This window comes from Alteromonas sp. MB-3u-76 (genome assembly GCF_002831605.1).
Lineage (GTDB): Bacteria > Pseudomonadota > Gammaproteobacteria > Enterobacterales > Alteromonadaceae > Alteromonas > Alteromonas hispanica.
The window spans coordinates 1,557,129-1,614,799 of the sequence record NZ_CP025115.1 but is presented as its reverse complement, the minus strand read 5'-3'; the positions used below and the strand labels follow the sequence as shown (position 1 = coordinate 1,614,799).

General features: G+C 44.2%; 54 protein-coding genes and 1 riboswitch (2 of these 55 cut by a window edge). Of the genes, 25 read left to right on the top strand and 29 right to left on the bottom strand.

Annotation, left to right across the window (positions count from 1 at the left end; all coding sequences use genetic code 11):
- Together tnpB and tnpA are read right to left on the bottom strand one after the other, a co-directional pair.
- On the bottom strand, nucleotides 1-39 hold the 5' end (the start) of the coding sequence (gene tnpB, locus CW735_RS07250; protein ID WP_100970759.1) for an IS66 family insertion sequence element accessory protein TnpB. 297 nt of this gene lie to the left of the window's left edge; only the first 39 of its 336 coding nucleotides appear in the window; its start codon is at nucleotides 37-39; its stop codon lies beyond the left edge, outside the window.
- The gene (gene tnpA, locus CW735_RS07245; RefSeq protein WP_100970758.1) at nucleotides 39-311 is read right to left on the bottom strand and encodes an IS66 family insertion sequence element accessory protein TnpA; all 273 of its coding nucleotides are present in this window, start codon (nucleotides 309-311) and stop codon (nucleotides 39-41) included. The genes tnpB and tnpA overlap by 1 nt, the downstream gene beginning before the upstream one ends.
- Nucleotides 312-491: 180 nt before the next feature.
- On the opposite strand from tnpA, the gene CW735_RS07240 reads away from it, so the two are divergent.
- The gene (locus CW735_RS07240) at nucleotides 492-926 is read left to right on the top strand and encodes a hypothetical protein (protein WP_071980025.1); all 435 of its coding nucleotides are present in this window, start codon (nucleotides 492-494) and stop codon (nucleotides 924-926) included.
- A 238-nt stretch (nucleotides 927-1,164) separates the two neighbouring features.
- Here CW735_RS07240 and CW735_RS07235 read toward each other — a convergent pair whose 3' ends face one another.
- The 5 genes from CW735_RS07235 to CW735_RS07215 form a co-directional block, all read right to left on the bottom strand.
- Nucleotides 1,165-1,881, bottom strand: a complete 717-nt coding sequence (locus tag CW735_RS07235) for a hypothetical protein (protein ID WP_071980026.1) — start codon at nucleotides 1,879-1,881, stop codon at nucleotides 1,165-1,167.
- Between the two features lie 273 nt (nucleotides 1,882-2,154).
- Nucleotides 2,155-2,991, bottom strand: a complete 837-nt coding sequence (locus tag CW735_RS07230) for a hypothetical protein (RefSeq protein WP_071980027.1) — start codon at nucleotides 2,989-2,991, stop codon at nucleotides 2,155-2,157.
- A gap of 178 nt (nucleotides 2,992-3,169) precedes the next feature.
- Entirely contained in the window at nucleotides 3,170-3,466 is a 297-nt protein-coding gene (locus CW735_RS07225; protein WP_071980028.1) for a YfcL family protein, read from the bottom strand.
- Between the two features lie 128 nt (nucleotides 3,467-3,594).
- Nucleotides 3,595-4,725, bottom strand: a complete 1,131-nt coding sequence (locus CW735_RS07220; protein WP_071980029.1) for an ATP-NAD kinase family protein — start codon at nucleotides 4,723-4,725, stop codon at nucleotides 3,595-3,597.
- Nucleotides 4,722-5,321 (bottom strand): elongation factor P hydroxylase, encoded by a 600-nt coding sequence (locus CW735_RS07215; RefSeq protein ID WP_083595276.1) that lies wholly within the window; start codon nucleotides 5,319-5,321, stop codon nucleotides 4,722-4,724. The genes CW735_RS07220 and CW735_RS07215 overlap by 4 nt, the downstream gene beginning before the upstream one ends.
- 216 nt (nucleotides 5,322-5,537) lie before the next feature.
- Here CW735_RS07215 and CW735_RS07210 point away from each other — a divergent pair, with 216 nt between their 5' ends.
- The 3 genes from CW735_RS07210 to CW735_RS07200 all read left to right on the top strand — a co-directional run bounded on the left by CW735_RS07210 (nucleotide 5,538) and on the right by CW735_RS07200 (nucleotide 8,002).
- Nucleotides 5,538-6,260: an FFLEELY motif protein gene (locus tag CW735_RS07210; RefSeq protein WP_071980030.1), complete on the top strand. Its 723-nt coding sequence runs from the start codon at nucleotides 5,538-5,540 to the stop codon at nucleotides 6,258-6,260.
- A 67-nt stretch (nucleotides 6,261-6,327) separates the two neighbouring features.
- Nucleotides 6,328-6,774, top strand: coding sequence for an acyl-CoA thioesterase (locus CW735_RS07205; protein ID WP_071981292.1), 447 nt, complete (start codon nucleotides 6,328-6,330; stop codon nucleotides 6,772-6,774).
- Between the two features lie 37 nt (nucleotides 6,775-6,811).
- Complete coding sequence (locus CW735_RS07200; protein ID WP_071980031.1) at nucleotides 6,812-8,002, top strand: retropepsin-like aspartic protease family protein; 1,191 nt, start codon at nucleotides 6,812-6,814, stop codon at nucleotides 8,000-8,002.
- Nucleotides 8,003-8,022: 20 nt separating this feature from the next.
- Here the strand turns inward: CW735_RS07200 and CW735_RS07195 are convergent, their stop codons facing one another.
- A complete protein-coding gene (locus CW735_RS07195; RefSeq protein ID WP_071981293.1) occupies nucleotides 8,023-9,591 on the bottom strand; it encodes an L-lactate permease in 1,569 nt (522 codons plus the stop codon).
- A gap of 159 nt (nucleotides 9,592-9,750) precedes the next feature.
- Nucleotides 9,751-9,862: riboswitch (TPP riboswitch) on the top strand.
- Nucleotides 9,863-10,075: 213 nt separating this feature from the next.
- On the opposite strand from CW735_RS07195, the gene thiC reads away from it, so the two are divergent.
- Genes thiC through thiH form a run of 6 tightly spaced genes read left to right on the top strand, consistent with a single transcriptional unit; the run spans nucleotide 10,076 to nucleotide 16,485 of the window.
- Nucleotides 10,076-11,977: a phosphomethylpyrimidine synthase ThiC gene (gene thiC / locus CW735_RS07190; RefSeq protein WP_071980032.1), complete on the top strand. Its 1,902-nt coding sequence runs from the start codon at nucleotides 10,076-10,078 to the stop codon at nucleotides 11,975-11,977.
- Nucleotides 11,978-13,597, top strand: coding sequence for a thiamine phosphate synthase (thiE, locus tag CW735_RS07185; protein WP_071980033.1), 1,620 nt, complete (start codon nucleotides 11,978-11,980; stop codon nucleotides 13,595-13,597).
- Nucleotides 13,590-14,354, top strand: coding sequence for a HesA/MoeB/ThiF family protein (locus CW735_RS07180; RefSeq protein WP_100971456.1), 765 nt, complete (start codon nucleotides 13,590-13,592; stop codon nucleotides 14,352-14,354). Before thiE ends, CW735_RS07180 begins: the two co-directional genes overlap by 8 nt.
- The gene (thiS, locus tag CW735_RS07175; protein ID WP_071980035.1) at nucleotides 14,351-14,602 is read left to right on the top strand and encodes a sulfur carrier protein ThiS; all 252 of its coding nucleotides are present in this window, start codon (nucleotides 14,351-14,353) and stop codon (nucleotides 14,600-14,602) included. The genes CW735_RS07180 and thiS overlap by 4 nt, the downstream gene beginning before the upstream one ends.
- A gap of 2 nt (nucleotides 14,603-14,604) precedes the next feature.
- Nucleotides 14,605-15,369, top strand: a complete 765-nt coding sequence (locus CW735_RS07170; RefSeq protein WP_071980036.1) for a thiazole synthase — start codon at nucleotides 14,605-14,607, stop codon at nucleotides 15,367-15,369.
- Nucleotides 15,370-16,485, top strand: coding sequence for a 2-iminoacetate synthase ThiH (gene thiH / locus CW735_RS07165; protein ID WP_100971454.1), 1,116 nt, complete (start codon nucleotides 15,370-15,372; stop codon nucleotides 16,483-16,485).
- Nucleotides 16,486-16,537: 52 nt separating this feature from the next.
- Here thiH and CW735_RS07160 read toward each other — a convergent pair whose 3' ends face one another.
- Together CW735_RS07160 and CW735_RS07155 are read right to left on the bottom strand one after the other, a co-directional pair.
- Nucleotides 16,538-18,580: an NADPH-dependent 2,4-dienoyl-CoA reductase gene (locus tag CW735_RS07160; RefSeq protein WP_071980038.1), complete on the bottom strand. Its 2,043-nt coding sequence runs from the start codon at nucleotides 18,578-18,580 to the stop codon at nucleotides 16,538-16,540.
- Between the two features lie 125 nt (nucleotides 18,581-18,705).
- The gene (locus CW735_RS07155) at nucleotides 18,706-19,545 is read right to left on the bottom strand and encodes a crotonase/enoyl-CoA hydratase family protein (protein WP_071981294.1); all 840 of its coding nucleotides are present in this window, start codon (nucleotides 19,543-19,545) and stop codon (nucleotides 18,706-18,708) included.
- Nucleotides 19,546-19,705: 160 nt separating this feature from the next.
- Here CW735_RS07155 and CW735_RS07150 point away from each other — a divergent pair, with 160 nt between their 5' ends.
- Nucleotides 19,706-20,308 carry a TetR/AcrR family transcriptional regulator gene (locus tag CW735_RS07150; RefSeq protein ID WP_071980039.1) on the top strand — a complete coding sequence of 201 codons (603 nt, stop codon included), beginning with the start codon at nucleotides 19,706-19,708 and terminating at the stop codon, nucleotides 20,306-20,308.
- Here the strand turns inward: CW735_RS07150 and CW735_RS07145 are convergent.
- Nucleotides 20,292-21,935: a GMC family oxidoreductase gene (locus tag CW735_RS07145; RefSeq protein ID WP_071980040.1), complete on the bottom strand. Its 1,644-nt coding sequence runs from the start codon at nucleotides 21,933-21,935 to the stop codon at nucleotides 20,292-20,294. The two genes, CW735_RS07150 and CW735_RS07145, sit on opposite strands and share 17 nt — an antisense overlap.
- Before the next feature lie 288 nt (nucleotides 21,936-22,223).
- On the opposite strand from CW735_RS07145, the gene CW735_RS07140 reads away from it, so the two are divergent.
- Nucleotides 22,224-22,913 carry a DUF1439 domain-containing protein gene (locus tag CW735_RS07140; RefSeq protein WP_232230484.1) on the top strand — a complete coding sequence of 230 codons (690 nt, stop codon included), beginning with the start codon at nucleotides 22,224-22,226 and terminating at the stop codon, nucleotides 22,911-22,913.
- A 47-nt stretch (nucleotides 22,914-22,960) separates the two neighbouring features.
- On the opposite strand, the gene CW735_RS07135 is transcribed toward CW735_RS07140, so the two are convergent.
- Genes CW735_RS07135 through CW735_RS07125 form a run of 3 tightly spaced genes read right to left on the bottom strand, consistent with a single transcriptional unit; the run spans nucleotide 22,961 to nucleotide 26,309 of the window.
- Nucleotides 22,961-24,400 (bottom strand): wax ester/triacylglycerol synthase domain-containing protein, encoded by a 1,440-nt coding sequence (locus CW735_RS07135; RefSeq protein ID WP_071980042.1) that lies wholly within the window; start codon nucleotides 24,398-24,400, stop codon nucleotides 22,961-22,963.
- Nucleotides 24,400-25,077 (bottom strand): TetR/AcrR family transcriptional regulator, encoded by a 678-nt coding sequence (locus tag CW735_RS07130; RefSeq protein WP_071980043.1) that lies wholly within the window; start codon nucleotides 25,075-25,077, stop codon nucleotides 24,400-24,402. The genes CW735_RS07135 and CW735_RS07130 overlap by 1 nt, the downstream gene beginning before the upstream one ends.
- Nucleotides 25,078-25,100: 23 nt before the next feature.
- Nucleotides 25,101-26,309, bottom strand: coding sequence for a DUF445 domain-containing protein (locus CW735_RS07125; protein WP_071980044.1), 1,209 nt, complete (start codon nucleotides 26,307-26,309; stop codon nucleotides 25,101-25,103).
- A 333-nt stretch (nucleotides 26,310-26,642) separates the two neighbouring features.
- On the opposite strand from CW735_RS07125, the gene CW735_RS07120 reads away from it, so the two are divergent.
- Entirely contained in the window at nucleotides 26,643-28,103 is a 1,461-nt protein-coding gene (locus tag CW735_RS07120) for a DUF3336 domain-containing protein (RefSeq protein WP_100971451.1), read from the top strand.
- Between the two features lie 53 nt (nucleotides 28,104-28,156).
- Complete coding sequence (locus CW735_RS07115) at nucleotides 28,157-29,590, top strand: hypothetical protein (RefSeq protein WP_071980046.1); 1,434 nt, start codon at nucleotides 28,157-28,159, stop codon at nucleotides 29,588-29,590.
- A 328-nt stretch (nucleotides 29,591-29,918) separates the two neighbouring features.
- On the opposite strand, the gene CW735_RS07110 is transcribed toward CW735_RS07115, so the two are convergent.
- The 3 genes from CW735_RS07110 to fadR all read right to left on the bottom strand — a co-directional run bounded on the left by CW735_RS07110 (nucleotide 29,919) and on the right by fadR (nucleotide 32,155).
- Nucleotides 29,919-30,587 (bottom strand): hypothetical protein, encoded by a 669-nt coding sequence (locus CW735_RS07110; RefSeq protein ID WP_100971449.1) that lies wholly within the window; start codon nucleotides 30,585-30,587, stop codon nucleotides 29,919-29,921.
- A gap of 174 nt (nucleotides 30,588-30,761) precedes the next feature.
- A complete protein-coding gene (locus CW735_RS07105; protein ID WP_071980047.1) occupies nucleotides 30,762-31,121 on the bottom strand; it encodes a phasin-related domain-containing protein in 360 nt (119 codons plus the stop codon).
- Nucleotides 31,122-31,444: 323 nt separating this feature from the next.
- Nucleotides 31,445-32,155, bottom strand: a complete 711-nt coding sequence (gene fadR, locus CW735_RS07100; RefSeq protein ID WP_100971447.1) for a fatty acid metabolism transcriptional regulator FadR — start codon at nucleotides 32,153-32,155, stop codon at nucleotides 31,445-31,447.
- 486 nt (nucleotides 32,156-32,641) lie between these two features.
- Between fadR and nhaB the strand changes: the two genes are divergently transcribed.
- Genes nhaB through CW735_RS07085 form a run of 3 tightly spaced genes read left to right on the top strand, consistent with a single transcriptional unit; the run spans nucleotide 32,642 to nucleotide 35,304 of the window.
- The gene (gene nhaB / locus CW735_RS07095; RefSeq protein WP_100971445.1) at nucleotides 32,642-34,225 is read left to right on the top strand and encodes a sodium/proton antiporter NhaB; all 1,584 of its coding nucleotides are present in this window, start codon (nucleotides 32,642-32,644) and stop codon (nucleotides 34,223-34,225) included.
- Nucleotides 34,226-34,228: 3 nt separating this feature from the next.
- Nucleotides 34,229-34,756, top strand: a complete 528-nt coding sequence (gene dsbB / locus CW735_RS07090) for a disulfide bond formation protein DsbB (protein WP_100971443.1) — start codon at nucleotides 34,229-34,231, stop codon at nucleotides 34,754-34,756.
- Nucleotides 34,753-35,304, top strand: a complete 552-nt coding sequence (locus tag CW735_RS07085; RefSeq protein ID WP_071980051.1) for a GNAT family N-acetyltransferase — start codon at nucleotides 34,753-34,755, stop codon at nucleotides 35,302-35,304. The genes dsbB and CW735_RS07085 overlap by 4 nt, the downstream gene beginning before the upstream one ends.
- 151 nt (nucleotides 35,305-35,455) lie before the next feature.
- Here the strand turns inward: CW735_RS07085 and CW735_RS07080 are convergent, their stop codons facing one another.
- From CW735_RS07080 to CW735_RS07040, 9 genes are all read right to left on the bottom strand, one after another.
- The gene (locus tag CW735_RS07080) at nucleotides 35,456-35,950 is read right to left on the bottom strand and encodes a YcgN family cysteine cluster protein (protein WP_100971441.1); all 495 of its coding nucleotides are present in this window, start codon (nucleotides 35,948-35,950) and stop codon (nucleotides 35,456-35,458) included.
- Nucleotides 35,950-36,615: a fumarylacetoacetate hydrolase family protein gene (locus CW735_RS07075; RefSeq protein WP_100971439.1), complete on the bottom strand. Its 666-nt coding sequence runs from the start codon at nucleotides 36,613-36,615 to the stop codon at nucleotides 35,950-35,952. The genes CW735_RS07080 and CW735_RS07075 overlap by 1 nt, the downstream gene beginning before the upstream one ends.
- The gene (locus CW735_RS07070; RefSeq protein WP_232368424.1) at nucleotides 36,615-37,556 is read right to left on the bottom strand and encodes a lytic murein transglycosylase; all 942 of its coding nucleotides are present in this window, start codon (nucleotides 37,554-37,556) and stop codon (nucleotides 36,615-36,617) included. Before CW735_RS07070 ends, CW735_RS07075 begins: the two co-directional genes overlap by 1 nt.
- A 31-nt stretch (nucleotides 37,557-37,587) precedes the next feature.
- Entirely contained in the window at nucleotides 37,588-37,884 is a 297-nt protein-coding gene (locus tag CW735_RS07065) for a YcgL domain-containing protein (protein ID WP_071980055.1), read from the bottom strand.
- Between the two features lie 45 nt (nucleotides 37,885-37,929).
- Nucleotides 37,930-39,087, bottom strand: a complete 1,158-nt coding sequence (rnd, locus tag CW735_RS07060) for a ribonuclease D (RefSeq protein ID WP_100973202.1) — start codon at nucleotides 39,085-39,087, stop codon at nucleotides 37,930-37,932.
- 55 nt (nucleotides 39,088-39,142) lie between these two features.
- Complete coding sequence (fadD, locus tag CW735_RS07055) at nucleotides 39,143-40,795, bottom strand: long-chain-fatty-acid--CoA ligase FadD (RefSeq protein WP_100971435.1); 1,653 nt, start codon at nucleotides 40,793-40,795, stop codon at nucleotides 39,143-39,145.
- 121 nt (nucleotides 40,796-40,916) lie between these two features.
- On the bottom strand, nucleotides 40,917-41,780 hold the full coding sequence (locus CW735_RS07050; protein ID WP_100971433.1) for an alpha/beta fold hydrolase: 864 nt from the start codon (nucleotides 41,778-41,780) through the stop codon (nucleotides 40,917-40,919).
- Nucleotides 41,781-41,965: 185 nt separating this feature from the next.
- Nucleotides 41,966-42,622, bottom strand: coding sequence for a cupin domain-containing protein (locus CW735_RS07045; protein ID WP_071980058.1), 657 nt, complete (start codon nucleotides 42,620-42,622; stop codon nucleotides 41,966-41,968).
- Between the two features lie 101 nt (nucleotides 42,623-42,723).
- A complete protein-coding gene (locus CW735_RS07040) occupies nucleotides 42,724-43,347 on the bottom strand; it encodes a flavin reductase family protein (RefSeq protein WP_083595278.1) in 624 nt (207 codons plus the stop codon).
- Nucleotides 43,348-43,526: 179 nt separating this feature from the next.
- On the opposite strand from CW735_RS07040, the gene CW735_RS07035 reads away from it, so the two are divergent.
- Nucleotides 43,527-44,084: an acyl-CoA thioesterase gene (locus CW735_RS07035; protein WP_071980060.1), complete on the top strand. Its 558-nt coding sequence runs from the start codon at nucleotides 43,527-43,529 to the stop codon at nucleotides 44,082-44,084.
- Between the two features lie 215 nt (nucleotides 44,085-44,299).
- Here CW735_RS07035 and CW735_RS07030 read toward each other — a convergent pair whose 3' ends face one another.
- Nucleotides 44,300-46,870, bottom strand: a complete 2,571-nt coding sequence (locus CW735_RS07030) for a TonB-dependent receptor plug domain-containing protein (RefSeq protein ID WP_100971431.1) — start codon at nucleotides 46,868-46,870, stop codon at nucleotides 44,300-44,302.
- A gap of 325 nt (nucleotides 46,871-47,195) precedes the next feature.
- Here CW735_RS07030 and CW735_RS07025 point away from each other — a divergent pair, with 325 nt between their 5' ends.
- From CW735_RS07025 to CW735_RS06995, 6 genes are all read left to right on the top strand, one after another.
- The gene (locus tag CW735_RS07025; RefSeq protein WP_157812624.1) at nucleotides 47,196-48,152 is read left to right on the top strand and encodes an IS1595 family transposase; all 957 of its coding nucleotides are present in this window, start codon (nucleotides 47,196-47,198) and stop codon (nucleotides 48,150-48,152) included.
- A gap of 248 nt (nucleotides 48,153-48,400) precedes the next feature.
- Nucleotides 48,401-48,583 carry a hypothetical protein gene (locus tag CW735_RS07020; protein WP_100971429.1) on the top strand — a complete coding sequence of 61 codons (183 nt, stop codon included), beginning with the start codon at nucleotides 48,401-48,403 and terminating at the stop codon, nucleotides 48,581-48,583.
- Between the two features lie 831 nt (nucleotides 48,584-49,414).
- The gene (betB, locus tag CW735_RS07010; RefSeq protein ID WP_071979335.1) at nucleotides 49,415-50,881 is read left to right on the top strand and encodes a betaine-aldehyde dehydrogenase; all 1,467 of its coding nucleotides are present in this window, start codon (nucleotides 49,415-49,417) and stop codon (nucleotides 50,879-50,881) included.
- Nucleotides 50,882-50,917: 36 nt separating this feature from the next.
- A complete protein-coding gene (gene betA, locus CW735_RS07005) occupies nucleotides 50,918-52,570 on the top strand; it encodes a choline dehydrogenase (protein WP_071979336.1) in 1,653 nt (550 codons plus the stop codon).
- A 168-nt stretch (nucleotides 52,571-52,738) separates the two neighbouring features.
- On the top strand, nucleotides 52,739-53,956 hold the full coding sequence (locus CW735_RS07000) for a choline transporter (protein ID WP_100971427.1): 1,218 nt from the start codon (nucleotides 52,739-52,741) through the stop codon (nucleotides 53,954-53,956).
- A 244-nt stretch (nucleotides 53,957-54,200) separates the two neighbouring features.
- A complete protein-coding gene (locus CW735_RS06995; RefSeq protein ID WP_071979338.1) occupies nucleotides 54,201-54,923 on the top strand; it encodes a TorF family putative porin in 723 nt (240 codons plus the stop codon).
- 137 nt (nucleotides 54,924-55,060) lie between these two features.
- Here the strand turns inward: CW735_RS06995 and CW735_RS19725 are convergent, their stop codons facing one another.
- A complete protein-coding gene (locus tag CW735_RS19725; RefSeq protein WP_198033598.1) occupies nucleotides 55,061-55,237 on the bottom strand; it encodes a hypothetical protein in 177 nt (58 codons plus the stop codon).
- On the bottom strand, nucleotides 55,237-56,523 hold the full coding sequence (locus CW735_RS06990) for an FAD-dependent monooxygenase (protein WP_071979339.1): 1,287 nt from the start codon (nucleotides 56,521-56,523) through the stop codon (nucleotides 55,237-55,239). The genes CW735_RS19725 and CW735_RS06990 overlap by 1 nt, the downstream gene beginning before the upstream one ends.
- 326 nt (nucleotides 56,524-56,849) lie before the next feature.
- On the opposite strand from CW735_RS06990, the gene miaB reads away from it, so the two are divergent.
- A protein-coding gene (gene miaB, locus CW735_RS06985) for a tRNA (N6-isopentenyl adenosine(37)-C2)-methylthiotransferase MiaB (RefSeq protein WP_071979340.1) crosses the window boundary here: on the top strand, nucleotides 56,850-57,671 show its 5' portion. Its footprint extends 612 nt past the window's final position; 822 of the gene's 1,434 nt are visible here — the first part of the coding sequence; the start codon lies at nucleotides 56,850-56,852; its stop codon lies beyond the right edge, outside the window.

The window sequence follows — 57,671 nt, the reverse complement described above, 5'->3', positions numbered from 1 at the left end:
AAGATATAACCATATTTTAGCGCTACTTGCTGTTAGCATTAACCATCTCTACTCATGTTCAGCACCACACCGTTTGGTAGCGTTAACTCGATTTGCCATTGGCGCATGGCTGGCCGATGTGAGGTCATGCTGTCAATGGGCAGCCATTGCGGTGATGTCTGCGGCAACGACAAAGCTTGACGTTTTTTGCGTTGCAAATAAAAAGTGGACTGGTTAATGTGGTGCGTGTGGCAAAACTGCGCGATGGTCATATCGCTGGCTTCTTGCGCATCGATAAGTTGCTGCCATTCTTGAGAGCTTCGTCTAGTCATTGATATTTTCTCCTATATTAATCAATGATTAGATTTTAGGGGCTTAGCTTAAGAATAAAAGAGCGGTCTATTTTGACCGCTTACGTTCGTAAGGACGCATACACACGGGGTAACTTCGCCATTACTCCGCAGTATTTGTGTACATTAACTTAGTATCATGCACTTTAAAGGATGTTTTAAATGGAAATTACTCAGCAATACAAACCAACCCTAAACAGTCTTCTTTCGGTAATCGGGGGGTTAGTTTTTATTTACCTATCAATTGTCGTCACCGGGTTAGGTGCAGCAATTGCTATACCGGAATCAATTCTTAACCCAATGGCCACATTTTCTCTAACCGTTGCGTTATCAGTCGTAGACTTAATAACTATCGGAATACCACTTGCCATCTGCTTTGTCATGTATGCTTGGCTTTTGAAATCGTTTCTTAAAACGACTAATTACTACCTCGTTGCAGCTCCCTATGTAATGTTTTTGTTGTTTAGTTTTTTAGAGCCTGGATTCTCCAGTAACTATTCTGTTTATTATGTAGCACAAGTTATCGCCAAAAATTTGCCACTTTTGGTGTGTGTTTATTTGTTAGGTAAAGCCAGCAACAATAAAAGCGCTGCATAACAAGGGTTTTAGGATATCTGCAGGCGCACAATAAAACATAAGAGAAGGCCAATTCTGTGGTGTGTTTGTTTATTCTGCACACGTTCAATTATCATTAAATAATGGACCACAGTTAAAAGATGAGCGCAAAATGCTGAGAGGAACCGGCACTAGGACTCAGCGAGCGCTATTGATTAGTATTTGATATCAGGCCTGCAAATTATAAAGAAGAGGTCGAAGGTGGTGTTAACACGCTTTCTTAAATAAGCCCAAGTTCCGCCAGTTTTATAGTATCAAGAGAATCAAATTGTATCTTACAGCCTTGCTCTATCATTGTTAGCCACGCAAATCGCAAAGCATCTGCGCGTTTACCTACCCAAAATTCCTTCGTTTTATTGATATAGGAAACTACAGGCTTTGTGTACCCATCTCGGTATATACGGCGAATAAAAGTAACGTCAGGACCAAACGATCCCATAACTGCTGAATTGCTAACATCAATTGACGTTAAAAGCGCATCGAAAGCTGCTTCCAAATCGCCCTGTCGGTACGCCAACCAAGCTCTGGCAACACCTACAAAATGGGCTTCTGTACTAAAGTTGTCAAAAACATTACCGGCTATTTGCTGATCTCTACTGAGGTTTTCGCCGTGTTTAAAAATAAGGTCAATCTTGGCATTTACAGTTTCGATAGGGTCGAATTGTGCGCTATAAATAAGGTGCCGGCTTAAATCCGCTATTACTCTATATGGATTTCTATTGGCTTGGCTACTTCGCTGATAATCTCGTAACGTGCTTTCAAATAAACGCTTATTTTGTTGTTCAAAATAGGCTAACCGCTCATTAACGAATTGATGGTACCTAGGGTCGTCACAGCCCTTTTTATAATCTGCAAAAACGCTAGCACTGTACATTAATGCAAAGGCGCATAAAAAAGTGCTGATACTAAAACCACTCCTCACTAGAGCTATTATCATAAGCCTCGCCGTGTATATATGATTATTTAGTTACTCAAAAGTTGGGAATATTGATCTCACTGTACTATTGTTCCCGTTACGCTATTGACCTCGTTACGCTATTGACCTCGTTACGCTATTGACCTCGTTACACTATTAATTTCGTTACACTATTGCCCCACAAAACTAGGGAGATGCGATTTATTTCATAGGTGCACGTTCAACTAATAACAAAAAGCCCCGCTTTTGCAAGGCTTGTAAAAATTAGATGCGATATTGGCTAGGGTTAACGGATTAAAATCTAAATGTTCCCAATAGAGTTAACGAGCCCAGCGTGCCTTCATCAGTATCGACACCGGCACCAAAACGAATTGATGAATATGCATTGAACCAATAGTTAGTGCCCAGCTCTATGACATTTTCAGAGCCAAATCGGTCGTTGTTTTCGTGTATTGCCATAACGCCAACGCTCCAGTTGGGCTTAAAGTAATAGTCTGCGTCGATTTCTAAGGTCAGCTCATCATCAAAGTGCGTACCTTTGAACTTTATATCCCAACCTGGGGTAAAGCGAGATGGGTTCAAACCGAAGCTGGTGTAGCGAGCAAACACGTTAGCGCTGAATTCTGAGTCACTAAAACGCTGCTGGTCGCTTGAACCGTCGAAAACTCTTACCGTTTCATCCAAATCGTAAAAGTCTACTCCAGCACCTACTTCCCAGTGCGCGCTAACAAAACTAGACACATCAACGCCAAAGCGCTGCAATGTTGCATCGTAAAACCGTTTATCTTCGGTTGTTCTGCCATATCGCCCTCTCACAACCAAATCATCGTCAGAAAACCACTCGCCGTTAACGTTTATTTGGTCAACGTCATCTATTCCGAAGTAATCTACTGAAACATTGTTACTACGCTGCAGGTAGGGGCTTATCGCGTAAGGCTGTTCACCAATATTCACCGTGTCGAAATAGTAGCGGTAAGCTGCACCAATAAAGTTATCGTCAGCATCTCTCACGTCAGAAAAGCCGATACTTATTTCATGATTGATTGGTGTGGTTTGAGCGAACGCTGTAGAAGTAAAAACAGAAGAAGAAACAAAAGCCAAGGCGTATAGGCCAACTCGATGTGTGAACATAGTAAATCCTTTTTTTGTTTAAGCGCCTTTATCAATCCGGCGCATTATGAAAACGCGGTGAGAATATAAAGAACTATGTCTGAACACAAGCTGAACGCTCAAAAAAATATTTTCAGATCATTGCCTTAGGTAATTCATGTGCACATTTCACTCGTCATGTGAGGAATCTGAGTTAATGTTATTGGTGTTGAAAAAGGCGAGCCCACAAAGCACTGACTAACTTCGCATCGGCTTGTTCGAGTTCATTGTTGGAAAAGGCTCTATTTAAGCTTTCTGTCATGTTGTCGTTCAGCTGTTCCATTGTCGCATTCTCTTGCATTTCAAGCTGTCTCGACTCTACTGCAAAGTGGCCTTGCAAATAGCTGGCTATAAACAATTCATCATCGTCACCGTGATTAACGACGTCGTCTAAAGCCGCTTCAATTTTTGCGATTTTTTCTACCACGTCTTGTGGTGCAGCAGCAGGTGGTAACACTCTTTTCTCCTCGTTATTTTGTTCTTTTTAAAGGTGGCCTTTTAAACCACTTGGTATTCACTTTTTTCACATACTGTTGAGTCAGTACTCATGATTTTTAATATGTTAAGTTTACTGAAAGCCGCAAGTTATATGGCGTTATACAGCACTTTGTCTTTGTAGCCGGTGATAATAGTGAAAGCCCCCGCCAGCTCTTCATCCAGCTTTGGATCGCCCGAATCAAGTCTTAGTGGTTTGCCGTCTAGCGCATGGATTTTTTGTTTGGTGGCCACCACCATCATATTTTCTTTACCTATTTTGCGAATAAACGCAGGGCTCAACTGTTGATTACCTCTTCCAAGTATATGCCCTTGACCGCCGATAACCGTAAGCACCACTTTACTGGGCTTATTTTTTGTGATGTTAAGCAATTCAGGTGCACTAACATCGCTGGCGACTAATTCGCCGTTTTTTATTACATCTACACCAAGTAATGTGTTGTCGAGGCCAAGATATTCCATAATGGCACCAACGGTAGAGCCGGAGCCCATGACGAAAAGCGTATCTGACTCATCTTCCATTAATTCAGCTACATAAGCTGAAATATCATCGAGCACCAAAGCTTCGTCTTCTTTGCCGCCCATTTTTACTGCCTGAATATACGTCAACTCTGCCGGAACTCGCATTTCACCGTAATGTTTAGCAATCACCTTGCCCTTACGAAAAGCGTCTTCGTCGATATCACGAACTTCGGCATCCATTACACTAACAAGCTCTCCGGCTATCATTTGGCTAACAACCTGACCTGCAGCGGCAGGCGAAACACAGTAAACTCCCGAGTGAATTTTACAGCCTGCCGGTACACCGAGAACAGGTATTGAATCGCCCACAACACTACAAATATTGCGCGCAGTACCATCTCCACCGGCAAAGAGTAAGAGATCTACATTAGCCTCGCACATCGCTCGTGCTGCATTTTCTGAATCTTCTCCCTCAGTTTGTTGGCTGCTAGGACGGTAAATTACCTCGCATGGAATACCTAAAGATGCGCACACGCTCTCGCCCATTTCTCCGGCCGCTGTGAATACCGAAAACTGCCCGTTAAGCGCTTCTAGAATACTGAGCGCTTTAGCCATTTTCTCATTGGCTTTTTTCTCAGCGCCCATCGCTAGGGCCTTTTCACGTATTTGTGCGCCATCGCTTCCTTTCAAAGCCAGTGCGCCGCCAATACCCGCAAACGGATTTACAATTATTCCTAGTCGAAAAACTGGCTTACTCATGCAGCATTATCTCCAACGCGTTTGGTTGATAAAGTTTCGTGTTCGGTAACCGTATTAAATGTCGTTGCCAATGCCGAAATAAAACGTTGTGCCCTGTCAGGGAAACCATTTTTGCGGAAATAGGCCAACTGTGCGGCAACATTTTTTGTAAAGCCTTCTCGATCTGGCTCTGCACCATTCAGGTTATCTGTACTAACTTGAAATTGCCGCCCTGCTGCTTCGGTAAATGCCCACTCAATGGCTTGAGGCTTTATTTCTACCTTTTCAAACTTGGCTTGCTGCTGCTCGTCTCTACCGTCTGGGCAATACCAATAACCATAATCTTCCATCAACCTGCGCTTTTCTCCTGCAATACACCAATGAGCAACTTCGTGCAGCGCACTAGAAAAGAAACCGTGGGCAAAAACTATTTGATGATGATCACAGTGCTTACTCGCCGGTAAGTAAATGGGTTCATCGTCACCCAAAACAAGCCGCGTGTTGTAGTCGACAAACGTGCGATTAAATAGCGCGATCAGTGTTAAAACGCTGGCTTTTTCATTGCTATCTTTAACGCTGCCATCGCCATGATCTGTGTGCTGATGATTAATGTCCATTTGAGTTCGTAATACTTAACCGACGTTGGTGCGAGCCACGCACTGAGTATGCTGGATAAAACAAGCCTACCTGGTGTTGCGCAAGCATCGTCACAGAATTAATTTGGCGCAGATTATATCAGCAAAGAGGTGACTTCTCACTTGAAAGCTAGGCTCGCATGAGTCAATCTAGCTTTACGAATTGATTCACTTATCAAAAACATGGGGTGAAAAAGCTTGGCACAAGACATCATTAAACATATTCATCGCGTTAATGCTCAACGTGACTTGGCAAACAAACTGAATATTATGCCTCTTGTGCATCAACTCCAAGACTGGCAGTGTCAGCGATTATTAGTGAGCCACGATGATTTGGCCCAGCAAAAGCGCTACCAGAAGGCGATGGCGTTTTTCGTTGAGGAGCTTTACGGGCCTAAAGACTTTAGCCAGCGCGATGCAGATTTAGTGCGCGTAATACCCAAATTGGCAAAAGTACTGCCCGAAAAAGCCATGAATGCGATGAATGATGCACTTTCTCTAAACGCGCTCTCTTTCGACTTAGATATGGAGCTAGCCCAGTATCTACATGCTCATTTTCTAAACGAGCCAATTAATAAAGACACCTATGCAATGGCATATCGGCATGTTGGAAGAAAGGCAGATCGCGAGAAGCAGATAAATATTATATCGCACCTAGGCGATCAGCTTGCCGACGTAATCAAAGTGCGGGGTATTGGTATGCTTATTTCACTTTCTCGTCGCCCAGCAAAAATGGCGGGGTTACTTGCACTGCATGAGTTTTTGGAACGAGGATTCAACTCTTTCAAAGCCATTGGTGACGTGCAAAGCTTTATTCAACCGGTATTGAAGCGTGAAACGCAACTTATGGAAATCTTACTGAGCGAAACTACTCGGCTGCCAGTTGATAATCCGCTTCCCAATGTGCCATTACAGCCGTAAACGGCAGGCCATTAGCAATAACAGGTTTAACAAGGAATTTTGTTTGAAAGAACACGCTATTGATTGGATGTACGATAAGCCATTCATTCAAGACTGGCATATTGATGCGACACATATTGACCATTACAACCACGTTAATAATGTGGCCTACTTGGCACAATTAGAGAAATTGGCATGGGCTCACTCTAATGCGTTAGGACTTCAATTTACAGATTACCAAACACTTAATCGAGGCATGGTAATTAGACGTCATGAGTTGAATTATCATCTTCCTGCGCACTTGAATGACACCTTACAATGCGCCACATGGATAGTGAAATGCGATAATAAACTTACGCTTTCTAGACAGTTCCAATTTATTTGCTCTAAGCGCAAAAAAACGGTGTTTGATGCGCTTACCCAGTTTGTATGCGTCAGTTTAGACACAGGCGCGCCAAAACGGATGCCGGCTCAATTTATAAGAGCCTATGGCGAGGCGTGTATTGAATTACCTGCAGAAAAACGCGAGCGATAATATGCACACATTCGTAGTTAGTTTTTGAGTAGTTTGAATGAATCGCATTCTGATAGTAGTTGTTATAGCGTTACTCAGCGCCTCGCTGGTAACAAACATATACTTGTGGCAGCGTCTTTCAAGCTATGATGAGGGCGGCTCTGTTAAAAGCGGCTATACTAGCTCATCAACGGGCAATGAATCGAATACAAACTCCGTGGGTGATAGCGTGTGCGGTGCTGGTAAAGGTGGCAGCGCAAACTGCAATAAAAACCCAACCCAGTATAACCCTAAAAGCACGGAGCTAATGGCTGATGCGCAAACGCCCTCACTCAAAGCGTTAACAGCAATGCTTGAGGCAGGCGAGTATAGCCAGCTGGCGGTAGAAATTAATAACCAGCTAAAGTTATCGCCCTTAAGCGAACCTCTGTTGCTTCTTGAAGCAGAGCTCGTAGAGCGCACGAAGCCTTTACCTACAGCGCTAATTAATTATTACGATTTAGCTGAGCTGCCGTTATCCCTAAGTGCCTTGAAAAAAATTCAGCACAAAGTAGAAAGCCTGTACAACCAAGCGCAAGCTCAGCTTCAAAAAAATCAGCAGTGGGAGCTTGTCGCCAAGCTCAACGAGCCGCTATTTCAACGCCAGCCAGACAATAAGGAATTCACGCTTAATTTGGCTACCGCCTATGCGCATCAGGAAAAAATGACACTAATGGAGGACGTACTCGCTGCCCTACCCTTTAATGATAACGATGCACAGGCTATTCGCGATATGGCGTACGCACAACAAACAGCAAACACAGACGCTAATGATGATGAAACAAACACTACCAACACCTTTTCTGATAGCCCAGACGATATTCAAGTCGCGCTCGAGCGAATAGGCAATCAGTATCGCGTTGAAGCCATTGCACTTAATCAACGCGCATCGATGATCCTTGATACTGGGGCTAGCACGACTGCCATTTCGTCACGCTTATTTGCCCGTTTAGGCAAAATGAGAAACCTGACATTTATTGGTATATTTAACGTTCAGACAGCATCGGGAAGTGTGGAAGCTCAGCTTGTAAAAATTCCAAAATTTACCTTTGCAGGTTACACATTTAACGATGTTTCAGCCATTGTACTTCCAGAGGAGGCGCTGCCTGATGCCGACGGACTTTTAGGTATGAATGTTCTTGGTGAATTCGATTTTTCTATTCTTCCCCAAGAGGACATATTGCTTTTAAACCTAAGAGAAAACAAATAGCTGCGTCTAATTACTCTAGCCTATCGCATAACCTGAGACAATATTCCCGCAATTAACGCGAATACAAGCATTGGCTTTATCGTTTGCTTAATCATTTTTCCTTCCTGGTTTTTTATCCCCAAAATTGCAGAGACCGCAATAATATTATTAATACACACCATATTTCCCATTGCAGCCCCAACAGATTGTAATGACAAAACCAGCGGGACCGACAGTTGCGCCTGTTCAGCGATACCATATTGAATACCACCAAAGGTAAGATTTGAAACTGTTGCAGACCCAGAGAAAAATGAGCCTAACGCACCAAGTAACGACGCTACATAAAGCCAATTTTCTCCGGTCGCGTCAGCTAAGTTATTAGCAATGATAAACATGGGCGATGATTCACCCCCTTGCATCATAAAATTAACCATAATAAGCGCTCCAACAAGGGCAATAGCGGGATGCTTGATGCGCTCTCCCGTTTCGGAAACTGCTTGGCGAAGCTCAAAAAAACTCACTTTTAAAAAAGGAATTAACAGGACAATGGTAACAATAAAAGGAATAAGCGCTGGAACATACAGGGTTTTATAAGACCAGCTGATAGTAGTACCAAGAATGTCATTCCAGCTAACAATGAGGGCTTTACTTACTTCAATGTCAAAGAGCTGAAACCAAACTTCGGTGTTATTTAAAAGCGGTTTTACCCCTAGCTGCTGCACACGCGTTATTACGAGAATAACGATCATGATAATAAATGGAGATAGACCCACTACAATATTTTCCAATGAGCTCTCTTTTTTCAGATTCGTACTGGTATGATTTACACGTTTAAGCCCCACTCCAAATTTTGCAAAGGCAATCGACAGGGAAAGTCCAATTGCACCGCCAATTAAGGCAGGGAATTCATAGTTTACTTGAGCCAACAAAAGGTAAGGCACAGTACAACTTAAAACACTGATAAAAATAAATACTGCATTAGCCCGAATATCGCGCCACCCCACTACGAATTTAAGCGCCAGTAAGGGAATAAAAAAACCTGCGACAAAATGAATGAAAGCAGTGAGAGAGGATACTTCTAATAATGTTTCCTCACTTAAGTTGAGCGCCTCAAAGCCGAACCAAGTGGGCGTGCCAACAGCACCAAACGAGACTGGAATGGTATTCATAACGAGCGTGAGAAGTGCAACACGCAGAGCGGGAAAACCCAATCCTACCAAAATAGGCGCAGCAATGGCCGCCGGCGTGCCAAAACCAGACGCTCCCTCAAGCATAAAAGTAAATGCCCAACCAATAATCATAAGTTGCGCCACTTTATTGCTACTGACACTTTCTAAGTAGTGTCTTAGCTTTTCCTGCGAGCCTGAACGAACAAGTATACTGTTTAGCAGGATGGCGCCCGCTACTATCGACAGTGGTGTTAACACTGAAAGTAAACCTGCAATTGTGTTTGCTGCTAATTCTGGTGCTCTACCCTGAAAGTAGAATAGCTGCAGAAAGCCAATGAATAATGCCGTTAATGGCAATGCTATATGAGCTGGCCATGGTCGCTCTTTTGTCATGCTCCAAACTAGCACTATGATGGGTAATGTTGCGATAAAAGTATCCATACCACGCCTTTTTTTGACATTCGCGCTGAAAAATTGACGAGATTCAGTGTAATGCAGCAACTCTGTAAAAACATAAAAAATGTCTTTTTTAGCCATGCCAGCAGTTAAAAAAAGACAAAGGTTGTAATTCGGTACACGATGAATATATAGTATTCGGCAAGTTACTTGTCGGAGTGCTTCACTGGTTATCCAGTAAGCTGAGACTGCGAAAGCGGGATCCGTAGAACCTGATCAGGCTAATACCTGCGAAGGGAACAAGAATAAATGTTGTATCGTGCTTTAACACTTTTTTTGCGTTTGAACAGACTTTAATGAAAGAATGTTCACAATAAAATTGATACGGGTTTGATGTCTTACCCTGTCAATCGCATTTAGTTTTAAACTTAATCGGCACGCGTGTTTTGCATCATGCTCTGCACTTCATTTTTCTTTTCACTCCTGACAAGCATTTTACCTAACGCCAACTCAAAAGGGCCTAAATGCTATGTCGACACGACGCGAACAGCGCCAACAAGCGCAACACTTTATCAATCAATTAGCCGGTGAGGCTTACCCAAACTCTACTCGTCATTACGAACTAGGAACCAGCAACGATATCAAAGTTGCTATGCGCCTTATTCATCAGCACGACAGTTTAATTGGCGGTACAGAGCAAAACCCGCTGCATGAACCAAACCCTCCTATTCCAGTTTATGACACTTCAGGACCTTACGGTGATCCGTTGGAAACAATTGATGTGCAAAGAGGGCTATCTCCAATGCGTTCGCCATGGATACAGCAGCGCAACGATACTGAAGAGTTAGATGGTGTTACCTCTTCTTTTGCGAAGGAGCGAGAGGCAGATGTGTTTGCTGAAGACTTTAGGTTTTTGCGCAGCAGAAAACCGCGGCGGGCTAAGTCACAAAAAAACGTGACCCAACTTCACTACGCTCGGCAAGGGATCATTACCCCAGAAATGGAATACATAGCCATTCGAGAAAATATGGGCCGCTCGTCCATTCAGCATGTCGATTTAACCCAACAACACCAAGGCGAAAGCTTTGGAGCAAGCCTACCCGAAGTAATAACACCGGAATTTGTGCGCCAGGAAGTGGCGGCTGGACGGGCAATTATACCGTGCAATATTAATCACCCAGAGCTGGAGCCCATGATTATTGGCCGCAATTTTTTAGTTAAAATAAACGCCAACATCGGCAATTCTGCGGTGACTTCGTCTATTGAAGAAGAGGTCGAAAAGTTGGTTTGGTCTACCCGATGGGGCGCAGATACCATTATGGATTTATCAACAGGTAGAAACATTCACGAAACGAGAGAATGGTTGCTTCGCAACAGTCCGGTTCCTCTCGGCACGGTACCAATTTATCAGGCTTTGGAGAAGGTAAATGGTGTAGCAGAAGCACTTACTTGGGAGGTATTTAAAGACACGCTTATTGAGCAGGCTGAGCAAGGCGTAGACTACTTCACTATTCACGCCGGCGTACTGCTTGAATATGTGCCGATGACGGCAAAACGAGTTACCGGCATTGTGTCTCGCGGCGGCTCTATTATGGCTAAATGGTGTTTAAGTCACCATCAAGAAAGCTTTTTATATGAACACTTTCAGGAGATCTGCGAGATTTGCGCCCAATACGATGTGTCGCTTTCTCTTGGCGATGGCCTTAGGCCTGGGAGTGTTGCCGATGCCAATGATGAGGCGCAATTTGCCGAGCTGCACACCCTAGGCGAGTTGACAAAAATTGCGTGGGAATACGACGTACAGGTAATGATAGAAGGCCCAGGGCACGTGCCAATGCACATGATTAAAGCCAATATGGAAGAGCAGCTCACGCATTGCCATGAAGCCCCCTTTTATACGCTAGGCCCGCTTACTACCGACATAGCGCCAGGTTACGACCACATTACCTCTGGCATAGGTGCTGCAATGATTGGCTGGTATGGCTGTGCCATGCTCTGCTATGTCACCCCCAAAGAACACCTAGGGCTGCCCAATAAAGAAGACGTAAAGCAGGGGCTTATCACCTATAAAATTGCCGCTCACGCTGCAGATTTAGCGAAAGGTCATCCTGGTGCTCAAATTCGAGACAATGCCATGTCGAAAGCGCGCTTCGAATTCAGATGGGAAGATCAATTTAATCTTGCCCTCGATCCGCACACTGCCAGAGCCTATCACGATGAAACGTTACCACAGGCATCTGGCAAGGTAGCGCATTTTTGCTCTATGTGTGGCCCTAAATTTTGCAGCATGAAAATATCACAGGAAGTGCGAGAGGTCGCCAAAAAGGAAACACTTGAAGCGCAAAAAGAAGGCATGAAAGATATGGCTAAAGCATTTAACGAAAGTGGTGCAGAGCTTTACCACGGTGCCGACAAATCCGTAGGCCTTTAAATGACTGAATCGACCTTATTTAACTCGACATCAAACTCGCCATTATACGCACCGACTGTATGGTGTGTAGGCGGCACAGACTCTAGCGGAGGTGCGGGTGTAACCCGCGACCTCGCTACGCTCTGTGACTTGGGCGTGCGCGGCTGTGTAATAGTCACTCAGGTAACCGCACAATCGAACAGCAAGATGCTGGCGCAAACGCCTATGGCGCCCTCTGTGATTAACGAGCAATGGCAAGCTTTAGCAAGTGAGGGGTTGCCCCACTGCATAAAAATAGGCGCTGTTGCCAACGACGAACAAGCATTTTCACTTTGCGCCCGCATTGAGTTATTGGCTGGGCCTCGCCCCTTTATAATCTGGGACCCAGTGTTGCAAACTTCATCCGGGAGCACCATCAGCAGGCTCAGCAAAGAAGCCATAGTGCAACTTCTCAATGTGGCAGATATTGTAACGCCTAACGTTAGCGAGCTTGCAGCACTCAGCGAGTATTTTCGTAACCAAAGCACCATAAGTTCTCACCATGATGCTAAAAAAGCCGCCAAAACCTTGCTTGCAACTTCCAACCTTGCAGAACACCCTGGGGCCGAAAAAGCAACTTTACTAAAAGGCGTCTTTGTAAAAGCGGGTCATGCCGATTGGCAATGTGATGCCACAGATATGTATTTTACCCAGACCGAAGACGTTTCGTTTTCACAGCCACGGTGCGATGCAGGAGAGCTTAGAGGTACAGGCTGCCTGTTGGCCTCTGCCATTGCTGGTTTTTATGCCAAGGACTATTGTGTTAATGATGCGCTTACCCTCGCCAATGCTTATGTGAGAAAGGTACGAAACGTATCGACATCACAACGGGATAAGTTTCACCATCCTAAAGCGGTAGGCTTCCCTACAAACCCCGACATATTCCCTGCGGTGTGCTTTAAAAATAGTGTGTTTAAAACCTCTGCGAACGGTGAGAGAGAAATAAGTCATCAGCATAGTTCTCCATTTGAGCCATTTGTGCCCATTGCACTTAAAAGAGGGATTTACCCTGTTGTGGATAGCGCTGACTGGATAGAAAGGCTGTTGCCTACTGGCGTGAATATTATTCAGCTGCGAATAAAGTCAGATAAAAAAGATTCAGGGCAAGCATGGATATCTGAAGAAATAAAAAAAGCCGTAGCCTTAACCAGGGGCACGTCTTGTCAGCTTTTTATCAATGATCACTGGGAACTCGCTATTGAGCACGGTGCGTTTGGCGTGCACTTGGGGCAAGAAGACCTGTTTGATGCGGATATTAAAGCAATTCGTCACGCAGGATTGCGATTAGGAGTGTCGACCCATGGCTATGCCGAACTTCAAAGAGTAAAAGCCCTGTCTCCTTCTTATATTGCGCTAGGTCATATTTTTGCCACTCAAACCAAAACGATGCCTTCAAAACCTCAAGGGTTAGCGCGGTTGAAACAATATGTTCAATTGTGCGCAGACACCCCCACCGTTGCTATTGGCGGCATTGATATATCACGGTGTAAGGCTGCAGCGAATACAGGGGTAACCCATATTGCGGTGGTGAGCGCTATTACTAAAGCAACCAACCCAATTCACGCTTACAGTGCACTCAATACAGAGGCTGGTTATGCTTAATAAGGATGATATTCGACGTTACAGTCGACAGCTTTTGCTAGAAGAAATTGATGAGCATGGGCAGCAAAACCTTTTCAACGCTCATGCTGTAGTTATTGGTCTTGGGGGACTCGGCAGTTTAGTCGCTCGCTTTTTAGTAGGTGCTGGTGTAGGCGCTGGCGCAGGCAGCCTTACTTTGGTCGATGGTGATGTGGTGGATATAAGTAACCTACACCGCCAAGCGTCTTTTAATGAAACATATTTAGGTGATTTAAAAACATGGGCATTGCATTGCGAGCTAAACAAAGTAAACCCCGCAGTCAACCTTGCGATTAAAAGTCAATTTGCTGATGAAACTAACCTACCCGACATTGTCTCTGCAGCAACCTGTGTTATCGACTGTACAGATAGCATAAGTACCAGAATGGAAATCAATCGAGCGTGTGTGAAGGCTCAAATACCATTATTTATCACCGCCGCAAGCGGCCTTTCATGGCAGTCTGTAAATTTGCCATGCGGTAATAGCGAGACATCTTGCGGGTGCTATCACTGTCTTGTATCGCAAATAAAAGTAGATGAGAGCTGCTCAAGCCACGGTATTTTGGGGCCCGTTGTTGGTATGGCCGCCTGTCATCAGGCAACGCAAGCTTTACTTTTTTTAGCAAAAAGGCATTTAACCAAAATACAGTGGGGAGAATATATCGTCGGTAATGCCATCAATGGCACCACTAATTCATTCCACTTACCCCCGTTACCCAATTGTGAGGTATGCCAATGAATCACACCAGCGACTCTCATATCAGCAAAGAAAATAGCAGGCTAAGAATAGAGCTTGTTGTGAACGGCGAGAACAAGACGTATTTAAGCCCTATTACACTATTAGAGCTGGTAATGCGTGATGCATTACGCCAAGAGGGAACTGCCATTGCCTACAATCAATCCATAGTAAGCCGATGTCAGTGGTCAAACACCCACCTAAAAGACGGTGATCAAATTGATATATTTACATTAGTAGCAGGAGGCTAACCATGTTGAGACTTGCAAATCATCATTTTTCATCCCGCTTGTTAACAGGCACCGGCAAGTTTAATAGCGCTACCACAATGCGCGATGCCATTCATGCTGCCGGCAGTGACTTAGTTACTCTTGCCATGAAACGGGTTATAACAGCTACTCAAAGTGACGACACGCTAACTCACTTAAAAAAGTTGGGTGTGACACTACTTCCCAATACATCAGGAGCCAAAACTGCAGAAGAAGCCGTATTTGCCGCAGAGCTTGCCTTTGAAGCCACCGGCTCGCAGTGGATAAAGTTGGAGATCCACCCCGACCAGCGTTACCTGCTTCCCGATCCTATTGAAACCCTAAAAGCTGCTGAAATCTTGGTAAAAAAAGGCTTTTACGTTTTACCTTACTGCGGTGCAGACCCAGTATTATGTAAACGGTTAGAAGAGGCCGGTTGTGCTGCGGTTATGCCTCTAGGTGCGCCAATAGGCAGCAATAAAGGATTACAAACTAAGCCCTTTATTCGCATTATTGTTGAGCAAGCAAACGTGCCAGTTATCGTGGATGCCGGTATCGGTAGACCAAGTGACGCCATGGCGGCAATGGAACTTGGCGTCGATGCGGTACTTGTGAATACGGCTATCGCCACTGCCCGCAACCCAGTCGCGATGGCAGAGGCCTTTGCCTGTGCAGTAAAAACCGGACGAAAAGCTTTTGAAGCGGGTCTGGGTAAATCGCACTATATTGGCGCTGCAACCAGCCCTCTAACATCATTTTTGGAGAGCTAAATGCGTGTTACTGAGCAGTTATTACAGCAAGACCTGTCGCACATTGCACTGTCAATCAATAGTAAAACCGCTGCAGATGTAGAAGTAGCGTTGGCCGCAGAGAGTAAAACTATTGATGACTTTATGGCGCTAGTATCTCCTGCAGCAACCCAATACTTAGAGGAAATGGCGGCCCAATCGCAGCAGCTTACACGTCATCGTTTCGGTAACACCATGAACTTATTTGTGCCGCTGTATTTATCTAATCTGTGTGCTAATGAATGCACTTACTGTGGTTTCACCATGAGTAATAAAATTAAGCGCACCACGCTCACCGTTGAAGAAACACAAAACGAAATAAATGCTATAAAAGCTATGGGGTTCGACCATGTTTTGTTAGTTACCGGAGAGCACGAAACAAAGGTAGGTATTCGCTATTTTGAAGACATTCTTCGCGCTATACGTCACCAAATTAGCTACCTCATGATGGAAGTGCAGCCGCTTAAAGAAAATGACTACCGCAAGCTCAAGGACCTCGGTTTAGACAGCGTACTGGTGTATCAGGAAACTTATTCACCTCAGCACTATGCCAAATATCATCAGCAAGGAAAAAAACAAGATTTCTTGTGGCGGTTAGAAACCACCGAGCGCATTGGCCGCGCGGGAATAGATAAAATAGGTATAGGCGCTTTACTTGGTCTTGGCGACTGGCGAGTTGACAGCGTAATGACCGCCCTTCACGGCCAGCTTTTACAGCAGACCTATTGGCGTAGTCGTGTCTCTATTTCATTTCCTCGCCTTAGACGCTGTGAGGGAGGCGCAGGTCAACAGCACTACGCAATTCCTGACGAACGGCAGCTACTGCAACTAATCTGTGCACATCGTTTGTTTAATCCACAGGCTGAGCTGTCACTCTCAACACGGGAGTCTGCGCGGTTTAGAGACGGAGCATTGTCTTTGGGCGTCACCAGTATGTCGGCGGCTTCGCAAACGCAGCCCGGTGGCTACAGTGAGCCCTCCGAAGCACTGAGTCAATTTGATATTGATGATAACAGACCGGTGAATGAGGTGATTAAATCGATAGCCGCGCAAGGGCTAGATGCGGTTTGGAAAGATTGGATGCCTTTTGCCTATTAACACCTCAATTACAAAAGGAGCCTTTCGGCTCCTTTTGTGTACGCTTCAAAAGCTACACTTCAGCACAAATTCGCGTTCCCTGATCGATTGCGCGTTTTGCGTCTAGCTCTAGGGCTTCGTCTGCTCCACCTACCAAGTGATATGGCATAGAGAGTCCCTCTACGATATCTCGCAAAGGCTCTTGACCCGCGCATATAATGATATTGTCTACTGGCAGCACTTGCTGATTGCCATCTACCGTAATATGAAGCCCTTCGTCATCAATTTTATCGTAGGTAACGCCAGGTATCATAGTTACCCCTTTTGCCAGCAGTCCCACACGATGTGCCCAGCCGGTAGTTTTGCCTAGACCACGCCCCACTTTCGAAGATTTGCGCTGCAACAAAAATATCTCTCTCGGCGATGGTTCTGGCTGTGGTTTCATACCTTCAATACCGGCACGAGCGGTCATGGTCATATCAATGCCCCACTCTTTCATAAATGCAGGAATATCCAGACTCGGTGTTTCTTTTCCGTGTGAGAGGTACTCAGCAGTATCGAAGCCAATGCCACCCGCGCCGATAATAGCAACTTTATTCCCTACCGGTTTTTTATCTTTTAACACGTCGATGTAAGAAAGTACTTTTTTGTTATCAATACCCGGGATATCAGGCATTCTAGGCTTTATACCCGTTGCTACTAACACCTCGTCAAAACCTTCATCGTTTAGAACCGAGGCATCTACGCGGGTATTGAGTGTTAAGGTAATATTATCGTGCAGTTCTATTTGACGAGCGAAGTAACGCAATGTCTCATAAAACTCTTCTTTTCCAGGAATTTGTTTTGCAATATTAAACTGACCGCCAATTTCACTGGCTGAGTCGTAAATAACCACGTCGTGGCCGCGCTGAGCCGACGTTACCGCAGCAGCTAGTCCAGCAGGACCAGCGCCTACCACAGCAACACGCTTTTTCTTTTCTGCAGGCTTGATGTTCAATTCAAGTTCGTGACATGCCCTAGGGTTAACTAAGCAACTTGTCATCTTGCCACTAAACACATGGTCTAAGCAGGCTTGGTTACAACCAATACAAGTATTAATTTCATCAGCTTTATTTTGCTGAGCTTTGCGTACAAAATCAGGATCGGCCAAGAATGGACGAGCCATCGACACCATATCTGCATCACCGCGAGCTAACACGCTTTCAGCCACTTCGGGAGTGTTAATGCGGTTTGAAGTGATAATTGGGATAGATAACGCCGCGCGAAACTTGGCGGAAACCCACGTAAAGGCAGCTCGAGGAACCTTAGTGGCGATAGTCGGTATTCGCGCTTCATGCCAACCTATTCCTGTGTTAATTATGGTGGCACCGGCTTTTTCTATTTCTTTGCCGAGCTTAACAACTTCGTCGTAAGTAGAGCCGCCTTCAACTAAATCCAACATCGAAAGACGATAAATAATAATAAAGTTTTCGCCTACGGCTTCTCGCACGCGGCGAACTACTTCAATTGGCAAGCGAATACGATTTTCATACTCTCCGCCCCATTCATCGTCGCGGTGATTTGTTCTACGAGCAATAAACTGGTTTAAAAAATATCCTTCAGAGCCCATTATCTCAACACCATCGTAGCCAGCGCGCTGAGCTTGAGTTGCTGTAGTGATAAAATCGTTTATTTGTTTTTCTATTTCGTCAGGCTCAAGCGCTTTCGGCTTGTAGGGATTAATAGGCGCCTGCACCGCCGAGGGTGCTACTAATTTGGGGCCATAGGCGTAGCGGCCAGTATGCAATATTTGCATACAAATTTTACCACCTGCTATATGAACAGCATCTGTCACTTCCTTGTGATTTTTTACTGCCTCATCGGTATCAAGGCGAACCGTAGACGGGTGTGTTGAGCCCTCTTCATTTGGGCCAATACCGCCAGTAACAATAAGCCCTACTCCACCACGGGCGCGCTCGCTGTAAAATGCAGCCATACGCTTGTGCCCATCGGGCAGCTCTTCTAGGCCAGTATGCATTGAGCCCATAATCACGCGGTTCTTTAATTGGGTGAATCCTAAATCGAGAGGACGAAATAGATGAGGATACACAGTGTGATCGGTAACGGTCTGATTCATTGCTCATTCCTAAAGTTTTGTCTTATGCCATTTATTACATGACATATGTGAACTAATAATTATTTGTGCCTGTCGACGCTACAATTTCATTTGTTTTATTGCGCTCGTTTTTACTGGGCTAGTTTTTACTGAGCTAGTTTTTTAACAGCGCTGTGTAGCGGCGGAAATTCTGGTTGCTGCTGTTTTTTTTGAGCTTCCATGGCAGTGAACACATCTTCCATATGAAACATGCCCGCTTGCCAGGTGGCCATATAATCTAAACTCTCCGACACCGTATGCTCTGTGGCATAGTTGATCATAGTTTTTGTGCCAGACACAGCAAGCGGAGAGTTAGCGGCAATTTGTTGCGCAACTTTGGTTACCGCGCTAAGCATTTGCTCGTGGTCATCGAATATTTCATTGATAAAACCAAGCTGCTGAGCTTCTTGAGCCGCAAAATTACGCCCTGTGTAGGCAAGCTCTTTCACCATACCAATCGGTATCAACTTAGGCAGGCGCTGTAAGGTGCCCACATCGGCAGTCATACCAATCTGGGTTTCTTTAATTGAGAAAAAAGCATCTTGAGTGCAATAGCGCATGTCACAGGCACTTAGTAAATCTACTGCGCCACCAATTGCTCCACCTTGCACAGCGCCGATAACGGGCATACGTACCTCTTCAATAGCGGTAAAGCTATCTTGCAACATTTTTACCGTTCTTCTCATTCGCTCAGCTCGGCGCGATGGATCGCCTTTGAAGTCTTCTTTCATGTTAAGAAATACCGCAAGGTCCATACCGGCAGAAAAGTGTTTGCCCGTTGAAGATATAATAATGACTCGTGCTTTTGCTTCATCATCAATTGCTCGAACCGCAGCGGGAAGCTCTGTCCAAAACGCAGGGTTCATGCTGTTCATCGCCTCGGGTCGATTAAGCACAATGTGTGCGACAAACCCTTCGTATTTTATTTCTAGTGTAGAGTAATTCATGGTTTGCGGTGTCTCCATGGTGAAAATCCTATTAACATTTTTGCAAACTAGACAGCGTCAAGATAAAAGGCTATGTTGACACTGTCAAGATAAAACTGTATTCAAGGTCACTACGACCTAATAACCTGAAAATTAAAAGCACGGAATTAAAAAATTTAATATGACGAGTGTGGCGCAAACCTATCATCATGGCGATCTTCGAACAGCCTTATTGCATGCGGCAGCAAAGCGCCTAGCAGACTATGGTGTAGACAGTTTGTCTTTGCGCAAGCTTGCGGAAGATGCGGGCGTATCTCGCACTGCCCCGTATCACCATTTTAAAGATAAAAGCGCTTTATTAAGCGCAATAGCTGCGAAGGGATTTAGCGACTGGCATTCCGCCGCAAAGCGCATTTTTGAACAAGACGAGAAATCACCAAAAGAGCGCTTTAGAGAATTCGTTCGCGAATACGTCGGTTATGCCGCTGATAATCCTGAGATGTATGAGCTGATGTTCGGGCGCACTATTTGGCAAAATAATGCGGCCACCAGCGACTTAAAAGACGTCGCGTTTCCCTGTTTTCAATTTCAGGTCACTATGACCAAGTTTTGGCAAGAAAAGGGCTTATTGCCCAACAACCAGGACGCACTCAGATTAGCGCAAGTTACGTGGGGTACGCTGCACGGAATAGCGCGGCTGTTGATAGACGGTATTTATGCCGACAGCAGCCACATTCAAGAAATGTGTGACTGCGCGGCAGACCTGTTTATGCAGCAGAAATAGGCACCGGCTGCCCTTCGTGCGCCGCTTTGATAAAATCGGCCGCGCGCTCTGCAATCATTACCGTAGGCGCGTTTGTATTGCCACCTATTAAGCTAGGCATTACCGAGGCATCCACAACCCTCAGCCCTTCTATACCTCGTACTTTTAATTGAGAATCGACCACCGCCATGGCGTCGTCATCGCTTCCCATTTTACACGTGCCGATAGGGTGATAGATGGTTTCGGCGCGCTCTCTCAGAAACTCGAGAATGTCTTCGTCACTTTGCGCCTCCTCACCAGGATAGAGCTCTTTGCCTTTAAACTTCTCAAAGTCTGGCGCAGCTAAAAGTTTTCTGGCTATTCTCACGCCGTCAATCATTACCTGCTGATCTTCAGGTGCACTGAGGTAGTTAGGATCTATGAGTGCGTGGTCTGCTGGGTGATTGCTTTGTAGCGAAATAGTGCCTCGACTTTTAGGGTACAAACAACAAACGTGAAGACCATAGCCATAGCCAAACGCCACTTGTCTGCCGTGGTCATTTAAAATAGCGGGTAGGAAGTGGAGCTGTATGTCTGGGTATTCCTCTGCTTGAGACGAGCGTAAAAATCCGCCGGCCTCCGCAATGTTAGATGAGAATATACCGTCTCTTTTCAGCGCGTATTCTGCTGTTGCTTTCACATATTTTGGCAGGGCTCCCGCGGCCACAGCGTAACCTTCACGAGCTTCACAGGTAAATTGCACAATAGCATCTAAGTGGTCTTGTAAGTTTTGACCCACACCAGGTAAATCCTGATGAACATAAATTCCTTTCTCTTCCAGTTCAACTCTAGGGCCAATACCCGAGAGCATTAGTAGCTGCGGTGAGTTAATTGCGCCTCCGCTTAAAATTACTTCGCTTTTGGCGTAATACCTTGCAACTGTGCCTTTTTCTCTTACCTGTACGCCTATGGCACGCTTGTCTTTCAATATCACTTTTTCAGCAGCCACCTTGGTAAGAACAGTGAGGTTATTGCGGTGTTTTGCCTGCGACAAATACCCCTTAGCCGTGGAACATCGCTGGCCATTAATTTGGGTGACGTGGTAATAACCCAAACCTTCTCTATCGTCTCGGTTGAAGTCGTCTAACTGCCTGTAGCCACCAAACGACGCCGAGTTAACAAAGGCATCTGACAGTACATCGGTGTGACGTAACTTACTCACGTTTAAAGGCCCACCTGTACCGTGATATTCATCAGCACCGCCTTCGAAGTTTTCCGAACGCTTAAAATAAGGCAGGACGTCATTAAAAGACCATCCTGCAGCACCTTCTTGGGTGGCCCATCGGTCGTAATCTTCGGCCTGACCGCGTATGTAACACATGGCATTAACAGAGCTACTGCCACCCAGAGTTTTTCCTCGTGGCCAAAATAGTTCGCGGTCGTACATCTCTTTTTGAGGCGCGGTATGATAGCCCCAGCCTATACCCTCAAAGCGACTTAGCAAGGAGATGCCAAAGGGTACGTGGATCATAGGATTGGTGTCTTTCGTGCCCGCTTCAATGAGTAAAATATCAAGCGCAGGATTTTCAGACAGCCGCGTGGCTAACACAGCCCCCGCAGAGCCGCCACCTACAATGATGTAGTCATATTTGCCTTGCATTTCACTCATATTCACTGCTCCAAAAACGAAAATTCATAAGGCGATTAACGCGTTTATTTTTTCGCACTTGTTTAATTGTTAACAAAACGTTGTGGTAAGACCAGATTAGCAAATTAGTTATCATTCGGGAAAGTTTTATGTTGTAACTTTCACAAAACGTAATAGTCTTGATGTGTTATCTACCTTTTGCCTGAGAGCCACGTCTTTGTTATGCCACTTTCACCGTCATCTTTAGAAAGTCAATCAGCCTCATTGTCAATTAAGGATAGCTGTAAGCTTTTGATTGCCAGAGTGCTCGTGAGGCTTGGAAAATTGCGCTACGACGATTTTACTAAAGACGAACTGCACGAATTGATATCTGATTTCTTTCCCCACCGCTTTTCGCTAAACATTCCCATCGGTACAGGGACTGTCAATATTCATGAAGGAGAAATCAGCTTTAACAATGAAGCAAACCGAATAGCACTTCAGTGTCTTGCCACTATTAATATCGATGTCGCAAACACTACCTTGTATCGTGCTCACCTTGTCGTGGTGGTGAGCGCTAAGCCCGACTATGATGAAATATCTAAAACGGTGTTGTTAACTCATGTATGCGTAGACACCATTACATTGATTAACGACGATTATGCACTGCTGAAAGACTCTCGATATGTGTTAAACACGTTTTTCCCGCAGGGCATTAATAGCTTGGTCACGTCGTCATTACGCTCTGCTATGTCGCTATTTACTGTAGGCACATCCGATTTGGCTACTGAGTATCTTAAGCTTTATCTCTCAGATTCAAAGCAAGCTGTGCTGGACTACCATAAACCCAAAATAAACCAAGCTATTCAAGAAGAGCTAAAAGGCACAAATTTGACTCACACAATGCGTAAATCTCACTGGCGCGAAGCTCTTTTTGCCCAAGTGGGTAAAAGCGTAAGAGTAGAAGACGACCGCTTACGCTTTTACCTCACAAAGAATGAAAACTCGCCCCAAGATTAAAGCGCATCTTCTACATTCAACACTTCTTTAATTCAGATAAATCAGTACTAATGGTCGCTTACAATAGACAGGGGCACAGTATCGATATGCTCACCAATGTCGTCAATATTTAGCCTGGGGTTATCTACGCTGGCCTCCAGCATATCAAAAGCCTCTTTCACATATAGCGCAAGTGGCTGCAGCGATTCTATATTCTTGTTGCAACACACCAACCCAACATTGGCAGTATCTGCGTAGGTCATAAAAGTGATGTTTACTCCGCCACCTGGTGTCATTGTGGATATAGGATAACAGGCCAAAAGCTTTGCATCTTTCAAATATCGAGTGTCTTTAGGGCCAGGAACATTTGAGATTAGTATGTTAGCAATGGGTTTAACCACATTGGATAACCTCAACCATTCGAATACTAACGCAAGAGATTGTATTGCAATGGTGTAACTACTAAACGCAGAAGGTCGTGCATGCTGGGCTGCGTGCTTTACTATACGATGATTCACTACTATTTGACGTAGTCGAAGATAAGGATCGTTTTCACCGTGGGCGAGCTTAACCGGCACAATGGCAATTTTGTTTCCTGTGGTTTTTTCACCCGGCTTTCTTAAATTAATCGGCATATTTGTGAACAATGCTTTCTTAAAAACCTGCCCGTGGTCTTTAAGCAGTTTGTGCACACCAATATCAAATGCACACAATAATACCTCATTCGCCGTAGAGCGAGTGCGTCTAGCCAGTGACTTTACCCGTTTAAAGTCTAAGTCTACTGTGGCTACTGCCCTACCCGCTTTTACCTGCCCAGTTAACATGGTTTTTGTACCCGTGAAGGGAACCGGCATGTAATGTGGGTTAACCCTGAGTATTTTCATGAAAATGCGCAAAAAGATAACAAACAAGTCGAATACGGTTTTTAGCGCATAACCTACGCCAACCAATCGCTTCACAAGACTCACTGGGTCTCGCTTTTTATTTCGAAGCCGTTTTACCGCCCAAATAGGGATAAACTTACCCTCGCTAGAATGCGATACATACCCAGACTGAAACCATCGCACCAATGTCGTTCCGTCGCCGTACATGTGGTGTACTCTGGCATAAATGGCGAAGGTGTCGCTGGTTTCATCAAAAATAAAATGATACTGCCATAGGGGTTTATCCGGGTCTAAGCGCGAGGCGTGGAGGCGAGCAACAAACGCATCGAGAGCCTCTCTGTTTTGCACATTCGCGACCCGATGAATTTGCACATGATAATCCATGTTCAAGGTTTTCACTGGCTTGAAGCCTATAGGGTAGCCAAGAAAGGTTTTTACCGTGCAGCTGAAAGGCGAAGTAGCGCGGGTATAACTCTTAATTTCTTTGAATAAGTTTGGCACGTAACTTTTTTTGTCAGCCCCTTCCGGCAAGGCCAATAGCTGTAAGCAGGCTACGTGTTTTGGATTTTCATCAGATTCAGTAATCCAAAATGATTTATCTAAGAAACTGAGCGTTTTTGACATTATTTACTCCCGCTGTAGCTATCAAGTGGCGATTCACTTTTTATATCACTCGCAAAGTCGTGAGAGTGCAGTGTATTCAACAAATGCGCTTTTTCTTTTTCATTCAATGCTAGTCGAGGAAGAATACTCACCATCATAAGCGATAGCGCGTGAAAGCGCTGAACCTCGTCGTCCATATGACTGTTTAATTCATCGAACTGGCAAGACTGTGTAATGATCAGCAAGATAAGTTCAACCAGCAACACCCTATCAGCTTCAGTAGCAACAAGAACCTTTCTCTCGCTTAACGAGGTAAATAAGAAGCTAATTTGGCGCTTGAGGTTAGCCAAAATGTGCTGTCGACGTTTTACGATAGATGGGTATTTTTCGGCCAAATCTGCTGGGCTTTTATAAAGAAAGCGAAAAACATGAATGCTATCGACGAGGAGATACAGGTAATACATGATTTCTTCTGCATTTAGCGTATCAAGCTTTTCCCTCGTCAACAGAGTTTGCATTTGCTTCTCATGCATTTTCATCAGCGCTATTACAATGCTCTCTTTCCCTTTAAAATGGTAATAGAGGTTGCCTGGGCTAATGTCGAGCTCAATGGCAATGTCGACACTCGTTACCGAGTTTTCGCCATGCTCATTAAACATCGCTAACGCAGTGAGCAAAATACGCTGTGCTGTTTTCATTTTTAACTACGCCAATGTTTGTCTCATAAAAACACTAAATAGAGCTGCATAAACCCCGCAGCCATTCCTAGCAGTGCACCGGTGACAATAAGCTTCCATTCGTCTTGCTGATAGGCGGGTCGCAGCACCCCCTCAAATTCTTCAGCACTGAGTGCTTGCATTCTTAAGCTTAAATCCTGACCTATTTGCATAGCCCCGTTGGCATAATCATAGGCATAAAGTAGATACTTTTCTGAGTTATCAAAAATTTGCTGTACCGCCAGCGCCTTCATCTTGTGATAATTTTCTGAGCCCACACCAAGTGCAAAATAAGGTTGGGCAATAGCCACGTAGCGCTCAATTGCATCGTTAACGTGAAGTTCAATAAGCTCAAGTAGCTGCGCCGAACCTGAACCATGAAGAATGACGTTGGTGATATTTTTAGGCGTGATAAGCTTGTCTTCAATAATAGAAGAATAAACCTCAGACACTTCTTTCTGACGCTTTAAAAACATTCCCTGAATGGTGAAAGGCCCTATCTTTCGCGGACGCTTTGGTTCAAATATGATTTTGATTGCAATCCAATTGGTGGCATATCCAACAAGCAAACCACCTAGTGGCAATATCCACCAGGCTTGGTAAAAGTGCCATAACAACATGGTGGGTAAACCGAATAAAAAGCCAAAGTACAGCCCTGAACGCACGATAAAGGGAAACTCTTTGCTGCCAGCGGTGAGAAAAATTTCGTTGATAAGTTCTGGAGAGTTAACCAGTTGCTCTACAACTAGCTCTTTTATATCGAGAATTTCGGAGACATTGTGTTGAAAGTCATCAACCATTTTGTGAACGACATTAGGAATATCGTTTTCGATACGTTGGTAAACTAAATCTTTCCCTTGAACCGGCAATGCGGCCCACATTTGCGGAGCAGATTCGGCCATAACGTTATTCACTACTTTGCGAATAACCTGACTCAGTCGACGCTCTATGGCTTTGGTAAGCTCGTCGGGATCTAACCGTTGAGCCAACTCTTCAACACTGAGTAATTTGCCAAGAACCAGTTCAACTTCAATTTCAGCCATTTGTCGACGCTTTGCGGGAATCAGCCCCTGCCAACCTAAAAAGGGCTTTATCCCAACAAATTCAATGGGATAAAACATCATCTTCACGGCTAAATAGTTCGTCACCCATCCAACTACCGCGCTAATCAGGGGTATAGATAGTAGACTTAAGGTTTGAAAATTCCAGTCCATACAGCGAACAAATGTTCCTATTTATTATTCTACTCATCAGGCTACTGAGTGCTTATGATTTGGTCAATGTAAAAAACGCAATTAAAGGTAATTGTTGATAGAAAACAAGTTTTCTATGTTAAATATTCCTTCTCAAACAGCGCTATTCTTAAATAACCCGCATCAAAGAATGCATCTCGATAAAAAGTTTCGTCAAAACAGAAATCTACAGCCCTCTGTATACAACCTTAGGTAGTGAATTCTAATTTTGCTACCTAAACTGTATATTGCTAAAAGAGCGTTAGTAGATTTGTTACTTGAACGTCTGGTCTTTGCATTTAATAGGTGGTTGTCATGACAGCATTCGATATACAGTTAAAAAAGCTAGAGCGTGATATTGAGCACGCAAGTTGCTATGAAGAATATGAAGCTGCCTGCATAGCCCACGATGCATTATCTGGTGCAGATGAATGGAAAGCACAAGACGAAAGCGAATACTATGATTACAAACTTATTCAAAAGCGTGTTCAGCGTCTGCAAATAGCCCGTGGTAAAGGCGATGTTCATGCATTAATGTCGATTTTGCATGAGGGACTTCACGGTAATTTAGGTAATATTGCTAACCCGGTATTACAGAGCTACTGCAAAATAGGAACAAAAAAACTCATTGAGCAGTTTATCAACGAGGTTTCGCTTACTTTAGAGCAAATTGTAAATGCGAATGAAGACGACGTTGATTTTTACGAAAAGCTTTCGTTTTTTGAAGAGACGGCCCATGCATTTGGCCGCAGTTGCCTAATGTTATCTGGCGGGGCTGGGCTCGGCTTTTTCCACGCTGGCGTGGTTAAATCGCTGAACGAAAAAAAATTACTCCCTACCGTCATTTCTGGCGCAAGTGCAGGCTCTATTATTGGCGCTATGCTTGCAACACGAAATCATGATGAATTAGTAGAATCTCTCGACTCAGAACGCATTTACGAAATGTTTAAACACTGGCGAACATTTGCGGGTTTAAAAAAAGGCAGTCTCTTCGATAGCTCTATGCTGGAAAATGCACTCATTGAATTATTTGATTTAACCACCTTCGAAGAAGCATTTAAAAAGACCGGCCGACACGTCACTATTACGGTGTCACCTGCCGACTTACATCAACACTCGCGTTTGTTAAATGCCAAAACATCGCCAAATGCCATTATCAGTCAAGCAGTTCGCGCTTCTTGTGCCGTGCCTATTGTGTTTAGCCCAGTACAGCTTAAGGCGAAAACCCCCTCTGGTGACATTGTGCCCTATATACCCAACCGCCGGTTTGCGGATGGCTCGCTAATGGCTGATTTGCCGTTTAAACGGTTGGCACGTTTGTATGGTGTGAACCACAGTATAGTTAGTCAAACAAACCCGCTTGCAGTGCCCTTTATCTCGTCACGCAGAATTGATGCAAATTCACTTTGGGATATGACCACTCGCCACATTGGGCAGCTAGCGAAAACTAATAGCGTATTTGCCATTGATATGATTGAAAAAATGGTAGGCAATAAGAGTGCAAAACTTGCCATTCACAAAGTTCGATCCATAATTGACCAGCAGTACGTAGGAGACATCAACATATTGCCAAAACGTCAGCTTAGTAATCTTTCTAAAGTACTTGCAAACCCAACGTTAGAAAGTATGGATGAGTTAATTACCAGCGGCGAACGAGCGTCTTGGCCTCAACTCCATGTAATAGAAAGAAATACCAAAATAAGCGAGAAATTGCGGTATCATCTGGCACAATTGAAGAAACGAGAAGCCCTTGAGTTACGGCATGTTGCGCAATAACCGCTACACGGCCCACACAACGGTAGAGGCGAATGTAAAATTAAAGGACTACGGTGAGCGCACAAAGTCAAAACCCCGACAATATATACACTCAACAAGTAAAGCATCTGCTTTCCTTGGTATATCCTCAGGAGTCTGGTTTTGGCTCAATCTTCGAAGACGCTCGCCACTACTTTTCACTTTCCACAACGCTTGAGCAGCACACCGCTGACTTAAAAGCCCAACTTTTAAAATTAAAAGACAGAAAGGACAAAGAGGTTCTCGCGGGTCAGCTCACGCAACAGATAAAAAATAACACCCAAAAACTGGAAGAAGAGCGTTTAGCGCGCTTAGAGCGATTAGAGACTGTTTGCTCAAAAATCATTTCTCTTTGCGAAGGAGAAACATGGGCAGAAACGCAGCAGCTTAGCGCCAAGTTTTTAGGCACGTTAATGCTTCTTACCCGCGGTGCAGACGGTAATTTTGCCCGTGTACATCAGCGTTACAAACCTATTTATAAAGCGGTGCTCACTTTGCGCTTGGCCGATCGGTTGCTTGCTCACGATACGATTGCGCACTCTTATTTATCTAAATATCGAGAGGCAATTGCCCGCTTTAGAAACGACCAGTATTGGAAAGATAAATGGAAAACAGAGCTGGGTATTCCATTAATTTCCGCCGCGCTTTTACAAGATATTGGATTACAAAGCTCTGCGGCCCTCACTATTTTGAAAGGCCCAGATGGTGATCTTGATGAATTTAGGCTTTTAGACGAATCTCAGCGAAAAGACTTATTAAAAATAAACTATCACTTCACTATGAAGTACTTAGCCGATGGACTTGGTATTCCTAAGTACACCGGTAATGTTAAAGATGAGAGAGACCGCTTTATCAAAGTTCACAGCGATGCATCATCGTTTTTACAGCAACTTGTTAAAGACGCATTTTTATCTAAGACAGGATTGGGTGAATTAGTTAAGATTCCTCAGATTTATGTCTCTATCGTACTATCAACAAAATCTGACTATACCCGCCTTGATTTACCAAAAGGCTACCTGCTTATTGAACAACTTGCGAAAAAAGGCAGTTTAAATAAACACCTGGCCCAAGATTTCACAAATTTAGTGGGTTACTTTCCTCAGGGGTTTGGTATCACGTTTATACCCACCAATGAGAAAGGCCAAGAAAAGAATCAATATGAATATGCTATTGTTGTAGGCCTTAATCCGGCCAAGCCAGCAGAGCCCATTTGTAAAGTTGTCACCCGTAATCAGAAATTCGTTACTAGCGGGGCACAGGAAGTCATTGATAAAAGCCGCAACTTGTACTTCCCTGCGAATAGGAAAAAGTTGATGCGTTTAGGTGAGGCAAGATTAGGCGAGATAATGGCTCAGCTATCGAATAACTTTACGCAAAACTCTTTAGACGAGTTGGTGCCAAGCTTTTGGGAGCCACACGATTTCTTTGGATTTAAAAAGCATCAAAATTTGTGGACAAAAAATAACTAGCTGTAAAAAAGACAAGTGGCAGATAGCCAGGTGGTGGACAGCTAGGTGGTAGATAGCCAAGTGCTAAATAGATAGGCCCAGAAAGAAGCCGCCTTTAACTTTTAGTAAGCAATATTGAAAAGCAATCTTAGTTAGTGATATTAGCTAGTGATATTGGCTAAAGATATTAGTAAGAAGTTGCACCTAAGTGTTATATCCCGCCTATGGTTCAGTTGCTCCTGATGGCCAACTGTTTCACAAACCGCATATCGAGTAGGGTGAGGCGTCACCGCCTCATCCCTCTCACAGAACCGTACATACGGGCCTCGTATACGGCTCATGCACATAGTTATTTAGCGTAATTGCTAGTTGAAGAAGTCGACTTTGCCGTTGTTTTTCTAGCGGCTGGTCTTTTTGTCGCTGCCTTTTTAGCTTCTGTACCTGCTGATGCTTCAGAGCTTGTTTTAGCCGAAGCTGCTTTTGATGCGGTACTAGATGAAGCTTTTGCTGCTCTTGTGGCAGTCTTTGGCTTGGCGGTAGCTGTGGCTTTTTTCGATGCCTGCTCTGCGGCTTCTTTAGCTGCTAAAAGAGCAACCTGTTCTACCAACAAGTCAACTTTCGCAGAAAGCGTATCAAGTTGCTCGGTTTTGCGCTGATGCTTTTCACCACTGGTAAGCATTGTATATACCGTTGTTGATTTAACCAGATTTTGCGCAGCGTCAACAAACATAAAAGGATTAAAAGTTCGTCTTAAATCCGCCTCAACTTCAACACCTTTGGTTTGCATCTGTTGAAACACTTCCTGTGTTTTATCTATCTGTTTACTCACAATTCCAGCGGCTTGATCTAGCTCGGCAGTAATCATATCAGCGCCAGCAAAAAGCCAACCGAAAAGTGGAGACGATTTTAAAGGAGAGGGTGAAGGAGATTTCACGGGACGCTTTTGCGTCGACGACGGCGATTGTACTTCTGCTTTAACCACAGTGGTTTGCTTTGTATCAGTACTTCTATTACTCATAATGCCTCCGAGAACGGGAGATAAAGAAGATAGTTGCGGTATAGCCTAAAACAATACTGTTGCCTATACCGCAAATCTTTTAGAGAGGTTAGCACTTACCGTGCCTTTGCTGATTGATGCGCGCAAAAACCGGCAAAGGCCACAATGTAGTGTTAAGCGCAAATCGACGCCGATTTACTTATTTGCTGCAAGCTTAGCAACAGCTTCGGTAAGTGCATCGATTTTTGCCGACAACTCATCAATACGCTGATCTGCTGGCTCATCGTCTAAACCTAACTTTTTACGTACGTCGGCAACACGGTTTTCAACTTCGTTAGTCGTCGATTTAAACTTGCTGCGTGCATCGCCTTCTAAAGACTCGCCCTTTGAAACAAGCTCGTCGAACATCTTACTTGCTTCTTCACTTAGCTTGTCGTAACGACCCTGCGCTTCATCTACGCTTTTTCCATAAGCGCCAAGACCTGCTAACCAAATTTTACGCGCCATTTCTTCAGCGTCGTTGATTTTGCCTTTGATAGTATCTGTAGTAGTCATTTTGAGCTCCTATGAATGCTTAATGTGGGTGTGACTAAACACCATAAGGAGACTTTACGCCGAACAATTAGAAACCGCATACTAAAAACAAAAAAAACGCCTTTTAATAGTGTTGCCCATTAAACTAATTCAAAATTTGAATGGGAAACGCTATTAAAAGGCGCTTGTTGTTGGTCCAATGCTTTAGCGCTATACATCACTGACGCTCTACATTGTTGGCGCAATGCATTATTGGCGCAATACATCGACGCTTTAAATTGGAGTAACTAAACGGCGCTGCGGCGCTGACCGCGAAAGAGAGCAATAATTTCTTTCAACCTGTCTTAGTCTACGATGTCATTAGGCATGTCGTGGCGAATTTGCTGCCAAACCTTTCCACTCTCAATACCGTAGTTTCTTACTACATTGGGTACTCGGTCGTACTCGCCACTTTCAGCCGCCTCTAGCAGATCGGCATAGTACTTCATAGCAATATCACGAGCCGGCTGGTAACTAAAAAAATAGCCACCAATGCGGGAATATAGACCGCGGAAACCATTCATCATGAGTACGAAGACATTGTTGTTTGAAGCGAGCGCCAAATCGTGAGTCATTTGATAGTCGAACTGAGCGAAGGCTAAACCCTCTTGTTCCACGTTTTTGTAGCGTGCAATAATATCAGCAGATGCTTGAGAATTGTGGCGTATAGCGCCTCGAATAAAGACAGCACTTAGATTTGTTCTCGCCGCTAGTAAGTTATCTACTAGCTCAGGAATACCCTCTTGATCTAAGCGAGCGAGTGTTTCGAGGATGTTTAAGCCACAGGTTTCCCAGAAGTTATTAACCTTTGTGGGCTTACCATGCTGAATTGTCAGCCATCCATCTCTGGCAAGTCGCTGCAAAACTTCTCTCAACGTTGTTCTTGTGACACCAATTAGCTCAGATAACTCTCTTTCAGCAGGCAATATTGTACCTGGCGGAAAGCGGCCGCTCCAAATTGATTCAACAATGTATTCTTCGGCGAATCCAGCGGGACTCTGCGCCTTATATATCATAACTAAACGCCTGCATGTTCACATAAGCTCATAAAATTTAACAACTGATTGTACCAGATGGTTGCATAATTACACAACGAAATATGCACGGGCTCAACCACCTAGAGCAAGTATGTAGTGCACGAATGAGACACTGCATATATCTTTTGCACAAACGCTGTGTTTGACGGTGTCTTAAAAAGCATCATAGACACAACCCACTTGCTCACAAAACAGTCAATCGAACTAATGTTTGCCTTCTATTTAACGGGAAGAGCCAAAAAATCGGCAAGTTTTCAGTCACTTTAGTCTATAGACACCTGTGAATTGCTTTCTCAAGACGTTAATATCATGTACGCTTAAATTCCGACTATAATAACAGCCATAAAACTGTTTTTGAGCAAGAACCCAGTGTTCTACCCACAGTTTGATAACGCGATAAATCGCAAACATACAGTGTAAAGATGCGCACAAATGCGTGCTTTGTTGTAAAAGGAACAGGAACTCATGCAAACCTCAATGATCGCGGCGATCTATAAGAACTTCCTGGGTCACGCGCCCGATTGGTATAAGAAAACTATTATTGCCTTCCTCATTGCTAACCCCTTCATATTTATGGTGGACCCATACATTGCGGGCTGGTCACTGGTTATTCAGTTTATTTTTACCCTTGCTATGGCACTCAAGTGTTATCCACTGCAGCCCGGTGGCTTGTTGCTTATTGAAGCTATGTTCATAGGTATGACAACGCCGGGTCATATGATGCACGAAATTGAGGTTAACCTAGAAGTTCTGCTGCTGTTGGTCTTTATGGTGGCGGGCATCTATTTTATGAAAGACCTTTTGATGTATTTATTCACCAAGCTTGTCATCAAGGTCCAAAATAAGCTCATTCTGTCTCTTTCATTCATTTTTGCGTCTGCGTTTTTATCCGCGTTTCTCGATGCCTTAACCGTTGTTGCCGTTATTATAAGCGTGGGTCTTGGCTTCTACTCCATCTATCACAAAGTCGCCTCTGGCAAGGAATTTCATTCTGACCACGACCACACCAGTGACGATGGAGTGCACGATTTAGGCAGCAACGATTTAGAAGACTTCAGAGCCTTTCTTCGCAACCTAATGATGCATTCTGCGGTAGGTACAGCGCTAGGCGGCGTAATGACCATGGTGGGTGAACCACAGAACCTAATAATTGCCGATAAAGCGGGCTGGAATTTCGTCGAATTCTTTATCCGAATGGCGCCAGTGTCTTTACCTGTTTTTGTGTTCGGCCTTTTAACAACTGTGTTCTTAGAAAAAACCGGCTTGTTTAGCTATGGTGCAAAGTTACCTGTTGCGGTTCGACAGATTCTCGCAGACTACAATGATCATATGGACGAAGGACGCAGCAAGCGAGAAAAAGCCAAGCTTTTGGTGCAAGCGTTTATTGGTGTATGGCTTGTTGTGGGCCTAGCTACACACATGGCTTCTGTTGGATTAATTGGTTTATCGGTTATTGTTCTTGCAACCTCAATGAGCGGCGTTATTGAAGAGCACGCCATTGGTAAAGCGTTTGAAGAGGCATTGCCTTTCACCGCCCTTCTTGCTGTATTCTTTGGTGTAGTAGCCGTTATTATTGACCAAGGGCTTTTCCAGCCTGTTATCCATTGGGTGCTTTCTTTCGAGGGCGAAACTCAAATGGTGATGTTCTATCTCGCTAATGGTGCACTGTCGATGGTTAGCGACAACGTATTTGTTGGTTCTGTATACATCACGGAAGTAACAGCAGCCCTGGAAGCAGGACAAATTACTCGAGACCAGTACGATATGCTTGCAGTAGCTATTAATACTGGTACTAACTTGCCCAGTGTTGCCACACCAAACGGACAAGCTGCATTCTTATTCCTGCTAACCTCTGCCATAGCCCCGTTACTGCGCTTGTCGTACGGCAAAATGGTGATGATGGCCCTGCCGTACACCATAGTTCTTACAATTGTAGGCTTGTTAGCGACCTATATTGGCCTAGCTGACGCAACAGCATGGTTATACGATATGCATTTGATAGAGCACCACAGCGCCACAGCTGTGGGCAGTGAAGCGGTAGGACATTAATATATGCGCACTGTGATTAGCGGAATAAGCCGGTGGGCAGAGCACAAGTCTTCTTGGCTTGTGCTGTTTGCTTCGTCTTTGGCGCTTGAAGTTGCCGCTCTGTACTTCCAACACGCCATGGGGTTAAAGCCCTGTATAATGTGTATATATCAGCGCACAGCAATGTATGGCATTGTGCTAGCGGCGCTTATTGTACTTATCAGCAACAACGGCTTTACCAGAATGCTCGGCTTTGCTGGCTGGGCCGTTTCTGCGGTGTGGGGCTATTTAATTGCCACAGAACACGTAGAAATCTTAAATGCGTCAAATCCGTTTTTTGCCAGCTGCGAAATAGTACCGAACTTCCCTTCCTGGCTGCAGCTGCATGAGTGGATACCTGCAGTGTTTGCCGCCGAAGGCGATTGCTTAGAAAATACATGGCAGTTTTTATCCATGGGAATGGCTGAATGGATGCAAATTATCTTTGCTGTCTATGCCATAGCCTTTGTGATTGTATTTGCATGTCGGCTATTGGATAAAAAGCCCTTTTGATTGATTTATCCATTCTCCCCTCTCGCTTGCCGCCTATTCACACAGAGCAAGGCCCTGTCTCGATACAGCGTATTGCATTAAAGCATCGCGATATGCTGTGCGAAGCTGGGCAGCAGTCTATTCAACATGTTAAGCCTTGGTTTGGCTCATCGGTGTGTCCAGTTACGCCTGCACTTTCGAAGCAGTGCATAAATGATATGGAAAAAGCAAGAGAGAGCGGTTATGGGCTTACGTACTTATTGGTCCACGAAGACCGCTGTTTAGGGATGGGGATCATTAACCACATTCACCACGCCCATCTCAGCGCTAACTTAGGCTATTGGCTGAGACCGGATGCCTGTGGAAGAGGCCTTGCTACAGCAATATGCAACGCACTTAAAAAGCTGGCGTTCTCGCAGATGAATTTACACCGCCTTGAATGTTTTGTAGAGCCTAACAACAAAGCCAGTTTGCGCGTAGCAGAGCGTATAGGCGCTATAAAAGAAGGCTTGTGCCGTAAGCGCGTATTTGGCAGAGATGCTTTGTTATACGCACTTGTAAACGACTAAACTGCACATTCCCGCCTGAAGCTGTCATCCAAGCTTTTATCTCATTAAGGTGTTCCAAGTTCAGTGTTTTAATTTAAGCGCTTTAATTTAAGCGCTTTTATATGAGCGCTCTAAAAAGTATTGTTCAAAAAGTTATATTCTAAGCAGATAGTTAGTCGAGGTCTTCTAACGGCCAGATAGCAATGTAATTTTCAAACTCATTCAAATCTACATCTGTTTCGAATACGGTTTTATTGCGAACAGACATACCTTTGGCATGCATAACATGCTTCTTTCCCTTGTTAAGTAAAGGATGCCAAGAAGGCATTCCCCTTCCCTCGTGCAATCTTCTGTAAGTGCAACTTGTGGGCATAAAGAATATGTCTTTCAAATTCTCTTTAGTTAGTTTAACGCAATCGGGAACCAGCGTTGTGCGGTTTTCGTACTCAGTACATTCGCACTTTTTGGTGTTGAGGTACGAGCATACGATATTGGTGTAATGAATTTGCTCGTTGGCGTTAATGAAGTCTGTAGGCGCGTATTCCTGTGCGTCTTCATCATCAATAAACTTATGTAAACAGCACTTACCGCAACCGTCGCACAATGACTCCCATTCTGACTGGTTCATTTCTTCGAGTGATTTGGTTTCCCAAAATGGTGCCAACATTACGCAGTAACCTTTGTTTGAACAGAGAAATAAGCGCTAAGCGATGCTGTAACCGTATCGCCTTCATAAAGCGGTCCAACACCTTTTGGCGTGCCAGTTAAAATAACGTCGCCAGCGTCTAGCGTAAATACAGAAGACATATGCGCTATTAAAGGAATAATCTTGTGCAGCATTAAGGCTGTGTGCCCTTGCTGACGAACTTCACCATTAATTTCGAGGGTAAAGCGCAAGTCGTCAAGACCGTCAAATTGCTCAATAGGCACAAATGGTGACAAAGGTGCACTATTGTCGAAAGACTTTGCTCGTTCCCACGGCTGGCCTTGCTTTTTAAGCGTGGCCTGAATGTCTCTTAACGTAAGATCTAAACCTAACCCAATACCCCATATAGCACTTGCAACATCAGACTCAGTGGCGTTTTTTAAGGTATTTTTGAGCAACACCGCCACTTCAAGTTCGTTATGACAGGAACCATTATCAGAGGGTATTACGATAGGTGAAGACATATGACACATTGATGCCTTAGGCTTCATAAAGAGCAATGGCTGTTCGGAGACAACCGAATTCATTTCCTGGATATGGTCTAGGTAGTTTCTACCAATACACACCACTTTATTGACAGGAAGCGGTATAGCCTCACCAGACTCTTGTTTATGTTGATAAGCCATTAATAGCCTCTCTTTATTCGCTCAGACAAATACCCTACAGACACACCAAAATAAGAGGAACGATTCCATTTCATTAGCGTATGGAAGTTGTTGTACACCAGATAAATTCTTCCACTTTCGCCGTCAGGCATAATCAAAGACGCTTTAACATCGACCTTAGGTAAATCTGAGCCGTCGAATCGCCTCACGCCTTGCTCTTGCCAGTAAGACAGCGGCCGCATATTTGCTTTTGACAGGCCTGAAAGGGGCACGTCTTGAGTAAGACGAACCTGCCGCCCCCACGTGCCCGAGTCATCCCACCCTTCTGAGGACAAGTAATTTGCTATCGAGGCAAATACATCTGCTGGAGTGCCCCAAATATCTTTTTTACCATCACCATCATAATCGACTGCATAGGTTAAAAAGGATAAAGGCATAAACTGCGTCTGGCCCATTGCCCCAGCCCAAGAACCTTTAAAAGAGTCTATCGGAATATGGCCCTGATCTAAAATAGTAAGTGCAGCGAAAAAGTTCTTTTTAAACAGCGCTTCTCTTCGCCCTTCATAAGCTAGCGACGCAAGAGCAGAAAGCACGCTATAAGAGCCCTGTATTTTACCAAAATTGGACTCATTGCCCCATAACGCAACGATAAACCGTGGCTGCACACCATACTCTTCGCCAATTTTATCGAGAAGTGCCTTATTAGACAGGTATTGTTGTACCGCTTGTTCAGCTTTCCAATCTGGCACACGAGATACAATGTAATCGTCTAAGGTAATTTTCTTTTCTGGCTGATTTTTGTCAGCTTTGACAGCTGTAGGGCGAAACGTAATATCGTTAAAAGCCCTATCCAGCAAAGTCGAACTGAAACCTTGTTCAAGAGCTTCATTTTTCAAACTCTTTACATAGGCGTTAAAGTCACTCTCACTCGCAGCAAAAACAGAGGATGTCGCGGTGAACATCAGCGCAACTAAAAGTAATAATACGCGCATGTTAAAACTTTACATCCGGTGTAGATGACAAACCAAGGGCTTCGCGATGTGATGACAATAAATCATCTTCCTTAGGCGGCATTTGCAGGTAAAAACCGTTGCTAGTTAATTCTTCTTCTAGTTTTTTCTTATCAATGCCCGCTACTTTATCCCGTTTATCTAATGACAATAACGTAACAAGTTCTGGGTGACCAAAGCGCTCTAATAAAGGCGCAGGCACGTCATCGAAATTGCCTTTCTTAACAACATACAGGTACATGCCCTGCTTCTTTCGAGTTTTGTAAACCGCACACAACATAAAAATACTCTTCTTTTCTAATCGAGCGTGAATGTTCTTAATGTATTATCTGTCTGGTTGCTCACCTAAAAGTGCTTTCACTTTAGGCAAAAACAGGGGCTCTCGCCATGTTGAAAGTACGTCGGGTTTAAGCCCTTGAACGCGAGTATCGTCAACACTGAACCAATACCATTTTAATAATTGGTTTAACTGTTTCTTCGATGAAACCACTTCGTTATTAACGCCGTTTTCCCGAGCAATCTGCTCGCTAATTGCTTTGAGATCAGCCAACGTTTTCTTATATTGAGGAATATCGATAAGCCGCAAGACTTGTGGTAGTCGCAATTTTACCGGCGTTTGTGCAAACCGAGCCCTCGCCTCTTCAATCAATGAAATAATAGTTTCGCCATAGCGACGCACAGATTGGTAATTTACACCGTTGATTTTTGACAACTCAGACTTGCTCGACAGCAGACGCTGAGCGGCTTCAAACATATGCCCTTCTTTAAACACAAAGTTTAGCGCGATATCTTTATTTCTAGCCGTAGTTAAACGCCAAGACGCTAGAGCTTGAAGCACGGTGAGCTGTTCGCTGTTGAGTCGCCAGTTGTTTTTTATACTCAAGTACGCAAAGTCTGCCGGCATCTCAGCACGCTTTTTGTCCGCCAGGAGGTTTATTTCTTGATAGACCCAATGCTCCTTGCCAATTGCTTTTATTTTCCCCACCAGCTCGTGATAGCAAGGTAGCAGATACAATACGTCATTGGCCGCGTAACTTAGCTGAGATTCTCTCAGAGGCCTGGCAATCCAGTCGGTCCGAGACTCTCCTTTGTCGAGGCTGACGTCACATATCATTTCGACAAGACGCGCATAGCCAAGACTAGGTCCCATGTCCAACAAACTAGCAGCAAACTGAGTATCGAACACTGGCTCGGGAATGGTACTAAAGGCAACGAGAAACGTTTCAAGATCTTCTGAGCAAGAGTGCAACACTTTCACCACAGACTTATTTTCAAGTAAATCGATAAAAGGCTGCATGTTGTCTATGGCTAATGGATCGATTAGCAGAAGCTGCTCGCCATCGTAAAGCTGAATTAGCCCAAGGTGAGGTGTGAGTGTTCGAGTGCGAACAAACTCTGTATCTAGCGCCACTGCTTTTTGCTGCTGAGCTAAATTGCAGACCGCGACTAACTGTTCATACGTTGTAATTAATTGATATTGCATGTTTTCGCATAATAAATAAAAAAGCCGGCTAACGCCGGCTTTAAAAACAAAGGCTTTAGTCTCTAAGCTCTCGACGCAGTATTTTACCCACATTGGTCTTCGGCAAGTCGTCTTTAAAGACAACATGTTTAGGTACTTTGTAGCCGGTAAGCTGACTACGGCAATGTGCAATTACTTCTTTTTCGGTCAGTGTATCATTGTTGCGCACAACAAATAATTTAACCACTTCACCGCTCACTTCGTGAGGAACGCCTACGGCAGCTGCCTCTACAACATTTTCATGCATAGCGGCAACTTCTTCAATTTCATTTGGAAACACATTGAAACCAGATACTAGGATCATATCCTTTTTGCGGTCAACAATATAGAAATAACCTTCGTCGTCTACGGTTGCAATGTCACCAGTAGCTAACCAGCCGTCTTTTAAAATATCTTCAGTCGCTTCGGGTCTGTTCAAGTACCCTTTCATTACTTGAGGACCTTTTACCCACATCTCGCCCGGCTCGCCTTTTTCCACAGGGTTGCCATCGTCGTCAAGTAACTTGATATCAGTTGAAGGAACAGGCATACCAATAGCACCTTTATAGGCGTCTATTTGAGGCGGGTTAACCGCAACAACCGGCGAGCATTCAGTTAAACCGTAACCTTCTAGCAATACAGTACCGGTGACCTTTTCCCACTTCTCTGCAACAGGGCGCTGTACTGCCATGCCGCCACCAAGCCCGAACTTAAAGTTAGAAAAATCTAATTCGTCGAACCCCGGAGTATTGAGAAGACCGTTAAACAGCGTATTAACACCAGGTAAGATAGTAAACGGATACTTACCCAGCTCACTTACAAACGCAGGCATATCTCTTGGGTTAGTAATGAGTAAGTTGCGGCAGCCATATTTCACAAACATGAGGCAGTTAGCTAGCAGCGCAAATATGTGATAAAGCGGCAGCGCAGTTACTACGAAGTCCTTGCCTTCTTCAATCACAGTTTCAAGTATGCCAGACACCTGTTCTAAGTTAGCCACCATATTTCTATGAGTTAACATAGCGCCTTTCGAAACGCCGGTTGTTCCACCCGTGTATTGTAAAAAAGCTAAGTCTGAGCTTTCTATATTCGGGCGTTTGTACTCTAATGACTGCCCTTTTTTCACCGCTGACATAAATGATGTTGTGTCAGACAGATTAAAAGACGGCACCATCTTTTTAACGTATTTTACGACGGCGTTAACTACCCAACGTTTTGGTGCAGGAAGCATATCGCCTAACGCCGTTAGGAAAACCTCTTTCACTTTCGTGTCGCCAATAACTGCTTCAAGGGTACACGCAAAGTTTTCTACTATTACAATTGCTTTGGCATCGGCATCATTTAGCTGATGCTTAAGCTCTCTGGCTGTGTAAAGCGGATTAACATTAACAACGACCATACCTGCTCGCAAAATACCGAACATGGCGACAGGATATTGAAGAAGATTTGGCATCATTATCGCCACGGCATCGCCGCGCTTTAATCCGCTTGCATGCAGATAAGCGGCAAATTGCGCTGATAGTGTGTCTAGCTCGCCAAACGTAATTGAGTGCCCCATATTAATGAAGGCTTCTTTGTCTTTAAATTTTTTCACCGACTGTTCAAAAATGTCGACAACAGAATCGTAGCGGTCGGCATCAATTTCTGCGGATACGCGAGGGTCGTAATGTTTAAGCCAGGTTTTTTCCACCAAAACCTCCTTTACTTTATTCTTATACTAATATTTGAGCCCGAGAGACGCCGTGCCCATGTAACTGGTCTGATAACCTGCGAATAGTATAGGAAGTGTAAAAAAAAATAAACGCTGCAATTTACATTTGCTCAACAAATTGAACAATTCGACTCCCTACATCGTCAACTTTTTCCATATGAATATGATGACCGCCTACAAATTGCTCATACTGCGCAGATTTAAACCACCCCTTTCGTTTTTCAAAAACCTGAGGCAAATTCTTAAAGCTATCAGACGCACCAATGAATAGGATAGGACATAAGATGGATTCCATCAGATTTTTGGCCTGTGCCTCGGTCAATCGAAGTACGCTTTTGGTTCGCAACATAGGGTCGCTGCACCAAGATGTGGTTCCATCATCGGTTTTGGTCATATTGCGCGCAAGTATTTGGCGTGCATGCTCAGGCTGCATATCAGAAATTTTACAGCGAGCAGTGACTGCGTCTTCCAACTTCACCGCTGGTTTAACTTTTGCAGGCGCGCTGAGCATTTTGTTCTGAGTTTTATTAAAGCGGCTAAGCAGCGCATCGCGCATCTGCTGTTGTGAAGTTTCCTCACTCTGCGTTAGCGGACCACAGGCATCTATGCTAACTACAGCCTTCACGTTCTCGGGAAATAAAGCAGCGTACATAGTAACCAGAATACCACCCAATGAATGCCCGATAAGAATAACGTCTTTAAACCCCTGATCCTCTATTAACGCATGTAGGTCTTGTAAATAATCAGTCTGATTATAATAGGCACCTATCGGACGGTGGGACGAATGGCCGTGCCCTGCCAAGTCGATGGCAATATAGCGATAAGACGTCAGATGAGGAGCCAGTGCCTGCATACTCGCCGCGTTGTCTAAGTAACCATGAAGACCAATGACTACCTGCCCAGCACCTTGATTATCTAATGCGGCAATTTTAACAGCACCTGCGTTAAACGATTTTTCTACCATGTTTTTCCTTATTACTGCGGCCCTATCGCTATACAACTGCGCACTATTGCGGCATAAGTGCGGCGTAAATACGGCAAATAAGTGCCGCCCACCTGCAAAGTCAAAAACTAATGAAATAAAAAAGCGGCAAACATAGGGCCTTTTTATTTTGTTTAACCCGCATTAGCAGTATTAGCTAATGACAGCTATAACGCGACTGGCAAATGCCCTGTCTTCACCCAAATAACAGTTTCTTCATCAACAAACGGATGATGCTGACTCATATGCGGGTTTCGCATCCAGGTCCCTGTTGGGTATTCCCCAGCTTCGTCTTTAAATGTACCAGATAAAACAAATATCTCTTCACCGCCAAAATGACGATGAGGCTTAAACACCTCTCCCGCAGGCCATTTAACCAGTGCAACGTGCTCGTGTTCAAAGTTATGCAGAGGCATTACCTGCAATCCGCCCTGCCCTTGTAGCCATGGCGTATTACTTGTATCAACCCTAACTTCTTGAACATCACGTTGGTCGAACTGGTTTAATTTTACCAGTATCACACATCCTTCTTTACTAAACGGGCTATGCTTACTGCCTGGTGGGTTGCGTAAATAGGTACCCGCAGGATAATCGCCGTGCTCATCGGAAAACACACCTTCTAGAACGAAAATCTCCTCGCCATAGGGGTGACCGTGTTCACTAAAACTCGCGCCAGCTTCATACTTAACCACACTGGTAGTATGCCCCGACTCTTTTGCTTCTCGCTCTAGCGGTTTACGCCACACCGTACTCGATGGCGATGCTTGCCACGGCATTGGCTGTGTATCAATCACCATCCGCTCATCAAAATTCATATTTAACATGCTGCTTATCCTGGCTAACGTTTAAATTTTTCGCTTATCGTTGGCGCTTATAGTTGACGCTTATATTTAGCACTTTTAGTTAGCGCCGTTACATCAAGAATTTATTTGGCGCCTGGACGGCGCAATTCAAAATAGTTACTTTCACTAATAGAAAAGTAGTCACCCGCTCCGCCGCCGCGCATTACGGGCTCTCCTTTCAGCGTTTTGTAAACACCATCTTCAATGAGTGATTTGTCGATATGCACACCTACGACTTCTCCCATAATAAACCAGCTGTTTACCAGCTCGCCTTTTGCCGACTTTAACTGAGTGATATCGGTTACTTTGCACTCCATCGACACTAAGCTTTCTTTCACTCTTGGAACCGCAACAACCTGACTACTAGCGGTACTTAAACCTGATGCTGAAAACTCGCTTTCCTCAGGAGAGAGTGGCCTGCTGGTTTCGTTCATGGCATCTACAAGATGCTTAGAGACAAGGTTCCAGCAAAACTCACCGGTTTCGCGAGCATTATTTAGCGAGTCTTTATCGCCCACACTTGAAAAGCCGATAATGGGTGGCGTGTAATTTAGTGCATTGAAAAAGCTGTAGGGCGCCAGATTAAGAACGCCTTGAGAAGATTGTGTGGAAATCCAACCAATAGGACGAGGAGCAATAATGGCATTAAACGGATCGTGGGCTAAGCCATGTCCGTCTTTCGGTTGATAAAAATGTATTGAAGACAAAACCATTCCTTCACAAATATTGTTAGTTTATTTATTGTAGCAATAGGGATTTATCCTTCACGAATAATCGTGACTGCATCGCTATTCACATTAAATATGTTCTATCAGTGATAATACGCGTATTTTTCATTCTCGATCGTTTATATCGACCCTTTAAATTACTCACAATAAGGTGGTAAATGGCTATTCGCAATGTTGCATTTTCTCGAACTCGTTTAACCGAACTCATGGTGCCGTCTTACGCCAACTTCGGCGGCAAGGTACACGGAGGGGTTATTTTATCGTTGATGGACAAAGTAGCCTATGCATGTGCCAGTAAGCACGCTGGCGCTTACTGCGTTACCGTAACCGTTGATGGCGTAGAATTCTTACAGCCTGTTGAAGTAGGTGATTTATTGCATTTAGATGCCACTGTGCATTTTGTAGGTAACACGTCGCTTGTGGTAGGCATAAAAGTAACCACTGAAAATATTAAATCTAACGATGTGAAACACACAAACAATAGCTTTTTCAGCATGGTGGCAAAAGACGATGATGGAAAGCCGGTGCAGGTACCTGAGTTAGAGTTAACCACGCACCAAGAAATGCGTCATTTTGTTACTGCAATAAGACGAAGCAAGATTCGTAAAGAGGCACAAATAAAACTTCAGCGCGATTACGACACGTTTATCCCAGAAGAAGATTTTGCGTTAGTAGACAAGCACCGAGGCAACATCACGTTTGACAAGAACAGTTGATGTTAAAAGAGGTGTTCTTAAAAGAGCTGGCTTAAGGGAGTTGGTTTCAAGAGAGCTAACCTTTAAAAACGTGTCATAAGAATGTGGCTAATATAGAGTATTAGAGAGCGTTAAACGTATAGCGTTAACAAACAAGAATATAAAGAAACCTCGCTGCACATTAGAGCGCAGCGAGGCTTTTTTAAGGCAAAGTATCAGGCGGTGTTAGCCCATTATTAGAAGCTATAAGATACCTTACCGTAAACATAGCGCCCGGTGAAACCGTATGGCGAAAAGCTTGAATACGGGAATATATTCGAGAACGTTGTAACTTCATCTACAAGGTCTCGTGTTGCTTCTGGATAAACATCAAAAATGTTGTTCGCGCCCACCGACACAGCGAGTTGGTCGGTAATAGCAACGCGTACATCAAGGTCGGTAATCCACTCAGACGGTATTATCTCGTTTCGTGCTTCAACCGATGACGGGTCTTCAACCTCGCCATAGCGAGTTGTTCGCAGCGTGGTTGAATAGATATCGTAAGACCAGGTTACGCCCAAATTTACTTTGCTATCTGGGGCGCTTGTCTCAAAGCGACGTAGTTCAACGTCTGAGAATAAATTACCTTGGTCGAAGCCTGCCCCCTGAAGCACTGCTGGTGCATCCAAAATATCAGTAACTTCATTGTCGTTAAAGTTAATCCCTGCATTAAAATTAAATGCACCAAAATCTGAGGTATTCAGCGTGTAGGTGGAAACAATATCCACACCCTCTGTTCTGGAATTAATGGCGTTTAAGAAGAACCTTGCGCGGGTAGCACCAGTACCTTCAAGCAGGCTTTCGATAGCTTGACCTGACAGGTTGTTCGACAACACAATGCGATCATCAATATCAATGCGATAAAAATCAACCGTTAGGTTGAAGTCTGCAGTGGGTGAATAGGTAAAACCGGCACTGTAGTTATTCGACTCTTCTGCGTCGAGACCTGGGCTACCAAGGGCTTGTGCCACATCACTAGAAGGCGCAAATGTACCTGTTTCCGTCGGCTCACCGTCAACAAACGTGGTAGCCACCGAGGTAAAATACTGCTGCTGTAGCGACGGCGCGCGAAAACCAGTTGATACCGACGCGCGAAGAGCAAATGCATCACTTAGGGTATATCTTTGAGATACCTTCCAATTAAACGTACTACCAAAATCAGAATAATCTTCAAAACGACCGGCAACCGCAACATTCCAACTCTCAGTTACGTCAGCTTCTAAATCCACATAAATACTGTAGTTGTTTCGGCTGTTGTCTCCCGCTGAAGCAGGGGTGAAACCAGGGAATACCTGAGAGCCTGCAGCACCAAAAGGTCCGTCAACTGGGTCAGTCGCTATACCGCCTGGCCCAAACGTGCCTTGTATGTACGAGTTCTCTTCGCCCGCCGTAATGTCGTAACTCTCGTAGCGATACTCGGCGCCCATAGCAAAGTTCATTTCGCTATAAAAACCCCCCGTATCTACTAAGCGAGAGGCATCGGCGTTGAATATTGTGGTGTTGTATTCAAGTGTGCCGGCATTAAAATCTGTCTGACTTGATGGGCCTAGTGAAGTGTTTAAGCTATTCACAACGCTGTATTCAAGTTCATTCCCACCGTGAGTAAGTGACAAATCATAATTCCAGACTTCACCGTATCCCTTTATGCCTGTGATTAGCGACATATCTGAGATATCTGTTTGAATAGATGGAAGAAAGCCGTTGGGATAAATATCTAAAACGTTTCGGCTATCTTGTGCGCGACGGTAAAAACCACCACCTAATGAATCACGGCTACTTAGCCCTGCTGTAGCATAAAATTCAATGTCATCGGTAATAGCCCTTCCCGCGTTAACAAATAGCGCATAGTCTTCAACTTCACCATTACCGTACACGTGATTGTAACGATTAACCGTTAATTCTCTCTCGTCGATGTTTCCGTTCGCATCACGAGAATAATTTTCTCTAGGGTCGAAGTCTGCCCTATTTGCTTGACCTCTGTCGCGGTACTCTGCAGACACATTAACAAAACCGTCGTCGCCCCATTCAAAGCCAACATTGCCGCGCAAGGTAAAGGTTTGACCGTCGGTGAGTTCTCTATCTGAACCTGTGTTAAATACCAGGTTACCTTGCTCATTGGTAGAAACACTTTCTAGGTTAGGTACACCGTCCATTGTAGTGACGTTTGCACCGTAAATTGCTGAAATATTGCCGCCTTCATTGGCATCTTTTAATACAATATTGATAACACCTGCAATAGCATCTGAACCATACTGCGCTGCAGCGCCATCGCGCAATACTTCAATACGTTTAATAGCGTTTGCTGGAATCGCGTTTAAATCAACCGCCGATGAGCCGCGACCTACCGAGCCGTTTAAGTTTAACAGCGCAGAGGTGTGGCGACGCTTTCCGTTTACCAGTACCAATGTATGATCGGGTGCAAGGCCGCGAAGCTGCGCCGGACGCACGTGGTCGGTACCATCGGTAATAGACGGCTGTGGAAAGTTAAAACTCGGCAGCAACTGATTAAGGATCATATTGGTTTCAGTAAGACCCGTTGCTTCTATAGATGATGCATCAATAATGTCGATAGGCACTGGTGAATCATTAATGGTGCGCCCTACTCTGCGAGAACCCACAATTTGAATTTGTTCAATGTCTGTTTCAAGGGCAGCCTGCTCTGGAGACTGCTGCTGAGCAAGTAATGATGAAGAAAAGGCAGCTCCTGCCACTGCACTTGCAATTATTGAAAGCTTAAAAGCCATGACGCCATGTTTTGCTTGTTGCATAGTGATAATTCCTGAGTATGAATATGTGTAATGTGTTTGCGTAATACGTTTGTGTAGTTTGTTTATGATGACCTGTAAAAAATCAGTCATAAAAACTCATACAAGGTACGCGCAAGCCTGAAGGCACAGAGACAAAAACTGTCTGAGAAAAGTTATTATTCTTAGGTGATTAATTGAGTGAGCACGTCAATAATTGGTTATAACGCGTTCTGCTTCCCACTCACTCATGTCACTCTTTTTTATTTTTTTATTCTTTATTTTTTAAGGCTATGTTCTGCTAAATTGTTGCTATACTGTATATGAATACAGTTATTGAGGGTTGATCATGATCCCAGCACAATTTACAAAGCTTATAGCCGAGTTAGAACACTTAACAGATAGTCAAACCCGTTATGTTGAGAAGCTGCTGAAAGGCACTGATAGCGTCTCACAGTTGATAACAGAGCTTGAGGAGCGGATGGTTGAAAACCCTGAATGTCCGCACTGCCATAGCTCACTGATCAATCGGCACGGCAAGGTAAACAAGATGCAGCGTTATCGCTGCAAGAACTGCGGCAAAACCTTTGTAGCGACAACGGCGACACCGCTAGCTCGACTGAGGTACAAAGAGCTTTGGTTAGAATATATTCGCTGTATGCTGGACAGTAAGCCATTGCGTAAATGTGCCGAAGAATGTGGCCTCCACCTTGAAACATCGTTCAGGTGGCGGCACCGATTCTTGGCGCTACCATCAGCACTGAAAGCGAGCAAATTAGAAGGCATTATCGAGGCAGACGAAACACTTTTTCCCTACTCAGAGAAAGGCTCAAAACGGATGACTCGTCAGCCCCGTAAAAGAGGGGTGAAAGCGAAAAAACGAGGGCGTTCAAAGGATGATTGGGTGCCAGTTTTAACGGTCAGAGACCGAGCTAAGAGTACGTATGAAGCCGTTGTGCCAAGTGTTACATCGGAAGCTTTGCATCAGGAGCTAGCAGGAAAATTAGAGAAAGACAGTGTGTTGTGTAGTGATGGCTATAAGCCCTACATAGCTCTTTCTGAGAAAAATGATTTAATACACAAGCGCTTAGATGTGGCAGGAGGAATTAAGGTGATAGATAAAGTCTTTCACATTCAAAATGTTAACGCCTATCACAGCCGTCTGAAAGCGTGGATAAAACGGTTTAACGGAGTAGCCACAAAATACTTGGAACACTACCTGGGTTGGTTCAGGTTTATGGATAATCCAGAAAACCTTAACGAAAACAGGCTCTTTTCGATTCAACAACAGTTAATCCGAACATAGCCTTTTTTAATTCTGTTGCTTTGAACTTTCGAGCGAAGTAAATCACAAAATATAGACGTAAAACAATACTAAAGTAGTAATACCTTATTCTGAAAATAATAGATGTTGTTTACCTGAACGTTTTCTATTTACATATCATTTATGAACCACATGCCTTTATTAGTCATACAAAAGTCACATAATTGTCACTCCTTTGTAGCGAAGCGAATACAAAGTGAAAAAAACAAAAACAGACAAGAGTAGTTATTATGATGGAAACACAATCTTCAGTTCACCTTTCGTGCTTTATTGAAGCAATCGCCCTGGCAAAGCACGAACAATGCGAAACCCGCGATGAGCTAAAAGCACTGCTGGAGCAAAAAGGATATAAAGATACAGTTGCTTCGCATGCAGTGGAGGAAATTTCTCCGCAATATCTGGCAGCTTTTTAGTTTTTAACCCCAAATCTGCTTTAAAACTTTTTAAGTGACCCAGAGCTCTTCACTAAAGCCTTCACAAAAACGGAAGCGATGCTTCCGTTTTGCAAGACTTTATTACCTGAATAGAGCTTAGTGCTCAAGTGCACTAACTCAGACAACTACTTAGGTGACCACTCAAATTTTTTGAATGGTTCACCAACTGGCGTATCTGCAAGGTGGTTCGTATAATCACAGTGGCCTGAGAATTAACACCTGCCCTTCCCGTTTCCCCCTGCAACGTCTCGCGCAGGTTTGCAAATACAGTGCTTCACACTGGGTTAAATAATTTGGTCAGCAAACGCGTTAACGTACAAATAATCTGCAGTCTTTCTCCCTGTAACACTGTCAGTGATCGCTCTCATTTGTCGCCTTAATTTGTCGTCCTCGTTAGTCGTCTTAATTAAAGTCCCTCAATAAATCACTTCAATTAAACACTTTCTAAACCATTAGAGCACTTTTTAATATTTCTGGGTTTATATAAACAAAACATTAGGTTAGCACCACCAAATCCATCGAGATGGGGCCTTAAAACCAGTAACCACCTATCTTCAAGTTGAAACAATAGTTAGAACACTATAAAATTTATTTTTATTGAACAGTCAATTAAAATAAATAACACAGTATTGAAAGCAATAAATATGGGGTTCGTAGCCACGAGCACCCAGCAATAGAGCGGCAATATGTGAATATTTTTTGAAGGGGCAATGTGTTTAACACTAATGATTTTACTCATAGGTTTTGAACCACATACCCATAATTTAGTTGGCTCGTTATTTAGCCCGTTTTAAAAGTAGGAGTTTATGCATGTCATTACCAACTTATCAGAATTTCATTCATGGCAAGCCGTTGGCAAACAAAAGCAAAGAAACCTTTGCCGTTACGAACCCCGCTACCGATGAAGTGATTTATCACGTCGAAGTTGCTGATGATTTTATCCAACAAGAAGCAATTAAAAGTGCAAAAGAAGGCTTCGTGTTATGGTCATCAATGATGCCAATTGAAAGAACGCGAGTTCTGAACAAGGCGGTTGCACTGCTTCGAGAACGTAATGATGAACTGGCAAAAGTTGAAGTGCTCGACACCGGTAAGCCAATTCAAGAAGCCGATTGTGTTGATGTGGAAACAGGCGCTGACGTTATTGAATATTATGCTGGGCTTGCTCCTACTCAATTAGGCACTCAACAACCCGTTGGTGAAGACTTTTTCTACACACGTAAAGAAGCCTTAGGTATTTGTGCCGGCATTGGCGCCTGGAACTACCCCCTACAAATAGCGTGCTGGAAGTCGGGCCCTGCTCTTGCTGCTGGAAATGCCTTTATTTTTAAACCCTCTGAAGAAACGCCTATGGGTGCACTCAAACTTGCAGAGATATTTATTGAAGCAGGCGTGCCGGCTGGCGTCTTTAACGTTGTTCAAGGTGCCGCGGAAGTTGGTCAATGGCTTACGTCTTGCCCTGATATTGAAAAAGTATCGTTTACTGGCGAAGTAGGCACAGGCAAAAAAGTAATGCAAAGTGCCGCAGCGTCAAACCTTAAAGACGTCACAATGGAACTGGGTGGAAAATCTCCATTACTTGTATTTGATGATGCCGATATTAGCCAGGCAGTAAGTGCCGCCATGTTGGGCAACTTCTACACTCAAGGCGAAGTTTGCACTAACTGTACTCGCGTTTTTGTTCAGCGCTCGGTATACCAAGCATTTATTGACGAGCTGAAAACCCGAACTGAAAACAACATTGTTATGGGTGACCCACTCGATCCTAATGTGAATTTAGGTGCACTTATTTCTAAAAAGCATCAAGAGCTGGTGCTTAACTACATAGCCAAAGGCAAAGAAGAAGGCGCTACATTAATCACCGGCGGTAACGCGGCATCGCCACAGTCTGCTCCTAATGGCTACTTTGTAGAGCCTACTATATTCACCGACTGCACCGATGATATGACTATAGTAAAAGAGGAAATCTTTGGCCCTGTGATGAGCGTGCTAGTTTTTGATGACGAAGACGAAGTTATCGCTCGCGCTAATAACACCGAACTTGGTTTAGCTGCAGGTGTGTTCAGTAAAGATATTCAACGTGCTCACCGCGTTATACATCAAATTCAGGCAGGTATCTGCTGGATTAATTCATACGGTAACTCTCCTGCTGAAATGCCTGTAGGTGGTTACAAACAGTCTGGCATAGGGCGTGAAAACGGCGTCGAATCTCTCAATAGCTATACCCAAACAAAATCGATTTATGTGGGTATGAGCAGCATCGAGAGCCCGTTTTAAGACACACGTTTAAACGCAAACCTTTGAGGATTCATTATGCAGACATTTGATTACATTATTGTAGGTGCAGGCTCTGCGGGCTGTGTGCTGGCAAACCGCCTGTCAGAAAACCCTGAACACAAAGTACTCCTGCTTGAAACCGGTGGCTCAGATAAAAGTATTTTCATCAAAATGCCTACGGCGTTGTCTATTCCTATGAATACCAACAAATATGCCTGGCAATTTAATACTGAAAAAGAACCCTATTTAAATAACCGTGAAATGCACTGCCCCAGAGGCAAAGTGCTAGGTGGCTCTTCATCAATAAACGGCATGGTGTACGTTCGCGGTCACGCGAAAGACTTTGACGAGTGGGAAGCCCATGGTGCAGAAGGCTGGAACTACCAAGCCTGTTTACCCTATTTCCAAAAAGCCGAAACCTGGTACAAGGGTAACGACGCCTATCGTGGTGATAGTGGCGAAATTGGTGTGAACAACGGTAATGAAATGGAGAACCCGTTGTACACAGCTTTCACCAAAGCTGGTGAACAAGCGGGCTACGACATTACTAGCGATTACAACGGTGCGCAGCAGGAAGGCTTTGGGCCTATGCACATGACCGTTAAAGGCGGCGTTCGCAGCTCTACCAGCCGAGAATATTTAGACCCGGTAAAGTCTCGTAAAAATTTGACCATTGTCACTGGTGCCCTTGTAACTAAGGTAGTGCTTGATAATAAGGTGGCAAAAGGTGTCGAGTATGTGGTGAATGGTAAAACCAATACTGCCCTTGCTAATAATGAAGTAATTTTAAGTGCCGGTTCAATAGGCTCTCCACATATTCTTCAATTGTCAGGAATTGGCGATAGCAACGTGCTTGAGAGTGCCGGTATTGAGGTTAAACATCACTTACCCGGCGTGGGTCAAAACTTACAAGACCACCTTGAATTTTATTTTCAATATAAGTGCAAGCAGCCCATAACGCTCAACCGCAAGTTAGATCTTATCTCGAAAGGGCTAATTGGTGCGCGCTGGTTGTTTAATCGCTCTGGTTTAGGTGCCACTAACCATTTCGAATCGTGCGCGTTTATACGCTCGAAGGCCGACGTGGAATGGCCTGATATTCAATATCACTTTTTACCTGCAGCTATTCGTTACGACGGTAAGTCTGCGTTTGATGGTGATGGATTTCAGGTACACGTAGGCCACAATAAGCCTAAAAGCCGAGGTAGTGTAACCATACAGTCTTCAGATCCCACGGTTCCACCGAAGATCTTATTCAACTATCTGCAACACCAAGATGATATTAAAGGGTTCAGAGCATGTGTAAGACTGACACGAGAAATTATCGCGCAACCCGCGTTCGACGACTTTAGGGACGGCGAAATTCAGCCTGGTGAGCATGTTCAAACAGATGAACAAATTGACGCATTCGTTCGAAACGCCGTAGAGAGCGCCTATCATCCATCGTGCTCATGCAAAATGGGCGAAGATGAGATGGCTGTTGTTGACTCTCAAACCAAGGTACACGGACTAGAGGGCTTGCGCGTGGTCGACTCGTCAATATTCCCGACCATTCCTAACGGCAACTTAAATGCGCCAACCATTATGGTTGCAGAAAAAGCAGCAGATATCATTTTAGGTAAACCTGCGCTACCTCCACAGAATGTGCCCGTTGCAATTAACGAAAATTGGCAACGCCAACAGCGTTAAGTTTGTTAACTCATTTAAGCACTAATGCGCTTGAAATATATTCAAGCGCGTCTTCCACAGTGCCTATATGCAGCTTTTGTAAGGTCGCTACATATAGTTGGGTGGAATAACTAACAACTAAAAAAGGAAAAAGCATGTTACATTTCTATCAATATTGGGAGGGTGATAATGACAGTATGGCTTAGTGCAGGCATTATGTTTACCCTACTTTCTGTGGCTTACATTTTGTTCAAATGGGGCAATATGAAAGTGGTTGGTGTAACGCCAGTTAGAACCTTTACCTTTATTGCTATTCTCTTTACCTCGGGTTTAGATGTGGGGCTTATCATGTTCCCGCTTACCGAATTTGCAGGTTATGCTGACATAAGCGCAAGTCCTGAATATGCATTCACCAACCCTCTTGCTATTGAGTTTGGGTTTTGGGGCTTCTTCATTTGGGCGTTTTACTTTCTTACTTGCTTTTATTTCTGCGTAATCGAGCCAAAGGTTAAATTCTTCGAGATCCCGGTTGTTAAGCTAATAAACAACGTTGTGATCATTGGAACTTGTGCCTTTACTGCATTTTTATTGCTGTCGAATCTGCCTTGGTATTTACCCAGCATAGGCGATGGGGAATCTGTGGTACCCGCGTTTTATCTCATTGTTTTTGCGGCTATTGCATTTGCTGTTTATTCAAGTACCAACATTAAGTATGTGCGTATTTTAAGTCTAACAACCACTTGGGTGTTTATAGCGTTAATTGTAGGCATGTGGGCTAGTGCGTTTATATTTGGTGAAAGCCAAATTGCTGCTTACCTCACAAACCTTGGGTTGATTGGCGGTTACTTCGCTAATATTGATCATTTCGTACTTCCCATGAACGAATACCACGAGTTCTATCTATTTTGGTGGTTCAGCTGGAGTATTATGATAGGTCAATTTACCTCGCGCTTTGTAGGCGGCCTCAAAACATATCAGGTGCTGCTAGCAATGATGGTGATCCCTTCTACTCCAATCGCGGCTTGGTTCTCAGTGCTTTATCATTATCACAGCGCGGGCATTCCAACCGAAGGGCTCACAAATTTAGCGATGGTATTTGTTGGTGTTGTTTTTGTCATCAATTCTCTTGATTCACTGATAAGGCTGTATACCGACAACCTCAATATATCGGTGGCACGCATTGGTAAGAGAAACTATATCGCCCTCAACATTGTTGCGCTGTCGGCGCTAACTCTGCTGTTTAAACTCGACTTCCTTCAAATTCAGTGGGTAGGCGCCTTGGTGATAGCCGTTTTCTTTAGCTGCTTTGCGTTCATTTTAAGTCAAAAATTCAAGTCAGTGACGGCCATTAAAACCTCACCCAAAGAAAACAAAATCGACTTCACAAAAATAGAAAGTGTTAATTAAAAAAATCCATAGTAACTAAATCTACAGCAACTAAATCTATAGCGTTTAACTCGCTTTTCATTCGCACCTAAATGCACCTGTTTTGCATTGGCTCAGCTTTGAGCCGATGTGGGCAGGTTGCGCCCTAAACTTATGAATATACGTGAATATATTCAAAAGAACACACTAGGGGAAAGTGCACAAAGAAGAGCGAGCCATACACAAATCATAGAAAGAAAAACAGAGAGAAAAATAGGTAGTAATCATGAGTAAATCACACATTTTTTGCACTTCAACAACCTTGATAACCGCTATTATTTCTGCATTGATATGCTCGGCAACAGCACATGCAGATTGGAGCGCGAACATATCTGCCGTGTCAGACTATACCTTTAACGGTGTTAGCCAAACTCAAAACGACCCTGCACTTCAAGGCGGTGTGGATAAAGCCTTCAGCGATGGTTTTTATGCTGGGACCTGGGCATCAAATGTCGATTTTGGTGGCGACACTAACCTTGAGTGGGACTTTTATGTGGGCAGATATCAAACTATTACCGAAAAGGTAAGCATAGACTACGGTATTGCCTATTATTCTTATCACGGTGGTGATGATTCTAGTGCGGGTAACTACCCAGAACTTTACACCAAATTTGGTTATGCCAGCGACTATGGAAACTCAGAGCTTAATTTTTGGTACACGTGGGATTACTTTGGTACCGGTGCAAAACACGCTATTGCAATGGTAGCGCATACCTTTGAACTTGCGCCAAATCACAATATACGTGCAAGCTTCGACGTCTCAAACTCATTAGACAGTGATAAGTGGTTGTGGCAAGGCAATGACACTTCGTTTTATCATTATCGTGTAGCGTATCAAACCAGCTATGAAGGATTTGATTTTGAAATTGCAGCTGAAAATACAAATTTAGATTTTGACACCGCAGAAGAGCGTATTGTATTTGGTATTGCCAGAACGTTTAGCTTCTAAATTGTCGCACTGTATCATTAATATGAGCGTGTGATACGAGCGTGTAATATGAGCGTGGTATGCGCGATGCAGCCTTGTATCGCGCAGCTTCGTATCGCGCAGCCTTGTATGTGAAGAGAGACTAGTGCAAAAGCTTGTTAAGAAAACGCCAGCCTGATCAACTGTGCAACAAGTAGTAAGCCCATTAGCGGCCAAATCCACTTGGCCCATTTTGCCGCGTCTTCGTTACTAATACGCATTTTCGAGCGCTCTAGCAGCGGCACAACGATTACCAGTGCACCAAACAGCACTGCGAGTAAAATAAGCACTTCCATCAACGCATCCCTATAGCATATTTGAGTACTTCTTTCTTAATAGGCCCAGCATGCTCGGCTACAGAAAGAAGCTGATTTCTTATCCATTTAATGGGGGCTATATCGTTACTAAACAAGCTGTAAAACCCGTCCATTGCCGACATCATTAATAAATTGTCTTTTCTACGGGGTTTTTCAAAGTCATTTTTCAGCTGCCGGCGAAAAGCCATAGACGTTAAATCCGGCTTGCTAGCTGTTACCTCTAATAATGCCTGTACGTCGCGAAAACCAATATTTACACCCTGCCCCGCCAGAGGGTTAATAGTGTGAGCCGCATCACCTACTAGTATGCACTGCCCTCTCACATACTCGCTTGCATGCATGCGCGTTAGCGGGAACACTGCTTTATCGATTACGGAAAAGTCATTGTCATTTTTTGTCAGCTCTTCAGGAAAGGCAGCCAGAATTTCATTTTTCAGCTGTGTGTTACTTAGCCCTTTTAGTCGTTTGAGCTCTTCAGGCGAGTTGTACCACACCAATGATGCATACTCATCAAACATAGGTAGAAAAGCTTTTGGCCCTGTTGGCGTAAACTGCTGCCAAGTAATCGCTTCCGTTTGCTTAGTCATTTTTACCGTAATGCCCATGGCCTGCTGAGCATATTGCCAACCAGTTGTGCCAATACCTGCGGTTTTTCTCACCTGGGATTGCGCGCCGTCTGCCCCCACAAGCCATTTCGCCTCAATTTTTTTGTTTGACGACAAGGTCAGTGTTACAGAGCCCTCAGCGATAGCTTTGCAAGAGCCCTCAGCGGAATTGCTACAAGAGCCCTCAGCGGTAGTGCTAAAAGAACCCTCAGCAGTGTTTGTAAAAGCCTCCTCGGCGGTATTATTCGCCAACGTGATTTCTTTTACCTCGTCGTTGCTTATAACCGTAACATTTTCATGCAGTGCCAAAGCCTGATGACAGCCCAGTTGTAACAAGCGATTTTCAACAAAATATCCCAGTTGAGGAACATCAATACTTTTAGCGGTAAAGTCGGTTCTGTGTTTGGGGTCATCCCACACGCTAAGGCCCGCGTAGGGCTTTACGCGCATCTTTTCTATAAAGTGCCAAGCACCGAGAGCTTTTAATAGTGTTACCGACGCTTCACTAATGGCAGAAACACGAAGGTCTGGCCCATCGTTTTTAAAAAAATCTTTTGGAGCAAATGGCTCTATTACTACTACGCTATAGTGTTGCTGCGCTAGTCCTAACGCCAACGCTGCGCCCACCATACCGCCGCCATTAATGCAAAAGTGGTACATTGTTACTCCATGATTAAATGCATATTTTTCTGTGACCAGAATATAAAATACCGGTGATTAACACAAATTAAGTAGAAATCATGGATTAGCCCAGCACTTGCGGCTTCAACATCGAGTCATTACTTAAATTTCTTTAATTCCTTAAATTAACCGGTAATCGTCTTATTACGCTGGGAATATAGGTGCATAACAGGTAAAATGTGCGGCTATTTTGAACATCTTCAACGTAACTGTGTTGTGTGGGTGGCATCGCGTTTTTATGCTCGCGACATTCATTTACTCCACCAACCACTTACCAGAACTTAACAGGTTAACGAATAGTTGTTATGACTAAAAAGCTGTATATCAAAACCTGGGGCTGCCAAATGAACGAGTACGACTCGGAGAAAATGGCAGACTTACTAGACTCAACACACGGCTTCACCGCGGCTGAAACTGCTGAAGACGCTGATATTATTTTGCTGAACACGTGTTCTATTCGCGAAAAGGCTCAGGAAAAAGTATTTCATCAGCTCGGCCGATGGAAAAACCTGAAGCAAGACAAGCCAGAACTCATTATCGGCGTAGGTGGCTGTGTAGCATCTCAAGAGGGTGACACCATTCGTCAGCGTGCGCCATTTGTCGATTTAGTATTTGGCCCTCAAACTTTGCACCGCTTGCCTGAAATGATTAACGAACTGCAAGGTGGCGCCAAGTCGGTTATGGATATCAGTTTCCCTGAAATTGAGAAGTTCGACCGCTTGCCCGAGCCTCGCGCTGAAGGTCCTACCGCGTTTGTATCTATTATGGAAGGCTGCTCGAAGTACTGTACCTTCTGCGTAGTACCTTACACCCGCGGTGAAGAAGTAAGCCGCCCGGTAGATGATGTACTACTTGAAATTGCACAGCTTGCTGGTCAAGGCGTGCGTGAAGTAAATCTGCTTGGACAGAACGTGAATGCATATCGTGGCGATCACTACGACGGTACCGTTTGTCGTTTCTCAGAGTTATTAGAGCTGGTTGCAGCCATTGATGGTATAGACAGAATTCGTTACACCACTTCTCACCCTGTTGAGTTTACTGACGATATTATTGATGCCTACGAGAGTATTCCAGAGCTTGTCGACCACCTTCACCTTCCGGTGCAAAGTGGTTCAGATCGTATACTC

What these genes read in the sequence shown, in the direction of transcription:
- CW735_RS07160 (WP_071980038.1), bottom strand. Translation starts at nt 18,580, where the DNA reads ATGAATCAGACCGTTACCGATCACACTGTGTATCCTCATCTATTTCGT.
- CW735_RS07075 (WP_100971439.1), bottom strand. Translation starts at nt 36,615, where the DNA reads ATGGCTTATCAACATAAACAAGAGTCTGGTGAGGCTATACCGCTTCCT.
- CW735_RS07105 (WP_071980047.1), bottom strand. Translation starts at nt 31,121, where the DNA reads ATGACTACTACAGATACTATCAAAGGCAAAATCAACGACGCTGAAGAA.
- nhaB (WP_100971445.1), top strand. Translation starts at nt 32,642, where the DNA reads ATGCAAACCTCAATGATCGCGGCGATCTATAAGAACTTCCTGGGTCAC.
- betA (WP_071979336.1), top strand. Translation starts at nt 50,918, where the DNA reads ATGCAGACATTTGATTACATTATTGTAGGTGCAGGCTCTGCGGGCTGT.
- CW735_RS07045 (WP_071980058.1), bottom strand. Translation starts at nt 42,622, where the DNA reads ATGTTAAATATGAATTTTGATGAGCGGATGGTGATTGATACACAGCCA.
- CW735_RS07110 (WP_100971449.1), bottom strand. Translation starts at nt 30,587, where the DNA reads ATGAGTAATAGAAGTACTGATACAAAGCAAACCACTGTGGTTAAAGCA.
- rnd (WP_100973202.1), bottom strand. Translation starts at nt 39,087, where the DNA reads ATGCAATATCAATTAATTACAACGTATGAACAGTTAGTCGCGGTCTGC.
- CW735_RS07000 (WP_100971427.1), top strand. Translation starts at nt 52,739, where the DNA reads ATGACAGTATGGCTTAGTGCAGGCATTATGTTTACCCTACTTTCTGTG.
- CW735_RS07220 (WP_071980029.1), bottom strand. Translation starts at nt 4,725, where the DNA reads ATGAGTAAGCCAGTTTTTCGACTAGGAATAATTGTAAATCCGTTTGCG.
- CW735_RS07030 (WP_100971431.1), bottom strand. Translation starts at nt 46,870, where the DNA reads ATGCAACAAGCAAAACATGGCGTCATGGCTTTTAAGCTTTCAATAATT.
- CW735_RS07240 (WP_071980025.1), top strand. Translation starts at nt 492, where the DNA reads ATGGAAATTACTCAGCAATACAAACCAACCCTAAACAGTCTTCTTTCG.
- CW735_RS07020 (WP_100971429.1), top strand. Translation starts at nt 48,401, where the DNA reads ATGATGGAAACACAATCTTCAGTTCACCTTTCGTGCTTTATTGAAGCA.
- CW735_RS07150 (WP_071980039.1), top strand. Translation starts at nt 19,706, where the DNA reads ATGACGAGTGTGGCGCAAACCTATCATCATGGCGATCTTCGAACAGCC.
- CW735_RS07035 (WP_071980060.1), top strand. Translation starts at nt 43,527, where the DNA reads ATGGCTATTCGCAATGTTGCATTTTCTCGAACTCGTTTAACCGAACTC.
- betB (WP_071979335.1), top strand. Translation starts at nt 49,415, where the DNA reads ATGTCATTACCAACTTATCAGAATTTCATTCATGGCAAGCCGTTGGCA.
- CW735_RS07145 (WP_071980040.1), bottom strand. Translation starts at nt 21,935, where the DNA reads ATGAGTGAAATGCAAGGCAAATATGACTACATCATTGTAGGTGGCGGC.
- CW735_RS07080 (WP_100971441.1), bottom strand. Translation starts at nt 35,950, where the DNA reads ATGTTGGCACCATTTTGGGAAACCAAATCACTCGAAGAAATGAACCAG.
- thiS (WP_071980035.1), top strand. Translation starts at nt 14,351, where the DNA reads ATGAATCACACCAGCGACTCTCATATCAGCAAAGAAAATAGCAGGCTA.
- CW735_RS07135 (WP_071980042.1), bottom strand. Translation starts at nt 24,400, where the DNA reads ATGTCAAAAACGCTCAGTTTCTTAGATAAATCATTTTGGATTACTGAA.
- CW735_RS07230 (WP_071980027.1), bottom strand. Translation starts at nt 2,991, where the DNA reads ATGTTCACACATCGAGTTGGCCTATACGCCTTGGCTTTTGTTTCTTCT.
- CW735_RS07205 (WP_071981292.1), top strand. Translation starts at nt 6,328, where the DNA reads ATGTACGATAAGCCATTCATTCAAGACTGGCATATTGATGCGACACAT.
- thiC (WP_071980032.1), top strand. Translation starts at nt 10,076, where the DNA reads ATGTCGACACGACGCGAACAGCGCCAACAAGCGCAACACTTTATCAAT.
- CW735_RS07155 (WP_071981294.1), bottom strand. Translation starts at nt 19,545, where the DNA reads ATGAATTACTCTACACTAGAAATAAAATACGAAGGGTTTGTCGCACAC.
- thiE (WP_071980033.1), top strand. Translation starts at nt 11,978, where the DNA reads ATGACTGAATCGACCTTATTTAACTCGACATCAAACTCGCCATTATAC.
- CW735_RS07200 (WP_071980031.1), top strand. Translation starts at nt 6,812, where the DNA reads ATGAATCGCATTCTGATAGTAGTTGTTATAGCGTTACTCAGCGCCTCG.
- CW735_RS06995 (WP_071979338.1), top strand. Translation starts at nt 54,201, where the DNA reads ATGAGTAAATCACACATTTTTTGCACTTCAACAACCTTGATAACCGCT.
- tnpA (WP_100970758.1), bottom strand. Translation starts at nt 311, where the DNA reads ATGACTAGACGAAGCTCTCAAGAATGGCAGCAACTTATCGATGCGCAA.
- thiH (WP_100971454.1), top strand. Translation starts at nt 15,370, where the DNA reads ATGCGTGTTACTGAGCAGTTATTACAGCAAGACCTGTCGCACATTGCA.
- fadR (WP_100971447.1), bottom strand. Translation starts at nt 32,155, where the DNA reads ATGATATATAAGGCGCAGAGTCCCGCTGGATTCGCCGAAGAATACATT.
- CW735_RS19725 (WP_198033598.1), bottom strand. Translation starts at nt 55,237, where the DNA reads ATGGAAGTGCTTATTTTACTCGCAGTGCTGTTTGGTGCACTGGTAATC.
- CW735_RS06990 (WP_071979339.1), bottom strand. Translation starts at nt 56,523, where the DNA reads ATGTACCACTTTTGCATTAATGGCGGCGGTATGGTGGGCGCAGCGTTG.
- CW735_RS07235 (WP_071980026.1), bottom strand. Translation starts at nt 1,881, where the DNA reads ATGATAATAGCTCTAGTGAGGAGTGGTTTTAGTATCAGCACTTTTTTA.
- CW735_RS07180 (WP_100971456.1), top strand. Translation starts at nt 13,590, where the DNA reads ATGCTTAATAAGGATGATATTCGACGTTACAGTCGACAGCTTTTGCTA.
- CW735_RS07120 (WP_100971451.1), top strand. Translation starts at nt 26,643, where the DNA reads ATGACAGCATTCGATATACAGTTAAAAAAGCTAGAGCGTGATATTGAG.
- CW735_RS07070 (WP_232368424.1), bottom strand. Translation starts at nt 37,556, where the DNA reads ATGTTCACCGCGACATCCTCTGTTTTTGCTGCGAGTGAGAGTGACTTT.
- CW735_RS07130 (WP_071980043.1), bottom strand. Translation starts at nt 25,077, where the DNA reads ATGAAAACAGCACAGCGTATTTTGCTCACTGCGTTAGCGATGTTTAAT.
- CW735_RS07170 (WP_071980036.1), top strand. Translation starts at nt 14,605, where the DNA reads ATGTTGAGACTTGCAAATCATCATTTTTCATCCCGCTTGTTAACAGGC.
- CW735_RS07215 (WP_083595276.1), bottom strand. Translation starts at nt 5,321, where the DNA reads ATGGACATTAATCATCAGCACACAGATCATGGCGATGGCAGCGTTAAA.
- CW735_RS07195 (WP_071981293.1), bottom strand. Translation starts at nt 9,591, where the DNA reads ATGGATACTTTTATCGCAACATTACCCATCATAGTGCTAGTTTGGAGC.
- CW735_RS07125 (WP_071980044.1), bottom strand. Translation starts at nt 26,309, where the DNA reads ATGGACTGGAATTTTCAAACCTTAAGTCTACTATCTATACCCCTGATT.
- CW735_RS07050 (WP_100971433.1), bottom strand. Translation starts at nt 41,780, where the DNA reads ATGGTAGAAAAATCGTTTAACGCAGGTGCTGTTAAAATTGCCGCATTA.
- CW735_RS07025 (WP_157812624.1), top strand. Translation starts at nt 47,196, where the DNA reads ATGATCCCAGCACAATTTACAAAGCTTATAGCCGAGTTAGAACACTTA.
- CW735_RS07065 (WP_071980055.1), bottom strand. Translation starts at nt 37,884, where the DNA reads ATGTTGTGTGCGGTTTACAAAACTCGAAAGAAGCAGGGCATGTACCTG.
- dsbB (WP_100971443.1), top strand. Translation starts at nt 34,229, where the DNA reads ATGCGCACTGTGATTAGCGGAATAAGCCGGTGGGCAGAGCACAAGTCT.